The following is a 57671-nucleotide window of genomic DNA, read 5'->3' as shown; positions in this document are numbered from 1 at the left end:
GCAAATAGCGTAGTAGATGCTGTATCTGCAGAAGATATTGGTAAGTTTCCTGACAGCGATGTAGGTGAAGCATTAGGTCGTATCCCTGGTGTTGCGGTAAACCGTCAGTTTGGTCAAGGCCAGCAAGTATCAATTCGTGGTGCTTCTAACCAACTTACTTTAACTACACTAAACGGACAATCAGTTGCGTCAACAGGTTGGTATGACCAACAAGCAATTGACCGTAGCTTCAACTATTCTCTTCTTCCGCCTCAAATGATCGGCGCTATCGAAGTTTATAAGTCATCTCAAGCAGACTTAGTTGAAGGTGGTGTAGGTGGTACTGTTAACGTAATTACACGTAAGCCTCTTGATTTAGATGCAAATTCAGCATATTTCTCTGTAGAAGGTGAGTACTCAACTGAGTCTGAAGAAACAGATCCTGGTTTCTCTGGTCTATATAGCTGGAAAAACGCTGATGAGACTTTCGGTATCTTAGGCGCAATCGGTTATGAAGATACAACTTATGTACGTCGCGGTAACGAAGCTTCATATGGTTGGGACGGCGCAGAGTCAGTAAACTACTTCGAACAGCAGCGTGAAAGAACATCTATCGACTTAACTGCTCAGCTAGCACTGAATGACAATTCAGAGCTAGTTTTCCACTACATGAGCCTAGAATTAGAAGCGGATAACAACAACAACAGCTTGTTCTTGTTCTCTAACACGGGCAATTGTACAGCGAAAATTGAAGCGACGGATGTTTGTCTGACACGCTCAAATACAGCTGAAAACCCAGCGCCAAACAGAACTTTCCTTCAAACATTTGCGCGTTTTGCTTCAATGAGCTCTGACGTATTTGATGTTGCATACAACTATGAAGGCGACGGCTTTAAAGTAGAAGCTCGCGTAGGTATGACAGAGGCAGAAGGTGGTACTGATTTAACTATTAACCATGCAACTTACCTAGGTACTACAGATGACCTGAACGGTATGGTTATCGATAACTCTGGTAAAGCATCAACAGTTACTTTACCTAAAGGCGGTTGGAACAGCTCTGAATTTGACCCAAGCTGGGATGGGCGTGGACTTCAAAACTGGGCTTCTCAAAAGGCACCAAATAAAGACGAAGAGACATACTTCCAACTTGATGTTACTTTCGAGCTTGATCACGAATACATCACAAGTGTTAAAGGTGGACTTCGTTGGACTGACCATGAGGTAGAGAAAAACTCATTCCGTCCTACACACAAAGCACACAATACAATCAACCCAACTGAATATTGGGGCGCAGTAGATGCGGCAGGTACGGATGCTATTGCTATTCCTCTACCGAATATTGCTGCTATGCGTTCAAATGCAGAAGCAACGTTCGATACTTGGTATCAAGACCGTTCAGGTTTCTCTACAGTTGAAGAAGAAAATATCGCTATTTACCTAATGGCTAATTACCAAGGTGAAAACTTCCGCGGTAACTTTGGTGTTCGTTACATTTCAACGGATGCATCATCAAGCTTCTACGCGCCAGATCCTGCGTTTGTTGCACCTCACATTGCACAAAACAATGGTCTAAGCACGAATATCGTGAAGACTGAAGGTGATTACAGCGAGATTTTACCGAGCTTCAACTTAGCATATGACGTTACTGAAGATAGCATTGCACGTTTCTCAATCGCGCAGGTAATCTCACGTCCAAATTACGATGATATGTTCGCTGCGACAGCAATCAGTGGCTACGGTGATACTCAGCGTGGCAATGAAACGCTAACACGTGGTAACCCAGCACTTAACCCATACAAAGCAACTCAAGCTGATTTAGGTTATGAGTACTACTATGGTGATGCGAACATGGTTGCTGTAACGCTTTTCTACAAAGATGTGAGCAACTTTACTACAAGTTCTACACTACTTAACCAGTCAGTGGGCATTGTAGACCCAGTGACAGGTGAAGACAGCTGGCAGGTTGATAGCCGAATTGATGGTGAAGGTGGTGATATCACGGGTATCGAATTCCAAATCCAGCATGAGCTAGGTGGTGGTTTCGGTACTATCTTCAACTATACATATGCTGACGGTTCAGTTGACCCATCTAACTTTGTTGATGCAGTAGGTGTATTCTCTGATAGCTCTGAAAATACAATCAACGCAGTTGGTTATTATGAAAATGACGACCTAAGTGTTCGTCTAGCATATAACTGGCGTTCTAAGTACATGATTCGTGAGACTGGTTTCTACGGTAACCGTATGCATGATGACTTTGGTACACTTGATTTGACAGCAAGTTACAACGTAAATGATAACATTACTTTACGTTTTGCAGCAGTTAACCTAACTGAAGAAGACAGCGTTCAATACGGGCCAGCAGTATCTCCAGCTGGTTCGAAAACTGAATTACGCGACGGCTTTGCGGCTTGGTCTTATCAAGGCGATGCTAGATACTCAGCAGCGATTGATTTCCGCTTCTAAGTTTTAGTCATTAGAATGATATAGCCTCAGTTTTACTGGGGCTTTTTTTTTACTAAAGCAAACTAATTATGCGCAAGGTATGTCAACGGCTTTATTGGTTCAAAAAGCCATCTTACGAAATTGATATTAACCCCGACTTATAAAAACATTTAATTATGCTTGCAGGTTAAAACCTTAACAGCGCTAAAGTGCGATCTATCCCTTTTCACAGATAAATTGTAGTAAGGTAGTAGCTGGCGTTTTTTTTAACAAAAATTTATAGACACTTTAATCGGAAGTGGTAATTCGACGGTGAGATATGAACGGTGAGATTAAACAAGTCGTTGTTGTTGGCGGAGGCACGGCAGGGTGGTTGGCGGCTTGCCATCTAGCAAAACAATTAGAACCAGCAATAAATCAAGACATCTCGGTCACATTAGTTGACTCTCCAGATATCCCAACAATAGGGGTTGGGGAGGGGACCGTACCCGTGATGCGAGATACGCTAAAATATTTTGGTATTAGTGAAGTAGAATTTATACAACGCTGTGACGTGACATTCAAACAAAGTATCAAATTTGTAGATTGGGAGCTTCCTCCCAAAGATGGTCTGTCTACTTTTTATCACCATTTGTTCGATTTCCCGAATATCAACCCTTTTAATCCGACGCCGTACTGGCTGTCTGATATAGAGCTCAATAAAACCCATTACGCTGATTTAGTGTCAGTTCAGTCTCATATTTGTGAGCTTGGTTTGGCACCAAAGTTGAATCGAGATGGGGAGTTTGCAGGCCTGTTTAACTATGCATATCACTTGGATGCGGGCAAGTTTACACAGATGTTGTCAGAACATGGTATTTCAAAACTGGGTATTAAAAATGTCAAAGCGAATGTGAAGCAGGTTCACCTTAAAGACAATGGCGAAATTGCGCACCTTGAAACTGATTCAGCAGGTGTCATAGGTGGAGATATTTTTGTTGATTGTACTGGGTTCAAAGCCATGCTTATTGAAAAAAGCATGGGGGCAAAGTTTGTAGATAAAAGTGACGTGTTGCTTACGGACACCGCGCTGGCAATTCAAATTCCTTATGAAGACAATAGTACCCCAATACCACCCTTTACCATTTCAACGGCACAGAAACATGGATGGATCTGGGATATCGGGCTTACCCAGAGAAAAGGGGTTGGTTATGTGTTTTCTAGTAACCATCAGTCTGAAGATCAGGCTGTGCAAACATTGGCTAATTATCTTGGCCAGTCGGCGCAAGATATTGCACCACGAAAAATTTCAATGAAAGTGGGTTACCAAAGAGAAGCTTGGATTAAAAACTGCGTCGCAATGGGGCTTTCACAAGGGTTTGTTGAACCACTGGAGGCGACTGGGCTGCTAATGTTTGACGTGACTGCGAGAATGTTTTCAGAGGCGCTACCTGATTTAAAAACAGATATGCCTTTACGTGCTCGTCGATTTAACGAAGATATTTGTCAAATGTGGGAATCAACAGCCGATTTTATAAAGCTCCATTACTATTTGTCAAAGCGAGATGACTCACAGTTTTGGATAGACAACAGGGATCCGTGTTCTATTTCGACAGAGCTTGCTGAAAAGCTTGAAATGTGGCGCAGTAAACTCCCTTCTCAATTCGATTTTAGGCATACCCTAGACTCTTTTAGAGTCAGCAATTACTTGTATGTTTTATATGGAATGAACTTTGAAACTCGACTCAGCGGGCGCCATGCACAGTATCAGAAGATAGATGCCGTTAACAAGTTACGCAGTGAAGTTGAAAAAGGGGTTCAGTACTGTAAGAACAATTTACTTTCTCATCGTGATTATTTAGAAAAAGTACGCAAGCTAAGTTAGGCTTGCGTGCTACGTTGACCAAATACGATAAAACTTGTGATTGTAAGGCGGCCTTCAGTAAGCGATTTGTCGCTGGGGGGCTCACCGACAATACATGCAGAGTGTAAAATGTTGCTCGGAAAAGCAACGATGTCGCCAAATTGCGCCTCTAAATATTGGGTTCTCATAAATAATGGGTGATCCGCTCTGATATATGCGGGGGACTCTAGAGGCTTTGCCTGCAACTCTGTGTCTAATATATCTCTATAAGTGTCATGGTTTGTGGTCGTAATCTCTTCAAACCCAGTTGCTCGATGCTTGTAAAAGCCGGTCCCACCAAATTGGTTATCACATAAATAGTGGACCAACGCAATTTGATTTGGATTCAAATTGTCAAAGTGAGGGATCGTTTGGTATGGGCCTAGCTCGGTTTGTGACTTTGTTACAACGGCATAGTTTGCGCTGACTCTTTTTACATCGTTTACATCTAAACCGAAAAAAGGCGCCATCTTAGTCATAATTTCTCTAATAAAATCGTAATAACTGTCTGGAACGCGTGCCCACAATCCGGGGTAGCTATTAATCGGTTTCACCCAGTCTGGTTTGTAATCTGATGCAAGTTTCTTCCACTTCAAACTCTCTTGACCCGTACTCAAGCAACAAATAGGTGTGTGGCTATCGGTAGGGGTTAAATTCATAATGTCTTGATCCACTGTGCATCCTTTCAATAAAGTTACGTGTTGGGTGCGAAAAGTTTACAGCTTATGTTGCGTAAGCTGTGGGCCTTGTTCGTAATTGACTGTTCCCAATTTATCAAATTCTACACAGTTTGTTTAGCGCAATTTGCCTTCAGTGTTTTTACAATTAAAGTACGAGAAAGAGGCAAATAGCGAAAAGCTTTTACATGAGGGACGTAAATGTAAAAATTCCCGCTATAAGGGCTTTTCTTTTGGTCCCAAAACCATTAGCCTTAGGGCCACTAAAAGTAAAAATTACGAATTTGAATGGAGTAGTATTATGGCGGAGCAACAAGTGCAGCCTTTACACAACGAAAAGCATGCCAACATAAAAGTTAAAAATGGCATCAATGTTGAATTTTTGAAATCACAGCACCTTATCCCTGTTGTTGCTCATGAGTTTGCTCGCGTAGCAACTGAGTTTCCAATGGCGTTTGTTAAAAACACGGAAAGTGGCCAATTCCAAGCTGTTGCTTTATTTGGTTTAGAGCCAGGCGAAAACTTATATGTTAAAGATGGCAAGTGGCAAGCAGGTTTCGCACCGCTTGCGGCAGCGCGCTATCCTTTTGGTTTGGTTAAACACCCTGAAGAAGACCAGTTTGGTATCGTTATTGACGAAGCAAGTCCACTTGTAAGCGAAGAAGAAGGTAATGCTCTGTTTGCAGATGGCAAAGAAACTGATTATCTTCAAGCGCGAAAAGAAGCGCTAGTGAACTATGTTGAGTTTGCTCGTGTGACAGAAGTTTTCACTAAGTACTTAGCTGACAAAGAGCTGCTTGTACAACAGACGCTAACTGTAGACATCGCGGGTGAGAAAAAAGACATCAACGGCATTTACCTAGTAGATGAGCGTAAGCTAAACGAACTTAGCGACGAAGAGTACCTTGAACTGCGTAAACGTGGTTATCTAGCTCCTATTTTTGCGTTTTTAACTTCTACGCACCAAGTAGCGCGCCTAGCTCGTCTTAAAGCGTCTCTACAAGAAGCTTAATTATAAAGTGTCCAACACCTGGACACAGTAAAAAACGCTTGCCTTGCAAGCGTTTTTTTATGCCCATCATATCACTTCACTGGTTTGACAGTTTTCGTCCTGACATTCCGCACGCTTTACATTTTTGTCACGTTTTACCGCAAAAGTTTGCTTAACCTTCGCTTTACACGCAAGGTGTAGCCATTGGCAACTTCTATGTAGGACAATAATGAATAAGAAATCTCTAGTGGGACTGATATTGGCAATGGCCTCAGCCAGTGTTGTAGCTAAACAAGCAGCGCAGCCAATTGCCATTGCAATCCATGGCGGTGCGGGGACGATTGAAAAAAGCCGTTTTACACCAGAAAAAGAACAGGCATATCGTGCCAAGCTCAAAGAGGCTGTTGAGGCAGGTTATAAGGTACTAGAAAGTGGCGGTGATAGCCTTGATGCCGTAACAACAGCGATCAACATTCTAGAAGACTCTCCGTTTTTTAATGCTGGAAAAGGGGCGGTTTATACCTATGAAGCAAACCATGAGCTTGATGCGTCGATAATGGATGGTCGAAATCGACAAGCAGGCGCGGTCGCAGGTGTTAGGCACATTAAAAACCCCATTAACCTTGCGCGGGAAGTTATGGACAATTCTGTACATGTGATGCTCAGTGGACAAGGTGCAGAGGAATTCGCTAAAAAACAGGGCGTCGAGTTGGTTGAGTCTGATTACTTTAACACCCCTGATAGATATAAATCACTATTGCGTGCCAAAGAAAAGCTAAAACAAAAAGAAAGTGGCACAAAAGATTATCAAGCGGCGCATCAGTCATTGCCACTTGAGTTTAAAGTGGGCACTGTCGGTGCGGTAGCGGTGGATAAAAACGGGAACCTTGCTGCGGGGACATCGACTGGCGGTATGACTGCCAAGCGTTTCGGGCGCGTAGGCGACTCACCAATCATAGGCGCAGGTACGTTTGCCGATAACCAATCATGCGCGGTGTCAGCGACGGGGCACGGTGAATATTTTATCCGTTATAACGTGGCTGCGGATATTTGTGCACGTGTTGAATATCAAAACAAGTCCATTGAGCAAGCCGGTAAAGAAGTGATCTTTGGACCTATGTACGAATCTGGTGGAACTGGTGGCGTTATTATTGTCGATTCCGATGGCAACATTAGTATGCCATTTAATACCAAGGGAATGTATCGAGCGAGCAAGTCGAGCATAGCCCCAACATTTGTCGGTATTTTCAAGTAAAAATAAACGCTTATTGATTCTTGGGCAAATTTATCAACGCCAGCTACTATTATAAATGTAGCTGGCGTTTTATTTGGGGGAATAAATAATGCAATCAGTTAAAGTAGCAGACTATTTAAATCATAGACCGGTCACTTTTAATGCGAGTATGCGCATTGAAATGGCAGTAGAGAAATTATTACAAAGCGGTCAGTCTGGAGGGCCTGTACTGGATGATAACCACAAAGTGATAGGGTTTTTATCTGAGCAAGACTGTATAAAAAAAATGTTAGAAGCAACCTATCAAAACGAATCTCATAGTATCGTGTCTGATGTTATGAATAAAAATCCGGTATGTGTTCAACCTGAAGACAGCATACTGCAAATTGCTGATCGAATGTCTAACGACAAACCTAAACTTTATCCTGTATGTGGTGAAGACGGTAGGCTAATCGGGGTGATTACTCGTGCCCATGTTTTACTCGCTTTTGACAAACATTTACATGACACCTACGAATCTGGGAACAGATTTGTTTAAAAGTTTGTTTTTACTTGGGTAGAAGCGCGAGGTTTTGGTAGACTACGCGGCGATTTTGGAATTTTCAAGGTGTCGTGTAGTGGACTTAAAGTCGTTATATTCAGATATTCCTTTTTGCTTAAAGAAGGATCAGTTTTTATTTAAGAAACGTCTTCAAGGTGTGAAAAAGATCACTGATGAGAAAAAACAGCAAAAAGTTGTTGCTCAGATCAGTGAGTCCATTGCGCGTAGCCAGCAATTGAAAACTCAAAGGCAAGAAGGCTTGCCACCAGTCTCTTATCCAGAATCTTTGCCCGTTAGCCAAAAGAAAGAAGACATCAAAGCGGCAATTGCAAATAATCAGGTTGTCATCGTGGCCGGTGAAACTGGCTCGGGTAAAACCACTCAGCTGCCAAAAATTTGTTTGGAGCTTGGTCGCGGTATAGATGGGTATATTGGCCATACTCAACCTAGGCGACTTGCAGCACGCAGTGTGGCTAATCGTATTGCTGAAGAGGTTGGGTGTGAGCTTGGTGAGGAAGTTGGTTTCAAGATCCGCTTTAGTGATCAAGTCTCTGATAAAAGTTACATCAAATTGATGACGGACGGCATCTTACTTGCTGAAATACAACAAGATAGATTTCTAAATCAATACGATACCATCATTATTGATGAGGCTCACGAACGAAGCCTTAATATCGACTTTATTCTTGGGTACTTAAAAAATCTTCTGCCAAAAAGGCCTGACCTCAAAGTCATTATTACCTCTGCAACGATTGACCCTGAGCGATTTTCAGAGCATTTCAATGATGCTCCTATTATCGAGGTGTCTGGTCGTACATACCCTGTTGAGGTGCGTTACAGACCTGTACTTGACGTGTCAGGCGAACAAAGCGAAGCTGAAAACGATCAACTGCAAGGTATCTTTGATGCCGTGGATGAACTGTGTGATGCAGGACCCGGTGACATTCTAATATTTATGAATGGTGAACGAGAAATCAGAGATACTGCAGATGCGCTTAGCAAACGAAATTTGAAAGGAGTGGAAATTCTCCCTTTGTTTGCGCGGTTATCTAATGCAGAACAAAACCGCATTTTCGCGCCGCATAGCCATCGCAGAATTGTACTGTCCACCAATGTGGCAGAGACCTCGTTGACGGTCCCAGGGATCCGTTATGTCATTGACCCTGGTACCGCACGTATCAGCCGTTATAGCTACCGTACTAAGGTTCAGCGGCTGCCCATTGAAGCGGTTTCTCAAGCGAGCGCAAATCAAAGAACAGGCCGCTGTGGACGTGTGGCTGCGGGTATTTGTATTCGATTGTACTCTGAAGAGGACTTTCTATCTCGTCCTGAGTTTACCGATCCAGAAATTTTACGGACTAACCTTGCATCTGTTATTTTACAAATGTTGGCATTAGGACTGGGCGATATTGCTAAGTTTCCATTTGTTCAAGCTCCTGACAATAGAAACATCAAAGATGGTATGTCGTTGCTGGAAGAGCTCGGTGCAGTCCAAGCTGCAAGCAGACGTGAGAATGCGAAACTGACCCATGCAGGGCGAAAGCTCAGCCGCTTACCGATAGATCCTCGTTTGGCAAAGATGGTACTGTCTTCGGTAGAACAGGGAGCATTAAAAGAAGTTACTATCATTGCTGCGGCGCTTTCTATCCAAGATCCAAGGGAAAGGCCACAAGAGAAACGAGGTGCTGCGGATGAAAAGCATGGTCGTTTTGAAGACCCGAATTCTGATTTTATGGCATTTCTCAATCTCTGGCAGTACTTAGAAGAGCAACAAAAGGCGCTCTCAAGAAGTCAGTTCAGAAAGTTGTGTCAAAAGGACTTTTTGGCATATATGCGGATTCGTGAATGGCAAGATATTGTTTATCAATTGACGACAGTGAGTGATGAAATGGAGCTGAAAGGGTCTGGCAATGAAGCGAGCTACGACGCCATTCACCAATCGCTGTTAAGTGGTATGTTAAGCCATATTGGCGTCAAAGATGAAAAGCAACACTATAAAGGGGCAAGAAACAGTATTTTTCATGTTTTTCCCGGATCTAGCTTATTTAAAAAGAGTCCAAAATGGTTAATGTCAGCTGAGCTCGTTGAGACTAGCAAGCTGTATGCACGCATCAATGCGAAGATCGATCTTGCATGGGTGCCCCCACTGGCTCAACACTTAGTTAAGCGTAGCTACAGCGAACCGCATTGGGAGAAAAAGCAAGGCGCTGTTATCGCCTTCGAACAGCAAACGCTGTATGGGCTTACGGTTGTCTCAAGAAAACGCACGGTGTACAGCCAAATTGACCCAATAATAAGCCGTGAGTTGTTTATAAAAGAGGCATTAATTGGCCAACAACTCGGTCAAAAGGCGCCATTTTTAGCATACAACTTAGCGCTCATCGAAGAGATCCAATCACTCGAAAACAAAGCTAGACGTCGAGACATTTTAGTAGATGAGCAGCACATGTTTGAATTCTACGACGAGCGAATCCCTGCAGACGTAAATAACCGTGCGTCGTTTAATCATTGGTTCAAACAACAAAATGACAAGCGTGTTTTGCATATGGACCGTGATACTCTAATGCGCCATGGCGCTGATAAAGTTACTGCTTTTGATTATCCCGATACATGGCAGCAAGGCAACTTAACGCTTGCGTTAAATTATCACTTTGAACCGGGTAAAGCGGTCGATGGTGTTACGGTGGTTGTGCCATTAGCGCTATTGAATCAGGTACAAACTGAGGGCTTTGATTGGCATATTCCAGCGCTGCGACATGAGCTTATTTGTGCAATGATTAAAAGCTTGCCGAAAAATCTAAGACGTAATTTTGTACCTGCTCCTAACTATGCCGATGCTGTGCTCGCATCGATAGAACCCCTTCAAGGCACTTTATTAGAAGCCCTCGCGACAAGATTGTTACGTATGACTGGCATTAAAGTGCATGAAGACGATTGGGATTTAAGCGCGTTAGAGAATCACCTTAAAATGCAGTTTGAGGTTGTTGACGATAGCGGCAAGGTATTGGCCCATGATTTTGATCTAAATGCATTAAAAGAAAAGCTTCAGGGTAAAGTTTCTCAAACATTGTCGAAAGTTGCTGAAAAAGGGATTGAACAAGATGACATAACAGAATGGACATTTGGAGCACTGCCAAATGAGTATACGAAAAAACAGGGGGGTTATGAAATTAAAGCATTCCCTGCGCTGGTAGACAAAAAAGGCAGTGCAGCGATTACGTTGTTTGATCACCCTGAAAAAGCCAAACAAGCCCATCAACTTGGTTTGAGGCGTTTGATCTTGTTGAATATTCCTTCTCCAGTGAAATATTTGCAACAGCATCTGCCCAATAAGGCCAAGCTGGGACTGTATTTCAATCCATTCGGTAAAATTCATGACTTAATTTCAGATTGTACTGCTGCGGGTGTCGATAGCTTACTTGCACAGTTTGAGGCGGTGAGAGACGAATCAGAATTTGAGCGAGCAAAAGAGTTTATTCGAGGTGAATTAGGCGATAAGGTTGTCGAAATTGCGTCTCAAGTAGAGCAAGTTCTGAGTGTTGCTCATGCAGTTAACAAACGCATGAAGGGGCGCGTTGATCTGACCATGATTACGGCGCACGGAGACATTAAATCACAGTTAGAATCGCTTATTTTTAAAGGGTTTGTCAGTGGGCATGGGGCAGACAAAATGCCAGACTTACTGCGCTATTTAAAAGCAATAGAAAAGCGACTAGAGAAATTACCTGTTGACCCAAATAGAGATCGTTTGTGTGTATTGGAAATTGAAAAAGTAACTGAACTGTACACGCAAAAGTACAATAAAGTGCCAAAAGGAATGCCTGTCCCTGCGGAGCTGTTACATATTTTTTGGATGTTACAGGAACTAAGAGTGTCTTTATTCGCTCAAACATTAGGTACACCTTACCCAATTTCGGCTAAGCGTGTTAGTAATGCGTTAAATGAAGTGGATTTATAGGAATTGACTTGCATTTTGCCTTGAGACAATTACCTTAATAAGAGGATATGATTTTTTGGATTGTGAGAAGGAAGCGGCATTGACTATGTCCACGCAGCAAAGACGGAGTAAAACACCGCACGTTTTGGTCGTCGACGATGAGTATTTTAATTACGAAATGTTATCGATGGCCTTGTCGGACGCGTTTAAATTCAGTTATGCGGAATCAGGGTTAAGTTGTCTGTCTAATGCAATAGCAGATCCGCCGGATGTCATATTGCTCGATGTTTGTATGCCGGGCCTTGATGGTTACGACACGTGTCGTATGCTGAAAAATACACCTGAAACCAAAGACATTCCAGTCATGATGGTGTCGGGGTTAGAATCTGAACAGGAAAAGCAAGCAGGGTATGAAGCAGGTTGCGATGAATATGTTGTAAAGCCATTTGCCATGCAATCTCTTTTGGAAAAAATAAAAAATATGGTCTAGGAGTTCAACTATGATCCATGAAGATAAACGTCGGTTTATGCGTATGATGGTCAATGCGCAAGCAGAGTTAACAGTTAGCCAAACTGGGGAAAAAATAGTCGGTGTATGCCAAGATTTGAGCGCAACGGGACTGTCGGTTGAAATTGATAGCCCACTTGAAGTTGGAGAACTGGCGACCGTTTTTATCAATAGCAAGAGTGCGACAATTCCCCCATTTAATGCCAATGCTAAAGTTGTACGATGTAGTAGTACGGAGACTGCGCCAGATTCTTACGTAATAGGCCTTGAAATCGTCCAAATTAATTAACACGCTATCAAATATATGGAGAGGCTGCTTGCCTCTTCATATTCACAACTTCCACGGTTTTTACACATTTATAGTAAATAATGTGTTCAGCTTATCAGACATTGATATCCAAGCTGCCACTCTCTATGGATAGAACCGTTACTTAACCCAATAGAAAAGGCTATGGAACAACAACTTGAGACGAAAAAGGTAGTCATTGGACGCAAAGCTAACTGGTTTGACAACGACGGAGCTGCCATGAAACTTACCTTGAGACGAAAGTTGCTTGCCATTTTGTTATTGGTAAACGCAGTCTTAATCTCTGCGGTCTATTACGCCAATCAACTCGCATTTGAAAAAAGCTTCAGAGAGTACTTACAAAATAGCAGTCGCGCTAAACTGACAGCCTTAATGCCTACTATCCGAGAAAATTTTTCGCTATATGGACAAAGCTGGGTGGCGAAACACCATCCGCAATGGCCAAGGCTGGTAGGAAAATTTGAAGGACGCTCTGATACAGAGATTGAACAAATGATGAAGCGACCAAGAAAAAGGCCACCCAAACATCACCGACAGGATGGAAGAGGTGAGGGGAAACCTCAAAGAGAACCTAATGGGCGTGAAGGGCGTCCACCTAGACCAAAGCATAAATCACCCGCACGCCTTGTATTTAAGTCAGCTGAAGACGAACTGCTCATTGGTAGGCCAAAGTCCAAGCATACGGCATTGTGGCAGCCTATCTATCAAAATGCAGATAACACGGGGCGGCTACTAGGGCACATAGGTATTGCCAATGGTATGGAGATAAGTAATTCATTAGATGCGCTATTCGCCAGCCGTCAAAAGCATTGGTTTTTAGGTATTGCTATTGTCGCGATGATAGTGAGCAGCTTATTGGCTATTCCATTTAGCCGCTTTTTGGTGGCGCCAGTTTTGTCTTTAAGGGAAGCTGCCAAAAAAATAGCATCGGGAGATTACAAGCCACCTTTCAAGTCGTACAGCAAAGATGAATTGGGGCAACTTGCACAAGATTTAAATACGTTGGCTGCAACATTGGCAGAAAACCAGCGTTCTCGGCAACAGTGGATAGCTGACATTTCTCATGAACTGCGTACACCCATCGCTGTCTTTAAAGCCGAACTAGAAGGTATGATCGATGGCGTAATTGAAAGCGATGAGGAGCAACTAAACTCATTATATGAAGAAATAAACAGGCTCACAAAGCTCGTTGATGACTTACATCAGCTATCTATGTCCGATAGGGGCTCGCTCAGTTATAAAATGGCGATGTGCACACTGAATGATGTCATCAGTCACACTTTTGATTCGCATGCTGCGACACTTAAAACACAGCATTTTGTATGGTCAATTTCTGGTAGTAAGGAGGTTGTTTTGAGTTGTGATGAATCAAGGCTTGCTCAACTATTTTATAACTTAATGCAAAATACATTACGCTATACTGACGCATCAAAAGAGGTGCCTGGGCGTATTAATGTGCACGTCGAAAAAAGCAATGAACACGTTTGTATTCAATGGCAAGACAGTAGCCCAGGGGTTGCGCCAGAGCTGTTACCAAAATTATTTGATAGGCTCTACCGTGTTGATCAGGCAAGGGATAGGGCATCAGGTGGTTCTGGTTTAGGCCTTGCTATTTGTGCCAGTATTGCTCAAGCGCATAACGGTAAAATAACTGCGAAAAGGAGTGAGTTGGGCGGGGTTAATTTTGAAATTGTATTGCCGATCAAACATTAGAATACGGATAAGGGATTACAGTGAGTATTACCTCAAAATTGACTCGCGTTGTGTCGTAATTTGTGAATAATGGAATTGTGATTTTGAAGATTAAGGTACTGATATGAATAAGCAAAAAGTGTTGATTGTCGAAGACGAAGAAAAGCTCGCAAATATCTTAGGCAAGTACCTTGAGCAAGCCGGCTATGACTACGATATTGTCATGGATGGTGCGGATGCACTGAAGCGTATCCGAACATTTGTTCCAGATATCATTTTACTAGATTTGATGCTGCCGTCGGTGGATGGTATTCAAATTTGCAATGAGGTACGTAAAGACTCTGCGGTGCCAATTGTAATGACTACCGCGAAAGTTGAAGAAATAGATCGCCTTCTGGGATTGGAAGTTGGAGCAGATGACTATGTTTGTAAGCCATATAGTCCGAAAGAGGTCGTGGCACGCGTTAAAGCGATCCTCAGACGAACAAATAGTCCTGCGCCTATTCAAACAGGCCTGCATTTAGACGAAGAAACTTTATTCGTTAACTATGCGGGTAAGCGTACGGATTTAACGCATGTTGAGTTTATGCTGCTGCAAACGATGTTTAAACACCCCGGTCGGGTATACAATCGCGCGCGTCTGATGGAGTCAATCTATGACGATGATAGAGTCGTTAGCGATAGAACCATCGATAGCCATATTAAAAAAATTCGTAAAAAGTTGAGTGATATTGCGCCTGACTGTGAGTTTATCCACTCCATTTATGGGGTAGGGTATAAGTTCGAAGCATAGATAAATGCAGCTTCTTACTAACTGGCAAACTCAATTTTGCAATAAATGGCAACTACCACACGATTATATCGAGGGAGTAAACCCTGCGCTCGATTGGTTCAAATCTACAATAAGTGAAGTGCCATTTCCTTTGTCTATTGCCATATCGGGTTGCCAAGGGAGCGGGAAGTCTACGTTGTCGGCTTACTTTGTCGAGTACTTAAAGTCACAAGGGGTGTCTGCTGAAGCTGTGTCACTTGATGATTTCTATTTAAGTAAACACTCAAGACAGGCATTAGCGCGCCGTCTGCACCCTGAATTTGAAACTCGAGGCGCACCGGGTACTCATAATATTAAAGCTGCGTGTTCTGTTGTAGAGCGGTTCAAGCGCAAGCAAGCATTTGTCCTTCCGAGGTTTGATAAATCGACGGATGATCCCTTCAGTGAAGATAAGTGGACAGAAGTTAAAAAGCCAATTGATGTACTGATATTTGAAGGTTGGTGTCTTGGCTTACCAGCGCAACCTGAGACTTTATTGACCTCGACATGCAATCAATTTGAGCTGTTGCATGACCAAGATGGATCGTATAGAAAAGCCGTGAATGAGTTTTTGGCTGGCGATTATCAAAGCTTATTTTGTCAATTTGATAAACTCCTATTTTTAAATGGACAAAGCTTTGAACATGTATTTAATTGGCGGCTAGAACAGGAAAATAAGCTGATCACTAAAACTGGTAGGGGAATGAGTGCGCAGCAAGTCAGCAAATTTATACAGTCATATCAGCGATTGACAGAATGGGGTATCAATCAGCTTCCAAATTTGTGCGACTTTGAGGTTACACTTGATTCTCATCGAAAGACTGCGATTAGATGAAACGAAAAAAAGCGCTTGTGAGCGCCTTTTTAAGTCATAATAAAGCCACGCTAGCTTAGTTAGCTATCGATTAAATCTTCAACACCAACGATTAACCAAGGCGCATCGCCATGAGTTTTGCGCTCAAGGTGCCATACTTCATGAATAGGCTCTTCTTGCATGTCACCTAAATCACGGTATTTACCTCTGAACATTACGCTGATTTCCCATTTGTCAGCACTCACGTCTGCACGTGCGAGTTCTGCATCTACAAACATAACTTCAGTAGCCACATCACCTTGTTGCTCGCGTTCTTGACGGAACTCCTCAACAAGCTCTGGGCTCAAATACTCAGCCATTGTCGCGTAGTCTTTTTTGTTCCACGCAGCCTGAATCGTTTGATAATGAGCGCGAGCACCTTGTAAAAACCCGCTGACATCAAAATCTCTTGGAAGGTTGAATGGCACTTCTTGTCCCGCACCAAAACCGCCAGCAGTTTGATTTGCTTGGAACTGCTGTGGTTGCTGAGAGAAAGGCTGGCTTGGTTGTTGCTGGCCAAAATTAGGGGCACCTGCCATTTGTGGCTGTTGCTTTTTGCTCATAAAGCTCTTAATCACTTTAAACAGCACAAAAGCAGCAACTGCGAGCAAAATCATTTCAAGGAATTGGAAGCCTTCAAAATCATCGCCAAGCATCGCTGCGATTAGGCCACCAGCGAGTAGGCCGCCTAATACACCAGCCATAATGCCTTTTTTACTCGATTTTTTCTTTGCACCTTGCTGCGCTGCAAGAGACTTTGTGTCTACTTGCTTTTTCTGTTGAACAGTAGATGTTTGATGTGTCTTACCTTTCTTTTTGCCGCCAAACTTTTTACGAGCTTCAGCATCAAAAGCGGTTGCAAACAACATCGAAACGATAGTCAATAAAACAAAAAATTGTTTCATGGTTTTCCTCTAAGTTTAAATACTGTCTGTCATTTTAAATAAAATAACGGATGAAATGAACTAAAATAGGTTGGTTTTAGGAACAAATGAGGCGCTTAGTGCGCCCCATTTTTATAGCCAGCGTAAGGAGTTGTTGACTTCACCTTGATATTTATCAATCGGACTACCAACTTTTGCGACTAATATGGTATCTGCATACTTACCTTTTTTAATTGAACCTGCAAATCTTTCATCATTAAAATTTGCTTTGCCATCTCGGTAATCGTTGCTGTCGCTAGGCACAATAAAAACGGTCATTGGTCCGTGATCAGATTGGAATATAAGGTGTAAGCTTCTTTGGCCTTTGAAGTTGCAAAAAGTCGCGTACGTTACTTTTCCGGGCATAGATTCTAATTTGCCCCCTAACATCGCCAGCTTTTCGTTGACAACCTGTAACGTCACTTCTTTATCAAGTCTCAGTGCGCTCTCTTCATAATAGACATGTTCAAGTGCATGTTCTCCAGCATGGAGCGGCGCATGCACTGCAGAGCTGAAATACACCAGTACTGCCAACATCACTGACGCTGCTGACGCCATAGGAACAGAGACACGTCTGTACCATGCGATATTGACCACATTAGCGGCGCTTTTCGCTTCGGGCTCCTCTTTAACTTGGGCAATCAGTTTTGCTTGCAAATCACCTGGAACGGGGACACTGAAAGCGTCACCTAACATCGCGTCAAAGTCTTGCGCTTCGTCTACTAAGCGTTGCTTCTCTGGATCATTTTTCGCCTCTAACGCAAGCTTTTCATCATTTGGATCGGCGAATAGGCGACGACGAAATTCTAAATCATCCATCAGTTTGATGCCCCCCTTGCTGATTCATTCACGTTGGTTAATGCCTCTTTTAGCTGATTTCTCGCTCGGTACAATCTAGTCATGACTGTGTTTTTGTTTAACTCCAAAATTTCTGCGATTTCATCACCTGAACAACCCATTACAACTTGAAGTAGTAAGGGTTCTCTATATTCAGGCGCTAACTGGCTTATCTGTCTTTGCACAACTGTTTGTTCCATTTCGTCATCTAATGATGTGCTTTTGGTATCTTCAAGCGTGTCGTGCTCAACATCCGCATAATCAAATTGTTTTCTTTCAAAGCGACGTGCATTTTCACGTCGCAATATAGTTAATAACCAAGATTTGGCTGCTTTTTCATCTTGTAAGGCGTCAAGAGAACGCCATGCACGTAAAAAAGTTTCTTGAACCAAATCTTCTGCAATACTTGGATCTTGGCACAGCCAATAAGCAAAGCGGTAAAGCTCTGTATGGTAGACCTGCACCAACGATTCGTAACGTTTTTGTTTTTGGGTCATGCTAACTAGACCTTGTCTTTAGCAATATTATTTCATTTTTCGCCATATTATTTTAATACAACTTCTCGAGGCGGTTCTGAGTACCTGATTTTTCTCGTTTTTCAGCACTTATTATTTTTTTGTACAGCGAGAGAATATCCACATCAGCTTTGTTCGCACTATAAAGGGATGCTTGCAGTTTTGCAATTTCGTCCCTGATTTCGGTGTTTTGTTCAGCAAGCCATGTTTTCATTGTGCGCTGCTGAGTGGTCTCTATGTATTGTCTTAATGATTTGTAAAATAAGTTGGCATCATCTTGCTTTGCAGCCGCTGCTAAATCGCGTGCTAAAGTATCGAGGTTTGTCTTATTTGATGTTTCATCAGAGACCACACTTGTCGTTTGCTGTTTACGAGATTTTAATCGCCAGACGAATAGTGTGGCTACCCATAGTATGTAGCCTAATGCCGCAATTGCCCAATCAGCCAGTGATTTTTCTGATTCTTTATATACAATTTGTGGCTCAATTGGCGTTTGAGGGTGTACGTCATTGCGTTCAGCCTGAGGGGGGGCTACATGAGTGGGTACTTGAGGTTGATTTGGATCTGCCACTACTTCAATAGTTCGTGCAGGTAAAGTAGCATATTGAACGCGATTAATGACCGTATTGAACCAAGGCAGCTTTATTTCCGGCAATGTGTAAATACCTGGTTTTTGAGGTAGTAATGCGTAGGATGCAACCAACTGAGATATCACACGACCATCTCTTGCCATTTGGTTTCTATCCGTCTCATCAGGGTAAATCCTAAACCCTTCAACACTGGGTACATCAATGTCGGGCATTTGCTCTTTCGTGATCCCCAATGCTGTTAGTGTAAATGTGCGCGTGATAGGAGAGCCGACAACAACTTTGTTCTCGTCGGGTTGCCATTCTTCGGCTAAATTTACTAATTCACTTGGCAGCCAGTCACCGCGATAATCATCAGGGATTGGATTGACTTCCACTGCGAGCGATTCACCGATAGCACTCATGGCCATACGGCGATAACCTTCTCTAACTTGGCCATTAAAGACGGGAGGATCAATCGTGAAGCTGCCACTCTTTTGGGGTTGGACCAGGTAGTTTCTAGTGATAACGCGGTATCTTCGACCGTCGACAATCTCATAGTTTTCTTCTTGTTGACCCATCGCAGTTAATGTTGCGTCTTTCATAACTGGCTCACTGAGTTGGGCTTCTATCAAGTCCTTGCCAATATACAGTTTCATTGTATAGAGTGCCGCCTGTTGGACATAAAGGGCTTGTGGCTCTAGGCTGACTTTGATGAAAATATCTTTTTGTTCACTGGCATCTTGATCTCTGGCAACAACTTTGAGCGCAATCGGCTCGCTTTGTTCACCCGCTACGGAAAATGCAGGGATGGTAAAGTCCCCAGCACGTCTAGACATGACTTGCATTTGCCAAGTTGTGGCACTACTCATGCTGCCGTTGATGATTTGGGTTCTAGAGCTGGTGCTTACTGGGCCAGTCACAAAGCTTTGGGCGAGCGTAGAGGTGTCGGGCATTTGCCCAGAGACTTTTCCGTTTGCTTCAATCGTTAACGTAAAGTATTCGCCCACAAGCACAGGGTTTTTATCAACACTGGCGGTGAGCTTATCGATAGCCCATACAGGTAGCGCGAGCGCAAAAATTAAAAAACAAATAGCATACCGCATTACCATGACTTTTCTGCTCCTACAGGTTGTCTTTGTTGTTGTCTCTGTCTTGATTCCAAAAGCATTTTATTCTTGAGGAGAATGGCTGGATCATCTGGTACCCTGCGTAACAGTTGATCGAGCTGTTGCGCTTTTTCTTTTTCCTCAGGTGTCAGCGCTCTCATTTGAGCTGGAACTGGTTCATTGCCTTGTTGAGCCTCTGCATTTTGTTGCTCCACATTTTGTGGCGCGGCGTGTTCGGGCTGACTCTCCGGTTTTTGTTCTTTATTAGACTCTGAATCGGCCAGCTCAGGCTCATTTTGATTTTCTCTCTCAGCTTGCTCTTTCCCTTCAGCATTTTGAGATTGACTGCTTTGTTGCTGTTCGGATTCATCCCCTTGCGCTTGCTGTTGCGAGTCTTGCTCACCTTGTTGTTGAGACTCAGATTGAGCTTGATCTTCAGATTGCTGTTGTTGATCAGAGGATTGTTGTTGATCAGAGGATTGTTCATCTTGTTGCGATTCTTGCTGGTTTTGCTGCTGCTCTTTCAATTGCTCAACCAATGCTTTGTTTTGTTTAGCTTCCTCAAAGTCTGGGTTCATAGAGAGCGCTTGATCGTATGCATTCACTGCTTCATCCAGTTTGCCCAAATGCGCTAAAGCGTTTCCTAAATTGTATTGACCAACTGACGAGTCGGTATCTTTCAATACTGCTGCAGCCTGCTCATAGTGACCTTGCTTGTATAACGCGGCCCCTTTGAGTGTACTATTCAGCGCAGAACCTGCATTTTCGAAGTCCTGTGCTTGGTAAGCTGAGAGTGCGTTTTGATCTTTATTTTTAAACCAAGACTGCCAATCTGCTGCATAGGTTGGTGAACTTGGGATGAAGGCGATAAAGGTAACGCACAGCGCCATTGCGCCATTCCTAAATGCGATTAAAGTAAATGGCAAAATAATAAACAAAAGATATTTACCTGCATCAATACGCCAAAGCGTCTCATTTGGCTGTTCTGGTTGTTCAATTTCACTGCGTTGTACATCAGCAAATGTTTGAATATCGGCGCCATCAGGCGTATAGCTTGCGTACTTTCCACCCAGTCTTTGAGCCAATGACTTCAGCCTATCCACATAAAGCTTGGGAACGACGATCTGACCGTATCTGTCTTTTAAGAAGCCACCCTCAGGAACACTAATTGGCGCACCTTGAACGGTGCCAACGCCGTAAACGTGAAGCATGTAGCCACTGCCCGAAAGTAACGACTGAATATCACTCACTTCATCTGTTTCCACTTCATCGGTGACTAAAATGATTTCTCCTTGTGCGTAGTTGGCTTGTTCAAGCAGTATTTTAGCTTGGTCTATCCCTGCGAGCACATTGGCACCTTTGCCGGGCATAATATCAGGGCTAATACTCGGTACTAGATTCTCTAAGGTTTTAATGTCGCTGGTTAAAGGAGAGACGATAAATGCATCTTGCGCATAGGCAACTAAGGCTGTCTCGCCCTCTTTAAATAGTTGCAGCATGTCAAGTGTTTTAAACCGTGCTTGGGTAAGGCGGTTTGGTGCGATGTCGGTCGAGTACATGGAGTAGGACATGTCCATAACAATCACACGGGCTTGTTTCGCAGAATATACAGGCACGCTTTGCTTTTCAATACTAGGGCCTGCAACAGCAAAAATACTGAGTAACAAAATGATGCTAGTAAGCCACGAACTGCGATTGCTCTGCTGCTGCTCACTATTGGCCATGACTACACCCGCCAAATGGGGGGCGATAATTTTAGCCTCTGGCGTTGTCGTTCGTTTATACCACTGGATTAAGCTGATAATAACCCAAGGGATGAGTAGCCATAGTAGTTCTGGACGGATGAATTGGAATTCGGTCATATTAATTCTCTCGCCTCCATTGTCTTGCCGCACGAATGATGAGTGCTAGCCCCCAAAATACAAGCGCTGCAAGCAAAGGCAGGTAGAACAGAGCCTGTTTGGGTCGAAACGTTTCGTCTTCATCAGAGATTGGCTCAAGTTTGTCTAACTCTGCGTATATTTGTTGTAATCCCTGAACGTTTTTGGCGCGAAAGTATTTCCCGCCTGTTTCGTCAGCAATATGGGTTAAAGTTTGTTCATCGATGCTATTTCCTCCCATACTACCCATTGAAAAAAAGCCCATATTTCTGCGACCGTCAGAACCGACTCCAACGGTGTAAACTTTAATGCCTTCTTCTCTGGCCAGGATCAATGCTTCATCGGGTTCTAAATTTCCGGCGGTATTTCGGCCATCTGTGAGTAAGATAAGAATGCGGTTACTTTCTTCTTTTTGGTTAAATCGTTTTACCGCTAAGCCTAGCGCATCGCCAATGGCGGTTGCTCGACCCACAAGCCCTATTTGGGACTCCTGAAGCATTTGGCTAACGGTATTGATATCACGCGTAAGTGGTGTTTGTAAAAAGGCGGTATCGGCGAACAAAATCAGTCCCAATCTATCACCTTGGCGCTCCTCTATGAAGTCGCTGAGCACCGCTTTTACAACGGACAAGCGATCGACATAGCGGCCGTTGTATTCCATGTCTTCTTCTGCCATAGAATGCGATAAATCGACGGCAAGCATAATATCTCGCCCCTCACTTGGCAGTGTGATGGGGTCATCTAACCAGCTTGGGTTGCTCAATGCGGTTACCAACAAACTCCAAATTAGAATTTCTAACCAATTATTTTTTGACTTGACTGATTGGCTGTCAGTGCTGGTACCGCCCAGCGCGGCATAACTGGGCATGCGAATCTTCTGCGGCGACTGCGCGGGCTGAGGCTTTATTTTAGCGATGATCCAAGGCAAGGGGAGTAACAAAAACGCCCAAGGCCACTCAAATTCAAACATCTAGTCGCTCCTTTATTTTATACGTTTTTATGGCCGCGACCAGTTTGGGCTGCAAATCGGCTCGTGGAGTCGGGTGGTATAGCGACACAATATCCGTTTCTTGAAACTTTACCTGTGACAGCCTGTTCAGTGTTTTACACCAGTTTGCAGTCGATTGAGATGTTGCTTGGCTGCCATAATAATGCTTGGTAAGCCGTTTTAGCAGATTGTGTAATTCAAGCGGGTTGTCTTGACATTGCGTGCTTAACTTTAGGGCTTCTCTTTTGGCCGCGCCAAACTGCCAACGACGATATGCAAAAACACTTACCGCAAACAAAGACAGTATTACAGTTAAAATAAGTGCCCACATAGGTAATGAAAGTGGCCACCAGTGAACTTGTTCTGGTGGTAAAACGTCATGTAGGGCATCGAGTGGAGAAGGAGTCATACTTGTTACCTAGAGAGCTGTGTTTCCAGTGGTTGTGCGGCAGAAAAGTTAAGCATCGTCATGCCTGAACGGCCCAAGCGATGTAACCGTGCATTGAATACTTGTTCAGCTCGCTTTGCAAATCTATCTCTAAACTTTTTGTCACTGAGTGGCAGTATCCAAGAAGCTTGTCCACCTTGAATTTCAATTGCGTCGCTGTGTTCGGGCAGGTGATGCTCAAATGGGTCACTGACTTGACAGCCGATGACTTCACAATGACGGCTCAAGCCTTCGAGCAACGAAAAGCTTTCATCATTTAAGTCCGAAAAGTCTGAAATGAGGTAAATCAAACTACCTGGTTTGGCCAGATGTTTGAGACGACGTAAATTGTCATTAAAGCGACTCGGCGCTGGTTGTGCTCGGTTAACTAAACTTGTGCTATGGACGTCACATAATTGGTGGCAAAATGCCAACACGCCTTTGTCGCGGGCGGTGGGTTTCAATTCGTGATGGCTATGCTCAGAAAATACCACGCCACCTAATCTGTCACCTCGTTGCGTGGCTGACCATGCGACTAAAGCGCTGAGGTGCGCAGCTTGAACAGACTTGAGTAGTAGCTGGCTGCCGAATAACATACTATTCGACAGATCGGTAAAGACAAATACTGGACGCTCTTTTTCTTCTTGATAGAGTTTTGTATGGGCTTCACCCGTGCGTGCCGTGACGCGCCAATCAATTGCACGAATGTCATCGCCATACTGGTATTGACGTACTTCAGCAAACTCCATGCCTCGGCCTTTATGCGGCGCAAGGTATTGCCCTGCTTGCGGGCTTCGTATCTGTCCTTTTGGTTTCAAATCGAGCAAACGAGACTTCGCTTTGTAGTAAAGCAGTTCCTTTAAACCCAACTCAAAACCATTGCTATGACTATGTGAAAACCAGTGTGTTATGTCGAAATGTGTTTTCATATAAATGAGCCTGATTTATGGCACTGGCACTAACTCAAGAATACGGCTGATCACTTGGTCTTTTGTGATGCCATCAGCTTGTGCTTCATAGCTCAAAATAATACGGTGTCTAAGCACATCATGTAAAACGGCTTGAATGTCATCAGGTGTCACAAAATCTCGTTGTTGTAACCATGCGTGTGCTCTTGCACATTTATCCAACGCAATTGTTGCTCGTGGGCTCGCGCCCAGTTCAATCCATGCACCCAATTGTGAGTCCAGCGCGGAGGCCTCTCTAGTCGCAATGATCAATTGGACTAAATATTGCTCTAAAGGTTCTGCTAAATGCAATGCCAAAACTTTTTTGCGTGCGTCAAACAGGGTTTGCTGACTAATCGGCGTAAACGAGATTTTTTCGTCACTGAGTGCTTCACCTCTGGTAAGGCGTAAAATTTCTAGCTCAGTCTGTGCGGCTGGATAATCTATATTTAAATGTAATAAGAATCTATCCAGCTGTGCTTCAGGCAGTGGGTATGTACCTTCTTGCTCTAATGGGTTCTGAGTAGCCATGACCAAAAATAGATCTGGTAACCGGTAGGTTGTTTTTCCGACTGTGACTTGTCTTTCTGCCATGGCCTCTAACAAGGCTGATTGCACTTTTGCAGGTGCACGGTTAATTTCGTCAGCCAAAATCAAGTTATGAAAAAGAGGGCCCTTTTCAAAAACAAATTCACTGGTTTGCTGCCGATAAATATCAGTCCCGGTGATGTCAGCAGGCAAAAGGTCAGGGGTAAACTGAACACGTTGGAAGCTGCCTTCGATCCCCGTCGCCAGCGCATTAACTGCGCGGGTTTTAGCGAGCCCTGGCGGACCTTCTACTAGCAGGTGGCCATCAGCCAATATTGCAATAAGAAGTGCTTCGGTTAGGTCTGGTTGACCGATTATTTGTGTATCTAGGTATTTTTTTAATTCAGTAAACTCATTAACTGCCATGCTTGTTTGTCCTTGTTATGACAAATTTGTTGCTTATTTATATGGATTGAAAAGGAAAACTCAAGCTTTTGAGGTGTATTTTCGCTTTTTTTCTTAGACCGCATAATCCGGTTTAGTTCCATATTTTTAATATATTTTTCAGCAGCTTTTTGTATTGTGCAATTTTCGCGCTAAGTTTAATTTGCGCTGTGATTTTACAGACAATTTCTAAATTTCTATTGGCATAACGAGTTCGGTTGTTTAGAATCGGATTAAAATAACAGGTCAGACCTGTCAGCGGGAGAGCAAAATTCATGTCTGAACAAAACATTCTAAAAACAATAAACGGGGACCGTATTGCCATTGTCAGTGGCTTGCGTACTCCATTCGCAAAACAAGCGACTGCATACCACCATGTACCAGCACTAGACTTGGGAAAAACCGTTGTCAATGAAATGCTGGAACGCTTGAATATCGATAAAAAAGAGATTGACCAACTTGTATTTGGTCAGGTTGTTCAAATGCCTGAAGCGCCAAACATTGCGCGTGAAATCGTCCTCGGGACGGGGATGCCTGTTTCTGTTGATGCTTATTCCGTGTCGCGTGCATGTGCGACCAGCTTTCAAGCGGTTGCAAACGTTGCAGAGTCAATTATCGCAGGTCATACGGCTGTTGGTATCGCAGGTGGTGCCGATTCTTCGTCAGTATTACCCATTGGCGTGAGTAAAAAACTTGCAGGCAGCCTCGTAGATTTAAATAAAGCACGTACACTTGGCCAACGGCTTAAGATCTTTTCAAAGCTACGTTTGAAAGATTTATTGCCAGTCCCTCCAGCTGTTGCAGAGTATTCAACTGGTTTGTCTATGGGGGATACAGCAGAGCAAATGGCCAAAACACACGGCATTAGTCGTGAAGAGCAAGATGCGTTGGCACACCGCTCACATTCATTGGCTGCTAAAGCGTGGGATGATGGTTTGTTATCTCAAGAAGTTATGGCTGCACACGTGGAGCCTTACAAAGGCTTTATCGATAAAGATAACAATATCAGAGCGAACTCTTCTTTAGAGGGCTATGCTAAATTACGCCCAGTGTTTGATAGAAAGCACGGCTCTGTGACTGCTGCAAATGCTACCCCACTGACGGATGGTGCAGCGGCGGTATTAATGATGAGCGAAAGCAAAGCAAAAGCCCTCGGTTATGAGATTCTCGGTTATGTACGCTCGTATGCTTTTTCGGCGATTGGAGTACAGGAAGATATGCTGATGGGACCGGCGCACTCGACCCCGCTTGCACTTGATAGAGCAGGCATTGAACTGAAAGACTTAGACTTGATCGAAATGCATGAAGCATTCGCAGCGCAGGCGCTTGCCAATGTAAAAATGTTTGCATCTGATAAGTTTGCGCAAGACAAGCTTGGCCGTAGCAAAGCGATTGGCGAAATTGATATGGATAAATTTAACGTAAATGGGGGCTCGCTCGCGTATGGTCACCCATTTGCAGCAACAGGAGCACGCCTAATCACGCAAAGTTTAAATGAACTTAAGCGTCGAGGTGGTGGATTAGCGCTTACGACCGCATGTGCCGCAGGTGGTTTGGGCGCCGCTTTTGTATTGGAGAGTGCATAAATGTCAGTATTTAGTTATGAATTAAACAGTCACAAGGTTGCGTTAGTCACGATTGATGTGCCTGGTGAAAAGATGAATACATTACGTGATTCTTTTGCCGACGAATTGCTAGAGATCTTAGAGCAGGGCAAAAAAGATGACGTAACGGGTATGGTATTTGTAAGCGGTAAATCAGATAACTTTATCGCTGGTGCAGACATTAAAATGCTTGATAATGCAAACACGCGTGAAGACGCATTGCGACTATCAGAAATGTGTCAGCAAGCATTCTTTAAAATGAAATCATTGCCTTACCCAACTGTCGCAGCAATTCATGGTGCGGCGCTCGGTGGTGGATTAGAGTTTGCTTTAGCGTGTGATTACCGCGTCTGTAGCACTGACGACAAAACCAAATTAGGCCTACCTGAAGTGCAATTGGGCTTGCTGCCAGGCGGCGGTGGTACACAAAGGCTTCCTAAATTGGTGGGTATTCAAAAGGCATTAGAGTGGATGCTTACAGGCAAACAAGTTAGGGCTAAGCAAGCTAACAAAGCAGGCCTAGTTGATGATTGCGTACCACAAAGTATTTTGATGGATGTTGCCATCAAACTTGCGCGAAAGGGTAAACCAAAGCCTCGTAAGCCAAAATTAGACAAGTTGAGTCAGTTATTAGAATCAAACCCGTTTGGCCGCAATATCATTTTCAAGAAAGCACAAGAAAATGTTGAAAAGAAAACAGGTGGTCACTATCCTGCGCCGTTTGCAATTATCAAAGCGGTTAGAGCTTCCGTTGAACTTGATGAGCTCAAAGCATACAAGACGGAAGCTGAAGGTTTTGCTGATTTAGTTATGACCGAAGTTTCTCGCGCTTTACGTGGTATTTTCTTTGCGACAACAGAAATGAAAAAAGAGTGGCAGAGTGACGGTGAGGCGAAAATTGAGCGTGCTGCGGTACTCGGTGGTGGTTTGATGGGCGCTGGTATCGCACACGTGAGTGCGGCAAAGGCAGGTGTCCGTGTGCGTATTAAAGATGTTGCACATCAAGGTATCAGCAACGCTCTAAACTACAGCTATAAAATTTTATCCAAAAAGCAAAAGCGTCGAATCCTATCCAAAGCACAAGTACAGTCGACGATGAATAGCATCACGGGCACCATTGATTACAGTGGTTTCGAGCATATTGATATTGTGATTGAAGCGGTGTTTGAGGATTTAGCGCTTAAGCAGGGGATGGTTGCAGACATTGAGCGAGCGTGTTCACAGAACACGATTTTTGCCAGTAATACTTCTTCGTTGCCAATTGCTCAAATTGCTGAAAAAGCAGCACGTCCAGAAAATGTAATTGGCTTGCACTACTTCTCACCCGTCGAAAAAATGCCGCTTGTGGAAATCATCCCACATGAAGGTACGTCAGAAGAAACAATCGCAAAGACAGTAAACTTCTCTCGAAAACAGGGTAAAACGCCCATTGTGGTTCAAGACAAAGCGGGCTTTTACGTGAACAGAATTTTGGCACCTTATGTAAACGAGGCTGCAAATTTACTGTTGGCAGGTGAGCCAATAGAAAAGATTGACCAGGCATTGGTTGAATTTGGTTTCCCTGTCGGGCCGTTAGCTTTACTCGATGAAGTTGGGATTGACATTGGTTCGAAAATTGCGCCAATTCTAGAAAAAGAGTTGGGTGAGAGATTTAAGGCGCCGAATGCGTTTGAGCGTATGATAAGTAACAAACGCTTAGGTCGTAAGACAGGAAGAGGCTTTTATACATACGAGGGGAAGAAGGGCAAGAAAGTGGATGAGTCAGTCTATGAGCTGTTGGGCATAACCCAAGCGCCAAAACTGAACAAGCAGGAAATTGCCAACCGTTGTGTTGCTCAAATGCTTAATGAGGCATCAAGGTGCCTTGATGAGGGCATTATTGCTTCGGCAAGAGATGGTGACATCGGTGCAATCTTTGGGATTGGCTTCCCGCCATTCCTAGGTGGACCATTTAGCTACATGGACAAGCGCGGTATTAATAAAGTGTGTTCGGAGCTGTCCACCTATGCCACGGAAAATGATGTATTCACGCCCTCTGAGCCTTTAAAAGCCAAAGCTGAGGCCGGTGAAGCTTACTACGGCTAAATTGCCGTAGTCACTGATAAAAAACACCCCGACAATGGGGTGTTTTTAGATACTTTTCATATCCTTTCAACCTACATAACGAGCTGGTCAACCATGCACGCTGGTGTGTTTCATACTCCTATCGAAGGAAAAAATCTTCCCATATAGATGTTGAATTTTAAACACCACATTGCGCGCAGGTAATCTAATCTCCATTAAAAAGCAAATAAAAATAAGGGGTTAGTTTTATGTGTAGGAGATGGGGAGGTGCTTGTTAATTGAAGATTTATCAATTTGCAGCGCTTTACTTTGGTTATTGTTTGTTCAATTCTAATTAGGATTTTTGATAAAGGAATAGAAAATGAACATGCTAAAAACCATCATCCTGTCCACTGCTTTAGTGGGGTCAAGCCAGGTAGTCGCAAGTGTTATTAATTACAGCGCTTACGGTGGCACAAAGGCACAAGCGCAAAGCGCAATTCACAATTATGCCGCTAGAAATAACTACAAAGTTTTGAGTATCAACTGCTTTAACCCTCAAGTTGGTCCTCCTTGGCAGTGTGATGGCCGACTGACAAAGCAAAGTACGACGCCGCCAAGTGGCGAAATCATTAAGGTAGACTCTTGGGGATACAGTGAAGCAAATGCAACCGAAAATGCCATACGCGCTTGGCGAAGAGCGGCCGGTTCAACGAAGACACCAGGTGTATATTGCAAATACTGGGGTGTAGGACCTGGATGGCAATGTTTTGCATCTGGAAGAGCTTAATATTGGTCTTCGATATTATTTATTAATCCCTGTGCTTGTGTAACGGCAATAATGCAGTGCACAAGTTGAATCACCAGTGAGGCAAAGTAAATTGTACGCTTTGCCTTTTGGGTGTTAACATTTTTCTTTTTCTGTTCCCTAAAAGCTGCCGGTTATTTCCCTGTCCTGTGCTTGTCAGATTGAATACAGTGCCAAACTGATCTTTTTGATTCACACCAGAGTACAAGCATTAACGAATTCATTGCTAAAAAATAAGCGATTGTAAGGCAATGTAAAGTTTATTGAGTCATGACTTTATTGCGCACTAAACTAAAGTAGTAATCGTAGACTCTTTAGGAATAGAGAATAATGTGGCAAAACATGGTGCTTGTTGTTGCGGTAACAGGTGTCTTGGTTGGATGTAGTGTAACGTCGCATATTGACGAATCATATCAACGCCAATTAAGCATGCCTAGTACGTGGCAGCAAACGCATACTTTAGGAGATGTGCAGCCAAACTGGCTCGCACAGCTTGAAAACCAGCAAGTGCACGACCTCATCGCACTTGCCTTGAGTAATAACTTTTCTATATCGAGAAAAGCACTGGAAATCGAAACGGCTCGCCAACAGCTAATTATCAGTGGTAGCGCATTGTGGCCAACCCTTGATGTTTCCTTGGACAGTGCAAGGCGAAAATCAGCCAATAGCAGCGAGCTTTCTAATAGTCATTCTCTTAACCTTCAATTGAACTATGAGTTAGATCTGTGGGGCAAATTATCGGCTGAAGAACGTCAAGCGAATCTGAGTGTTATGGCCCGTCAGGCTGAGTTCTTGCAGGAACAGTACAATCTAGTTGCTCAAGTGGTGATCAGTTGGTTCGCAGTCATTGAGGGGCAACAGCAACTTGCGTTATTGCGTCAGCGGCTGGCGCTTGTCGAACAGAATTTAGACATCATTGAGACAGGCTACAAACAGGGATTAAACAGCGCATTAGATGTATACCTGACGCGTAATGAATTCAGTAATGAAAGTGCTAAGGTGGCCCAACAGCAGGCTTTAGTCAGCCAACGTAAAAGGACGCTTGAGCGGCTAGTCGGAGAGTACCCCAGTGCACAGCTCGGCGTGCAATCGGAGTTACCATTGCTAAATTCGAGTATCAATGTTGGTATACCTTCTGAACTAGTAAGTAGGAAGCCTGCACTCTTATCTAGCTGGTACAAGCTACTGCAACAGGATGCAGCGTTGGCTTTTGCTCATAAAAGCCGCTTTCCAAGTATTAACCTCGCGGCTTCTTATGGCCCAAGCGGCACTCAATTCAAAGATGCATTTTCTATGTCGGCTGCCGGTTGGTCTTTACTTTCGGGAGTGTCGGCACCTCTCTTTAATGCAGGCAAGCTAGCGGCCAATGAAGAACTTGCGAGAATTCAGTTAAAGGGGCAGGAGCTTTCCTATCTCGATAGTTTGCAAGACGCGTTCGCAGCAGTTGAAAATGGTATCTCATCTGAGCAAGCTCTGCGCAAACGGTACCAAGAAACACTGATTTCAGAGCAGAATGCTAAGCTTGCGGAACGACTCTCATTCGAGCAGTACCAAAAAGGACTTGTTAGCTATACCACCGTGCTAGATGCCCAAAAACGTTCGTTTGAAGCGCAAAGCAGCCTTATTTCAATTAAAAATGAACTCATTAAAAATCGTGTAGAGCTCCATCTCGCATTGGGCGGAGACTTTAAGTTATCTCGGCCTAAGGAAAACAACCATGAAACCACTTAAAAAGATTATGCTGCCAGTTGTTGTACTGGTTATTTCGATAGGGTTAGTGATGTTTATTACTGCAAACCCACCGAAAGCAAAGCGTGGCCAAGGTAAGCCACAAGCACAGATGAGTGTGGACTTTACGACCATAACCGCGGCTCCATTTACAATGAACATCAGCAGTTATGGGGTTGTTCAGCCACGGACACAAAGCATGTTAGTCGCACAGGTCTCAGGAGAGATCAGTGAAATTAACGACAATTTCAGAGATGGCGGTTTTTTTGAGAAAGGCGAGTTGTTACTGCGAATAGACGACAGGGACTACCTTGCTGAAGTGCAGGTTGCAAAAGCTACATTACTCAGCGCCCAACAAGCTCTACTCGAAGAACAGGCGCGTGGCAAACAAGCAGAATTGGATTGGCAAAGACTAGGCGATGGTACTCAGCCAAGTGATTTGGTTTTACGCAAACCGCAGCTTGCAGCGCAGCAAGCCAATGTACTTTCAGCCCAAGCCAAACTGTCCAAAGCAGAGCTCGCTTTAGAGCGTACACAAATCATTGCTCCTTTTGCTGGGCGCATTTTGAGTAAGAAGGTTGATCTTGGGCAAGTCATTTCTACTAACAGTCAGCTTGCTGAGATATTCGCGATTGATTATGTTGAGGTTAGATTACCTATCAATAACAGGGATTTAGCGTTTCTCACATTGCCAGAGCAGTCAAGAGAAGGGACTAAACACGGTGACTTTGCGCGTGTCGTATTAAGCTCTGATCTTGGCGTTGAACAGCAGTGGGTTGGCAAGATTGTGCGCACAGAAGGCGCGATTAATGAGTTATCACAGCAATTATACGTCGTTGCGCAAATTGATGACCCATACTCAGTGACACAGCAAGACAACTTTGCAATCAAAATTGGTCAATACGTCAATGCTCAAATTGCAGGGAGAACACTCGACGACGCCATTACGATCCCGAACAGTGCCATTTACCAAGGTAGTTATGTATATGTACTTGATGAAAACGATTTGTTGATGCGCAAGGAGATTGTTCTAGCGTGGCAAAGCGATGAAAATGCCATTGTAAAATCAGGCCTAACGGTTGGGATGAGGCTAGTAACGACGCCCTTAGGCCAAGTAAGCTCTGGTACACGCGTTGCGGTGACGAACAAATCTCCTGATCATAGGCGCAAAGAACGCATTGATTGGAATCAACTCAGCGAAAAGCAACAAAGACGAGTGCGAAAAATTGCCAAAGAACGAGGCGTTAGCATCGAACAAGTTCTTGCGGAGAGACGTGAAAAAGCGCAGGAGAAAGGCATATGATCGCTTGGTTTACACGGAACTCGGTTGCCGCCAACTTACTGATGATATCCATCTTAATTGGCGGACTATTTGCTTTATCAACGAAAATTCCGTTGGAAGTGTTCCCGTCATTCGAAACTGACCGGATTAGTATCAGCATGTCGTTAAGAGGGGCAACGCCAGAAGATGTTGAACAGGGCGTGGCAATTCGCATTGAAGAGGCCGTGCAAGACCTTGAAGGCATTGAAAAAATATCTAGCCGTTCAGCGGAAGGTTCCGCAAACGTGACCATTGAGGTAGAAAATGGTTATGACCCGAGAGAAATGTTGGCAGACATAAAGAGTCGAGTTGATGCGATTAATACTTTCCCAGCGGATGCGGAGAAGCCAGTTACCTCACTGGCACAGCGCAAGCGAGACGTCATCACTGTGACTGTAGCTGGCAGTTACGGTGAAAAAGAGACGAGGGAATTTGCCGAACAAGTCAGAGATGATTTGTTGAGAATTCCAGGGGTCACTCAAGTCGAGCTAGATGGCGTGAGAGACTATGAGATTGCCATCGAAGTTAGCCAAGACAAGTTGCGACAATACGATTTAACGATAAATCAAATTGCTGACTTGATAGGTAAATCAAGTGCAGATATATCGGCTGGCAATTTAAAGTCCTCAGGCGGAGACATATTATTGCGATCAAAAGGGCAAGCATATCGGAAAGATGAATTCGCGAATATTGCCATTAAAACAAATTCGGATGGTTCGGTGATTTATTTGTCGGATGTCGCCGCTATTATTGATGGGTTTGAAGAAACACCGGTACGCACACGTTTCAACGGCAAGCAAGCCGCGTTTATAGAGGTCTATCGAATAGGTCAACAAAGTGCCATCGAGGTTGCTGACAAAGTAAAAAGCTACATTGAGGAGCGCCAACACACCTTGCCTCATGGATATGAACTCAGCTACTGGGATGACGACTCAGTCATTGTTAAAAAACGCATCGCAACACTTGCTTCAAATGCGTTACAGGGGGGCATTTTGGTGCTGGCCTTGCTCACGCTCTTCTTGCGACCAGCCATCGCTTTTTGGGTGTTTATCGGTATACCTGTTTCCTTTATGGGGGCGTTTTTAGCGATGCCTTTGTTTGGTATGAGCCTGAATATCATGAGCTTGTTTGGGTTTATTCTAGTACTGGGCATAGTGGTGGATGACGCCATTGTGACAGGCGAAAATATTTACACCCATTTAAATAGCGCCGAATCAGGAGAGTTGGCGGCAATAAAAGGCACACAAGAAGTGGCTACACCAGTCACTTTTGGTATTTTGACGACCGTTGCTGCATTTCTTCCCTTGGCATTTATAGATGGTGTGCGAGGTGCTATCTTTGCACAAATCCCTGTTGTGGTTATTCCTGTATTGTTGATGTCACTGGTAGAGTCTAAATTTGTTTTACCCGCACACCTTAAAAACTTAAAGCTGCGAAAGGATAGGGCAGAGATCAGTCAATTTAGTCGCTTTCAGCAAAACTTTGCAGATGGCTTTGAACGAGCAATATTGAAGTATTATCAACCGACTTTAAAGATGGCCATATCAAATAAGGCCGTGACACTTAGTGCATTTGTTGGCGTGTTTATGATAATCGTCGCGTTAATTATGAGTGGCTGGACCAAGTTCATATTCTTCCCACGCATTCCAAGTGAAACGGTGCGGGCAAATTTAACCTTGCCGACCGGTACACCCTTTGAAGTAACCGCGAAGTATATTGATTTAATGTCTGATAAAGCACAGCAGTTGAAGGATAAGTATACCGACCCAGAAACAGGTGAGAGTGTGATCACGCATATTCTTGCCACCACTGGTGGGCGCGGTGGTGCGTCTAACTCAGGGCGCGTTCGTTTTGAGCTTACACCGCCAGAATCAAGAGCTGTTGATGTAGACTCACGTCGGTTAGTAAGAGAGTGGAGATCGTTAATCGGCCGGATCCCGGGTGCTGAAAGCCTAACTTTTAGGGCTGAGATTGGACGCTCAAGCGATCCAATCGATGTACAAATGACGGGCACATCCCTTGAGGTATTGAAAGAAGCTGCTGAAAAGGTGAAAGTGCAACTAGCGACATTCCCGACCGTATTTGACATTACAGACAGCCTGAGTGATGGCAAAGAGGAGCTCCAAATTGAACTAACAGAGCAAGGCAAGGCGCTTGGTATCACGCGCACGGATGTATCTAGACAGATCCGCAGTGCCTTTTTTGGCGCGCAGGTTCAGCGTATTCAACGCGGACGTGATGATGTGCGGGTTATGGTGCGATTGCCTTTAAAAGAGCGTAGTAATCTCGCTACCCTAAACACGTTACTGATTGAAACACCAAACTCTGCAGCCGTGCCACTTAGTCATGTTGCCACGCTTATTCCGGGGCAAAGTCCTTCAAACATTTATCGTATTGATAGGTATCGCACGGTAAACGTCACTGCTGATATTGAAAAGCAAAATACCAATATGACTGTGTTACAAGAGGAACTCAGAGTATTCTTAGATCAGTTGGTATTGCAGTACCCCGGTGTGACGCACTCGTTGGAAGGGGAAGCGAAAGAGCAGCGTGATTCTTTTGGCTCTTTGGGTTGGGCGTTGCTATTTGTCTTTTTTATTATTTATGCATTATTGGCGATCCCGTTTAAATCTTACATTCAACCCTTGATTGTAATGAGTGTGATCCCATTTGGTCTAATAGGATCCGTTATTGGGCATTGGATAATGTCCATGGAGTTGACCATTATGAGCTTACTCGGCATGCTGGCGCTCATTGGGGTTGTGGTGAATGATTCACTAGTCTTAGTGGATTACATCAATAAGCAAAGGACGAAAGGGAAAGCTGTGATGGATGCTGTGTTGACCGCTGGTGCAGCGCGATTCAGGCCTGTTATGTTGACCAGTATCACGACATTTTTTGGTTTAATGCCTTTGCTGTTTGAACAAGAAACTCAGGCGCAGTTTTTGATCCCAATGGCGGTATCTTTAGGGTTTGGTATTGTTTTTGCCACCTTCATCACTTTACTGCTGGTGCCTGTAAATTATCTAATAGTGGATAAAGCCCAAAGTTTTGGCAGCCTACTCAAATTAAAGACCGTATAAGCCTTTCTGCATAACTGGTATTGTACATCCCGCTGACACTCTGGGGGGATGTACAGTATTACCAGGCTGGCCTGCTTCTCGCTCACCAATTCAACACACCGCTTTGTCATTTGAACTCCCCATTTTATACCGTTATTTCCAGAGGTCGTTCGGAACAAATTACACCGTTCTCATATAATTAGAGCGCTATTCATTTTACAGCTGTGTGGTATTAAAAACTATCGCGTTGTTATTTTTTACGATTATGTTTAATGATATGTAAATAAAATAAATATCATAATTATCAGTGCTATAAATGTGTTTTTTGCGTTATTTAGTGAGGGGGTGGTATGTGACTCAGTGCTCAATGAAAGAATTGCTTATTGTTATAATGGTTAGAGCTCTATATAATTTATATTAATTGAACGTTCAATTAAAATAAATATGCCTAAAGTTGGAATGGAACCGATACGTCGTCAGCAGTTAATTGAGGCAACGTTGGAGTCAGTTGCAGAGCTTGGTCTACATGCAACAACAATCAATAGTATTAGCAATCGTGCCGGTTTATCGTCAGGGATTATTAGCCATTATTTTGGTGGCAAGCAGGGGTTGATAGAAGCCTCCGTGCGTTATCTGCTGACAAGTTTGAAAACCAGTTTACTTTCCAAAGTTGAGCCAAATAGCAGCGCTTATACGCGCTTAATGTTTGTAGTCGAAGCTAATTTCTCATTGATTCAACAGCAAAACAAAACGACAAAAACGTGGTTGAGCTTTTGGGCGCAATCCATGCATGACGAGCAATTGCACCGTTTACAGGTCATAAACTCGAAAAGGCTCTTTAGCAACTTAACATACTCATTCCTTGCATTTTTTGACAAGGATGAAGCTCAAAAAGCTGCCAAATTGACAGCCGCTATGATTGATGGATTGTGGTTGCGAGCAGTACTGAGTAAAGCTGACGAAGCAACGTTCAAAGAAGCCGAGCTGCTGGCAAAGCAGTATATTTCATCTCTAATCTCATCTTCTGGAGTACAAGTATGACCACACTGGTTTATCAGAACTTTATCCATGGCGCTTTTATCGCCAACCAATCTCAAGAGACATTTCCAGTAAAAAACCCAGCGACTGATGAGGTGATTTATCATGTTGAGGTCGCGGATGAGTATGTTCAAAAACGCGCAATTGAAAGTGCCAAGCAAGGTTTTGCGATATGGTCAACCATGGCGCCAATGGAACGGAGTCGAATTTTAAACAAAGCAGTGGCACTGCTAAGAGAAAGAAATGATGAGTTGGCACGAATCGAAGTTTTAGATACAGGCAAGCCAGTTCAAGAAGCAGATTGTGTTGATATTCAGACAGGCGCCGATGTTATTGAATATTTCGCAGGGTTGGCACCAACACAAGTGGGTACCCAACAGCCTGTGGGCAGTGACTTTTTTTATACGCGTAAGGAACCACTGGGCATTTGCGCAGGTATTGGCGCATGGAATTATCCATTGCAAATAGCTTGCTGGAAGTCAGGTCCAGCCCTTGCCGCAGGCAATAGCTTAATCTTCAAACCCTCAGAAGAGACACCGCTTGGTGCGATAAAGCTTGCAGAAATTTTTATAGAAGCGGGCATGCCGCCGGGTGTATTTAACGTGGTACAAGGCGCTGCACAAGTTGGTCAGTGGTTAACGTCTGAACCTAATATTGAGAAAGTTTCTTTTACTGGTGAAGTTGGGACTGGCAAGCATGTCATGCAAAGTGCCGCGTCTAATCTCAAAGACGTCACGATGGAGTTGGGAGGTAAGTCGCCACTTATTGTATTCGATGATGCGGATATGTCAGAGGCTGTCAGTGCAGCGATGCTAGGCAACTTTTATACGCAAGGTGAAATATGTACCAATTGTACCAGAGTGTACGTTCATAAAGATATCTATCAGCCATTTATCGATGAACTAAAAGCGCGTACTGAGCGAAATATTATTGCGGGTAATCCACTTGATCCAAACGTAAATTTGGGTGCCTTAATTTCTAAAAAACATCAGCAACTTGTTCTTAACTATATCGAAATAGGTAAAAAGGAAGGTGCTACCCTTTTGACGGGGGGACATGCATTATCGCCACAGTCGGCACCACACGGATACTTTGTCGCGCCGACTATTTTCATTGACTGCACAGACGATATGACAATCGTAAAAGAAGAAATATTCGGGCCTGTAATGAGTATTTTGCCCTTTGAAGACGAAGCAGACGTCATTGCTCGAGCAAACGACACTGAGCTGGGCTTGGGGGCGGGTGTGTTCAGTTTAAATATCCAGCGAGCTCATAGGGTGATCCATCAGTTAAATGCAGGCATTTGCTGGATAAATAGCTATGGAAATTCACCGGCAGAAATGCCAGTTGGTGGCTACAAGCAGTCGGGGATTGGTAGAGAAAATGGCATCGAAACGCTTAACAGCTATACGCAGACAAAATCTGTGTATGTCGGTATGAGCAAAATAGAAAGCCCGTTCTAGGAGGGCTTATGTCTCAATTTGATTACATCATTGTTGGTGCCGGCTCTGCTGGTTGCGTTTTGGCAAATCGCCTTTCAGCCAACCCGCAACATAAGGTTTTATTACTTGAAACTGGCGGCTCAGACAAGAGTATCTTTATTAAAATGCCGACTGCGCTCTCTATTCCTATGAATACCAAGAAATATGCTTGGCAATTTCATACTGAGGAAGAGCCGTATTTAAATAATCGCAAAATGCACTGCCCAAGAGGAAAGGTGCTCGGTGGCTCTTCATCAATTAATGGCATGGTTTACGTGAGAGGCCATGCAAAAGATTTTGACGAGTGGGAAAGCCATGGTGCTAAAGGTTGGAACTACCAATCCTGTTTGCCCTATTTTAAAAAGGCTGAAACATGGCTTATGGGCGAAGACGACTATCGAGGTGGAGAAGGGCCGATAGGTGTCAACAATGGCAATAATATGGCAAACCCCCTTTATCGTGCTTTTATTGATGCAGGAAAAGAAGCCGGTTATCCGGTCACTTCTGATTATAACGGTGAACAGCAAGAGGGTTTTGGCCCTATGCACATGACTGTAAAAGATGGGATTCGCTGTTCAACTAGTCGTGCATATTTGGATCCAGTGAAAGCCCGAGAAAACTTGACTATTGTAACTGGTGCTCAGGTAACACGAGTGCTGTTAGAAGGTAAGCATGCAAAAGGTGTGGAATACATTTTAGAGGATGTGTTAGTCACCGCCACAGCTGACAACGAAGTTGTTTTAAGCGCTGGGCCAATTGGTTCGCCGCATATCTTGCAGTTGTCAGGCATTGGCGACTCTACAACATTGCAAAAAGCGGCTATTGAAGTAAAACACCATTTGCCAGGTGTTGGAATGAACTTACAAGACCACCTTGAGTTTTACTTTCAATATAAATGTAAACAGCCCATCACGTTAAATGGCAAACTTGGATTGATATCAAAAGGTCTGATAGGTGCAAAGTGGATTTTGAACAAATCAGGGCTGGGAGCCACGAATCATTTCGAGTCATGTGCCTTTATTCGCTCTAAAGCAGGCATCGAGTGGCCTGATATTCAGTATCACTTTTTACCTGCAGCAATTCGATACGATGGAAAATCAGCCTTTGAGGGGCACGGTTTTCAGGTTCATGTTGGACACAACAAACCAAAAAGCCGTGGCTCGGTACTCATTGAGTCAAGCGACCCGACGATGGCGCCAAAAATTCAGTTTAATTATTTGCAACATCAGGACGACATCGCAGGATTCAGGGCGTGTGTGCGCCTCACTCGAGAAATTATTTCGCAAGCGGCATTTGATGAATATCGAGACGGTGAAATTCAGCCCGGTGAGCATATTCAATCTGACGAAGAAATTGACGAATTTGTACGTCAGGCTGTGGAGAGCGCATATCATCCATCCTGTTCGTGCAAGATGGGTGAAGATGAAATGGCGGTCGTTGATGCTGAAACGCGGGTGCATGGCATAACTGGGCTGCGAGTCGTGGATTCGTCTATCTTTCCCACTATACCTAACGGAAACCTGAATGCCCCGACAATCATGGTTGCAGAAAAAGCAGCAGATATGATTTTGGGTCGCCATCTTTTGCCACGTTCAACAGCAGAACCTCTTGTTCATCCCAGCTGGCATCATCAACAGCGATAAAAATATGAAGTATTCGCCGAGTGTTGGTCCTTTGACCACCACTCGCTTGCTGAGGCGTGTCCATCCTGATTCAGGTTCGGAAAAGTAAGCAAGCGTGATAATTACAACCTTAAACGGGAAAACACATGAGTTATTTTTACTTATTTTGGGAGGGAGATAATGACCATTTGGCTTAGTGCAGGCGTATTATTTACCCTACTATCTATCGCTTTTATTCTTTACAAATGGGGCAATGTTCAAGTTGTGGGCGTGACGCCAGTTAAAACATTTACATTTATCGCCATTTTATTCACTTCGGGACTGGATGTCGGTTTGATCATGTTCCCGTTGACCGAGTTTGCAGGTTACGCAGACATAAGCGCAAGCCCAGAATATGGATTTACCAACCCGCTCGCTATTGAGTTTGGATTTTGGGGATTTCTAATCTGGGGGTTTTATTTCCTGACCTGTTTTTATTTCTGCGTAATTGAACCAAAAGTGAAATTCTTTGAAATCCCTTTGGTAAAACTTATCAACAATGTGGTCATTATTGGCACCTGTGCATTTACTGCATTTTTGCTGTTATCTAATTTACCTTGGTATCTGCCAAGTGTGGGTGATGGTGAATCCGTTGTCACATCATTTTATTTGATTGTACTTTTAGCGATTTCAATCGCCGTTTACTCTAGCACAAACATTAAATATGTAAGGCTACTCAGTGTCTCTACCACATGGGTGTTTATAGGCTTAATTGCGCTTTTATGGGTGGATGCATTCTTACTAGGCGATGGCGCAATTGGCAGTTATTTTACAAATCTTGTATTAATGGGTGACTACTTTGCCAATATGCATCACTTTGTTTTGCCTATTAATGCGTATCACGAATTTTATCTATTTTGGTGGTTTGCATGGAGCATTATGATTGGCCAATTTACGGCCCGTTTTGTGGGTGGGTTGAAGACCTATCAAGTGTTGGCCGCGATGCTGGTATTTCCCTCATTGCCCATCGCAGCTTGGTTTGCCGTTTTATACCACTATCATGAAGCAGGGATCCCCACAGAAGGATTGACCAATTTCGCGATGGTGTTTGTCGGAGTGGTGTTTGTCATCAACTCTCTAGACTCACTTATACGTTTATATACAGACAACTTAGGATTGACCACACAGCGTTTAGGTAAATACAAATATATTGCGCTCAATATTGTTGTCTTATCGCTACTCACCTTATTGTTCCAACTTAACTTTCTGCAAATTCAATGGGTGGGGGCAATTGTCATCGCGATATTCTTCGCATGTTTTGGATTTATTGTGGCTAAGAAGTTGCGTGCGGTAGGCGCAATACACAGTTCGCCAGAAGACAATGAAATTGATTTTAACAAAATAAAAACTGTCAGCTAATTATGAAAAAAATAAATAAAATTGCATTACTCCCATTGATTATGTTCTCGGGAGCCGCCACAGCCGATTTGAGCGCTACTATCACTGGCGCATCAGACTACACATTCAATGGTGTCAGCCAGACTCAAAACGACCCTGCTATCCAAGGTAGTGTCGACAAGTCTTTCGACAGCGGGCTTTATGTAGGCTCTTGGGCGTCTAATGTTGACTTTGGTGATACTGATATTGAGTGGGACTTTTATATAGGCAAATATCAAGAGCTTAACGCAGCATGGAGTGTTGACTATGGTGTTGCTTATTACACATATCATGGCGCAAGCGAATCCAGTGATGGAAATTACCCTGAAGCATATGCAAAGTTTGGATATAATAACGCTCTAGGAAAAACAGAGTTCAACTTTTGGTACAGTTGGGATTATTTTGGCGTTGGTGTGGGCCACGCCATTGCGATGATAGCGCACACTTTTGAGATTGCCCCAAATCACGCTCTAAGAGCGAGCTTTGATGTGTCTAACTCGTTGGACGGCGATAAGTGGCTTTGGAAAGACGATGAAAAGTCTTACTACCACTATCGACTGGCGTATCAAACAAGCATAGATGCGTTCAACATTGAATTGGCTGCTGAGAATACAAATTTAGATATCGATACAGCTGATGAGCGTATCGTGTTGTCGATATCTCGCACCTTCTCAATGTAATGCTCCCGAATGTTAGGTGCATTCTATCGGTGTACCTAACATTCGCGCTCTTTCTTTTGCATTAATGCCGGCAAATTTTTACTTTCACACCAAAAATCCGTACAATCATCGGCCATTGAATTACCGCGCTTTATTGGCGTTTATGCACGACATATCTGACCTTAAAAATATTTTCGACTCTCAGTTTGGCCAATCTCACAATACGCGTTTAGTGCGAGGAGATGATGAGCCCATTTACCTGCCAGCTAATGAAACATGTGGTTACCATCAGGTGATATTTGCCCATGGATTTTATGCAAGTGCATTGCACGAAATAGCACACTGGCTTGTTGCCGGTGAGACTAGAAGGTTGCAAGAAGACTACGGTTACTGGTATTGCCCAGATGGCAGAGACAAAACGCAACAAGCTGAATTTGAAAAAGTTGAAGTTAAGCCGCAGGCGATAGAGTGGGCACTCAGTGTGTCTGCTGGATTTAACTTTAATGTGTCCGTAGATAACCTAAATGGCGAACAAACCTGCCGTTTTAGTTTTCAACAAAACGTGCATGCAAAAGTAATTGAACTGATCGAGGGGGGGTTTAACTCTCGTACAGAACAACTTCTAAAAGCGTTGGCCGATTTTTATGAAACGCCTTGGCCTTTAACAGCAGAACAGTTTTCTTGGCATTGTCCACAGGAGTTTAAGCATGTCGTTTAAGTTAGGTTTGATAGTGAATCCCGTGGCAGGGTTAGGGGGGACTGTTGCGCTGAAAGGCAGCGATGGTGCCAATACCGCGAAGAAAGCACTCGAGTTGGGCGCCGAACCAAAGTCAAATACCCGCACCAAACTCGCACTAGAGCAGTTATTGCCTTATCAGCAAAGTATCGAAGTATTCACCGCCTCAGGTGAAATGGGTGAACGCATAGCGACAGAGTTAGGTTTTAATACGCATGTTGTATACCAACCTCAACTAGAGACTACACCTGATGACACCGAAGCGTTAGCGCGTATTCTTGTTGAGCAAAAAGTGGATCTTATTTTGTTTGCGGGGGGGGATGGCACCGCGAGAAATGTATGTGCGGTGGTCGATGACACTGCGCCGGTACTTGGCGTTCCTGCTGGGTGTAAAATCCACAGTGGTGTATATGCTATCACACCAAAAGCGGCGGGTCGGGTCGTAGAAATGCTCATCAATGGCGAGCTAGTGACTTTGGCTGATGCTGATGTGATGGACATTGATGAATCTGCGTTCAGACAGGGTACTGTTAAGGCGAAGCGCTACGGTGAAATGCAGGTCCCAAGCGAAGTGCGTTATGTGCAAAGTGTCAAAAACGGCGGTAAAGAAAGTGATGAGCTCGTACTGGCGGATATTGCAGCCTACGTTATTTCAGAAATGGATGAAGATATCCGTTATATCATGGGTTCTGGTTCAACAGTGGCTGCCGTTATGGAAGAATTGAGCCTTGAAAATACGTTACTTGGCGTTGACTTGATTCAAGATCATGCGCTGCTTGGTCAGGATCTCACTGCGGCGCAATTACTGGAAATGACTCAAGCGCATCCCACAAAGCTTGTCATAACTCTGATTGGGGGTCAGGGCCATATTTTTGGGCGTGGAAACCAACAGTTAAGCCCTGCTTTAATTAGACAAATTGGTAAAGAGAACATTATTGTGGTTGCGACAAAGCGCAAATTACAAGCATTAAACGGTCGCCCACTGATTGCAGATACAGGCGATCAAACACTCGATGATGAGTTGAGTGGCTATATTAAAGTTGTCACGGGGTATAATGACCATGTGATGTATGCCATTGGGCATCAAGAATAACTGAGGAGACAGAATGTCATTTGAAACCTATGTAGAGGCTGCACAGCAGTTTTTTGATGAATTAGTTGATCGTGCAAATGATGATGAGCTGTTTGCGGGTGGCTATTTAAGAGGCCATTTTGACCTTGCTGTAGGATACGCGCAAGTTGAAGAGCTCGCGCTGGCGCCCGAAGAGCTAAACAATAAAATCGAAGAGAGTTTGGTAAAAGCTTACAAAAATGGCGAACTAACCGAAGATGACAAAACCCATGTTGTAAATATTTGGGAGCAAGTAAAAGCGCTTGCAGCATAGATGTGTAAAGGGCGAACACAAGCAGTGTTCGCCTCTCTTAATGTCTACAAAATCCACTTCCAAATAACGAACAGTAGCGAAAACGCCACAAGATAAATCAAGCCTAACACCGAGAGCACTTTGACAGGTTTTGGCTGAGCAGCAAAAATCTCTCCTTTAATCAGAGACAGGTTTAGCCACGCAAAAAATGGCGTCGTTAAAAAGGCTAAAGTCATCGCAAACATCAACATATCTTTTAAATTGCCCTTGAAAAATAGCACGACGACCATGCCTAACCCAGATTGCACAGCAATGATGGCGGATAAGCTATGTTTGTTTTGATGCGGTTTAATAATTTTCAATGATTCATCGAGTGTTCGAGCATAACCATCCAACACGGTAAGGGTTGTACCAAACATACATAAAAACGCGACGACAGCAATTAACCACCTTGCCCACTCACCAATGGTGAGTGCATACATGTCTATGAGTTGTTTAGAAAATGCCACGCCAGCAAGCTCTATTTCTTGAGCTTGGCCATATTGTAGTAGTACACCTAAAACAAAAAACATTAACGCCAATAATAAAGTCACGCCATACCCGAGGTTAAAGTCAAACAAACTTTGCTCTCTGGTTAGCTGGTTGGTTTTCAATTTAGTCTTTAGCCACAAAGAGTTGATCGCAGAAATCTCGATGGGAGCGGGCATCCAGCCCATTAATGCCACCATGAACCCCAGTAAAGCGAGCTCATAAGGAGAGGGGGGAATGGTTGGCACAGGGTGCGCAGGACCATTTGATACTGCAACGATCAGGGCTGTGGTTGTTGCTACACAGAGGAACGCCATGATTACTTTACTTGCGCTATCGAGAAGCCTGTAATGGCCAAAAATTAAAATGGCTAAACACACCACGAGCAACCCATAACAAATTGTTGTGAGTCCTAGTGACCATGGCAAAATGTACTGTAATAAGGCAGCTGTAAGTAAGAGCACACCGGCGGAGTTAACCACAGCAGCAAGTAAGTTAATAATGACAAAGAGATAAAACAAAGAAGGGTTTTTATCTTTATATCCTTTTACTAAGCTTTGCTTTGTATGCAGCGTATACTCAACGCCAAATCTAAAAAATGGATACTTGAGTATGTTGACTGCAATGATGATCCACAGTAACTGCCAGCCAAATAACGCACCAGCTTGGGTCGCGGCGACTAGGTGAGAGCCGCCAACGGCAGCTGTAGCCATAAGTATACCAGGCCCCAAAGATTTGCTTTTTGATAAAAATCCAGATAACACGATGATTCCTTTTTTATTGGCTATGTTAACTTGTGTGTAAAATTATCCAAGTAAAATTAACATACCGTTTTGAACCGCTACATTATTACTCAAGAAGTTGAGTGATCTGGTCGAATCTGACGCTTAATTGGATTTTCGTTGTCGAAATAGTGTTTTACAAACGTAACAAAGGCTTTGGTCTTAGGTGCAGGATACACGAGTTGTGGATAAAACAGATAAATATGATTATTTGGTTTCGACGTAAATTGCGGCAGTACTTCTTGCAACGCGCCTGTTTGAAGCTCCTGTTGAATGAAATAACGCGCAACCTTCATAAGCCCGTGGCCTTGTATTGCATGATGTTTCAGTAATGTATTGTCGTTACTCGATAACCAACCTTTCACTGGTACGTTGTGCTGACTAAATTGCCAAGCGCTACTTTTATTCATTGTTAAGCATTGATGCGACATTAAATCCCTAGGGGAAGAAATTGGCGAGTGAGCCGATAAATACCTTGGGGCTGCCACGACAGGGTGGTTATAACTGAATAGCTTGGCTGCAACCATGTTTTCTGGGGGGGTGAGTGTCGCCCTAAAACCCAGATCAAAGTCTTTTACATTTAAGTCATGGGTTTGATAGCTGGCGTCAATTTCAAACTGAACATCTGGGTATTGTGAGTTAAATTTGGTACAGATATCCAGCAGAAACGTTTGTGCAAACATACGTGGTGCAGTCAGTCTGAGCTTTCCCTCTACTCGTTCATGACTCAGGCTTCTTTCAATATCATACAATTTCGCTCGCAGGTTCTTTCCTTCAGCAAAGAGCTGCATACCATATTGTGTCAGTTTAACATTTCTGGTGGTGCGTAATAAGAGAGGAGCTTTTAACTGCTGTTCGAGTTTTTTTATTTGCTCAGAGAGATGTCCTTTGGAAATACCCAGCGAAGCCGCTGCTTTGGTGAAGTTCAATTCTTCAGCCAACTTCACAAATAACATAATGAGCTCTATACGTTTATGCTCTTTCAAGGGCCTCACCTATTAAATTTTGTTTATTATACTGAACAATGCGTTCTGAAAAAGGCTATTTTATTTTTATATAAGAACAATATCATAAGTAGATTGAACGAGTGAACTAACAGGACGACAGAATGCGTAAAAGTATCCCAATTCAACAACACTTTGCTAAAGCAAGTCATATTGCATATGGATGCATGGGACTGAGCGGTGACATAAATAGGGGGGACGTGATATCAAATAAAGAGATTGCTATGGCGCAAGGTGCTGTTGAGTGCGCACTGGCGTGTGGAATCAATTACTTTGATCATGCAGATATTTATCGACAGGGTCGCGCTGAGATAGTATTTGGAAAAATATTAGCTAAATCGCCTCATTTGAGAGAGCACATGATCATTCAATCTAAATGTGGCATTCGAACACAGCATGGCAACAATTTTGGTTGCTATGACTTTTCGCCCCAATGGGTTAGTCATTCGGTAAATGGCATTCTAGAGCGCCTTGGCATTGAGTATCTTGATGTTTTAATGCTTCATCGTCCAGATCCTCTGGTGGAAATTGAAGAGTTGGGTCGCGCACTCACAGAATTAAAGCAAGCCGGAAAAATTAACCATATTGCCGTGTCAAATATGAATGGCCATCAAATAGCGTTGCTGCAATCAGCCGTTGATATGCCAATTATCGCGAATCAGATTGAAATGAGCTTATCAAAGTTAGACTGGATTGATGATGGCGTCATGGTTGGAACGTATGGTAACCATCAGATTGACTTTGTCAGCGGCACACTTGAGTACTGCCAATTAAACAGCGTGCAACTTCAAGCATGGGGAAGTTTATCAAAAGGCATGTTTTGTGAACAGGGTCTATACTCTAGTAATCAAAATGTAAGAAATACAGCGGAGTTAGTTAAACAATTATCAAATAAGTACCAGGTTGAAAGAGAAGCTATCGTGTTGGCATTTTTAATGCGTCATCCAGCGGGGATTCAGCCTGTGATTGGTACAACAAACGTAAATCGAATTAGAAATGCGGTAGGCGCCCTTGGAATTAACCTAGAAAGACACGACTGGTTCAATTTGTACGTGACGGCTAGGGGGGAAGTTTTACCTTAAAAAAATCATGAAATCATAGATCTCATGGAGTTTTACTATGACTACACATCCATTTTGCAAACTTGAAACTGGCAAAGGCGCAACCTTTGTTGTAACGCCCTGTCCAGGCACTCAAGGTGTTGCGTTATTCTCTTCAATTAAACAACTAAAAGAGCAAGGCGTCAGTGCTGTTTTGACCATTATGAGTGATCAAGAGCTCATTCAAAGTGGTGCATGTGACCTAGAAGCTGTGTGTGAGAGCACAGAGGTTAAATGGTTACAATTGAGTGTGCCTAGCGGTGCAGGTCTTGGCGATGAGTTACAAAGTATCGTCCAAAATCAAATCCCCACGATTATGGCTGCCATGTCAGGTGGTAAAGTAATTGCCATACATAGTAAAGGGGGATCGGGAAGAACACGGTTTGTTATTGGACTCTTACTGATCGCGCTGGGTATGAGCAAAGAAGAGGCTGGTATGTTAGTCAAATCTGTGTCAGGTCCAATTACGCAACTTCCATACTAATTAAACCGTTGAAATGCAGCTGGTCATCCAAATACCCTTTGGGATGAGCAGTTGCACTGCTTATACCCCCCCCTTAACAACTGCAATTACTGAATTAATCCCCAATTAAGAAACATAAAGTGTCATTCTACGCAAAGAGGTCATATCAGTGCTGTAATTTACTGATAATCATCACTTTTATTCGTTTTTTTGGGTTTTTGTTCCTATATTGATGTAATACCAAAAGGTCATTTTTACTAGTTTTACTAGAGCTTTTGTTTAGTTATTGGTAATAATAAGTGCAACTTTTGACAGGGTATAGATGAATAGTTTAATACCAAAGTATTGATTTTTTCCAGGGATGTTTGCTTAACACAGTTAACCTTAATGCCACTGGAGTTTGTACATGCACTTATTTGAATCGCACTCAACCCGACCTGAAAATGGCGCTCGACCGCTTGCAACTTACATTGTTTTCACGCTTGTGCTGCTTATTCTGACGGTCGCAAGTTTTCCGACTAAAGCGCTGGTGATCATGTCTGGTGAGTTGGACCGACATTTAAAGTCTTATAATTATGGCACTAAAGCTGACAACAAATGGGTGCAACCCAGTGGTGATTTTCAAGCGCGTTTCAAAACACTATTTGAAGCGTTTCATCAACAAAACTGGCCTTTGGCTGATGAGTTAGCTCAGGCTTTAAACTATCAGGTTGTGCAATTTAAAGATGTTGATACAGATAAGGTTTATTACTTACTGCAAGAAAAATATCAGCTACCTAGCGAGCAGTTTATGGGTGGGGGCACCTATGTTTTGAACATTGCAGGCACAAATGCAGTGTTGCAAGCGCCACACCCCAAAAGAGATTCATTCACAGGCACCCAAGCGATAGACGCCTTTTTATACACGCAAACAAAGCTGTTAATGTTGGCGGGTACTCGTCGTGATAGCAGTCATGATGTAAGTGTATGTACAGGCACAAATTACTCAGCGAGTGATGTTGCCCATCAGACTGAGTCATTGTTCCAAGTGGTACATGAGTACATGAGTGATTACGATTTAGAAACGGTCTTTATTCAATATCATGGATTCGGTAAGACGACACGTGCCAAACTACAGGCTCAATGTAATACAGATAATGATTTGATGCTGAATTTGAGTGAAAGTGTACGTTATGCGACGAATAATCCGGAGCACAGCATTTTACATGCCATTCGTCGCAGTGTTGAAAGTGAAGGTGTTATAAAGGCGTGTGTATATGGTAATGATACCAGAAGTTTAGGAGGAACGTGGAATGTTCAAGGCCGTCACACGAATGATTCAGTTGACAGTTGCCATAAAAGTGCGGATGCGTCTTCGAAACGTTTTATCCACTTGGAGCAAAGCTACGGCGTTAGAAAATACCATCGCAAAGCCATGCAAAGACATCTGAAAAATGCGTTGGACGAATACTTTCAATAACCCAATTGAATCTCATTGAAAGTAAAAAGGCGCCCAAGGCGCCTTTTTTATGTATGGGGTGTCGTAGAAACCACAATACCGTTTTATTTTGATACGCAATCAATATTTTTATCGAATAATGTGTCTGTTATAGGCTTATTTTTGTTTTTAAGGTCTCAATTATTCTCGCATCAACCCAATAAATATCGTGATCATTGTTAGGTGTCTCGCGGGTAAAAAACAAAAACTTGCCATCGGGTGTCACACTTGCTGATGCTTCTCTAGCAGAAGTATTAATCGATGCCCCCATATTAACCGCTTCGCTCCAAGTACCGTCAACTTGCTTAAAGCTAATGTAGAGATCTGAATCACCAAAGCCAGTTTGTCGAACACCATCCCAGATGATGTATGAGTCATCTGGTGCAATAAATGGGTGCGCATTGTATTTCCCTGTGTTGATTTGAGGACCTAACGCTATTGGCGGGAGGCGTTCACCATTTTTAAGCTCTGAAATTCTAATGATGTCACCACTTTTATAGTCGTCCAAAACATAGGTCTTTGAACTAGATGCACTTAAACGCATAATGCCCCAATCATGCCTATCGAACATTGGGCCTATTCGTTTAAGCTGCGACCAACCGCAATCAGTTCGCGTCATATAATATTTGCCCAAATACATCGTCTCGCCATCGGGTGCGAGCAGTGGCCTGCCGATTCTAGGTCCAACTACCGAATGGTGCCATTGTTTGTCTTTATATACGTATGAAATGAGATCCCAAGCTTCCGAGTTTAAGTCTTTTTTAGTGAAGTAAAACTCTGTCATATCGGGAGAAAAGAATGGATTCGTTTCCCTGTGTTTAGTTGAAACAAGATCAGGCGCGAATACTACTGGTGTACTGCCAGGCATTTTTTGTCCGAGATATGGCGCTGAGTGGGACTGAGTGCGTGCTTGAGCATCTGGCTGCATACTGGAAAGTATGACTGGTGTTAAAATAGCGATTGTGCATAAACGTACTGTCATTAATTTTATCCTATTAAAAGTCTAGAAATAACGAATGTTATGTACGCTAACGAAAATAGCCATGCATGAATTGATGTTACAGTGACGTTTTGCTGATTGATGCTTGCAAGATATTAAAATTATTCTTTTCAGAAGGTTATACTAATTTACGACAGTTTGACGGGTCGTTGTTGGCGCCAAATAGTGTATGTAATCTTGTTCTTTTAGCCCGGCTTCTTTGGTCGAGCGAAGTAGTAATTCATTGAGTGAACTATCATTTATGCCACTCCTGAGTGCTTTGCTACACATCTTGATCGTGTCTTTAAATTCTCCAGAATCAAACAACTTGGATGCAAAGTCGACATAGGCTTGTTGTTGTGTTGCTTCTTCTTGATATATTTTTGCGAAAATTTCTCTGTGCATTAACCCAGCCAAAACATAATGACTGTTGCGATGTTGCTTTCCTAGCGCTTTATGTGCACTAAATAGCATTTCTTTTGCTTGCTCCATATCACCCGCTAAATGAAATAAGTAAGCAATAATTGTAATCGCACTAGGGTTGTTTGAGGTTTGACTTAACTGCAACAACTTGCCACTGGCAGCAGCCGTCTCGCCTTCAACAAGCATCATCATAACGAACATTAAGTTAAACTCATCCGGGCAGTACTTCTGAATATTACTTGCTGAGTGCATCAGAAGTGCTTTTAATTCCAGCTGCCTAACTTTGAGGTCTTTTGGTTTCGTTTCAAGCTTGGTATTCAGTGTATCTAATAACTTGAGCTTAATAGATAAAGCATTCAACAGAGTAGAGAGAGCGGGATCTTCTTGGTAAGTTCGCTCTTTACGTTTGATTAGGTTATCTACAGCATCCAGTTCATCAGAAACGTGAAGTACCATGAGGCTTAGTCTAAACATGCTGGGCGACATGTCTTCAATCGGAAATGCCAAAACTTGCGCAGCCGCAAGCTCGCGATTGTTTGTTTGAAATGCAATATATATTTGCCAATAAAAGACCCTAACAGGGTAGTCCTGTCGAGTTTGCGTTTCCGATAAAAATGCCTTGCACGCGTCAAAGTCTCTTAATTCATAATTGACGTGAAATAACGACCATTTTGCCCATTGAATATTTCTCTCGGTTAGCGGCAGCAAAAGTTTTTTCGCTAATGTGTAGTGTCCCAGTTTAAGCAAGAGGTTCACCAAAAGCTGGTTTCTGGCCTTTTTCAAATAGTTTGGATACTCTTGCTTTCTCAGTTCCTTCAATTTGAATAATGCACTTTTATATTTTTTATTTTCAATACAGTGGTATGCGTGTTTAAACTCTTTTACTTGTAAAGTATGCTCATCAAGAATTGTCACCAGATCTTGCATGGTGTAGGGCACTTCAAGTAGCTGATTACTATGAAAAGGATACTCACAAGCATAGTCGAAAGCGCTTTGCCTTTGCGCCATGTATACCAGCCTTGTCGTCGATGGGAGTACGTTATTTGATACGAGATCACTCACAAGATCGTACAAATTTTTGATGGTATCAATGCGATTATCTAAGAATACGATATCGTAGGTATTTTGTTTTGCTGAGAGTTCAAACGCACTGCCTGAACGGTACGAGCGCACGTGTGAAATTCCTTGCTTGTTCAACAAGGCTTCTAAAAATCTGATGTTGTCGCTATTGTGATCGACTATTGCAATTCTTAGATCTTTGTATTGCACTATTTTCCCTTTCCGACCGTGAATCATCTTCTACAAGCTAATTACACATTAACTTTGTTCATAATTTTGGAACGTGTATTCTAATCGCTTTCTTTTCGCAATCATAGATCTAAATTCACTTTCATTTACATTTATTTAAAAAGTGAAATCGTTCCAATATAAACTAGACGGTTGAAATAAATATTTATTTTAGAATTGGCAACTTAACACTGCGGCTTTTGTTTCTGGTGCAGTGTTAAGTAAACAGGGATGAATAAATTTATGAGAAGGTGTCGTGTTTATGAAAAGAGCTCTTCTACATCATCTTTGATATCTTGATAGGCATCTTCATCGAGTTCTAAAACATGCAGTATGTCAGTTTTTAAATAACCCCAATCTGGCACCGATACAAAGCGTTTGTTGATTTGCACTAAGTGTTCTGCCATTTTTAGTGCAGCCATGGAGCAGGCGAAGTCTTGCTCATGAGGTTCTTTGAAAAACTCTAGGTCATGATGCCTTAGAATAAGCTTGCAAATCGGTTTAGGTAAATTCCAGCTTGTTGCTAAAAAATACCCTATGGTTGCATGGTTTGTGTTGTAAATGGCACTTTCTTGATCGACCAATAACATGTCATGATTATTGTTTGCACTGGACAACACATTGACATAGTCATCAAATTTAAGTGCCATTGCCGGTATACCAGCGTCATGAAACAGTCCGAGCATGTGTAAGCTTTCTAGAGGGACCTCAACAGGCATTTTTCTGCCGATAAGCATGGCAACCTCGGATATTTCATTGGCGGTATCCCAAAACCTTTCCAAACTTATACAGCATTGAGATTGATCATAGGCCTGCTTTAACAAAAAGCCCGTCACAAGGTTGGTGACACTGTTCAAGCCTAAAAACATGACTGCTTGTTTGATATCCGTAATAGTACGAGAAAAGCCATACGAAGAGGAGTTGATGACTTTTAGAACCGCAGCGGACGTTGCAACGTCTGTTGCTATCAAATCAGCGATTTGTCCAAGTTCAGGTTCGCTTGATTGGAGTAATTCATGTAGTTGCGTGAGGAGTTCAGGTTTTGGTGGGAGTGAAAACCCTTTTTCTACGTCATTGAGCACAATGTTATCAATTTCTATCATAACTAATCCACTTATGATGCGTTGTTATACGACGCGATTTTTCGGCACTGAGGTAAGGTTAGTATAGTCTGTATGGTTAGAATTTTTATGATTTAGCATAACGAATTACGCATTTTTGTGTGCAAATTAGCCAACCAGTCGGGAATTCAGGGACGGAATATTGCTTTCGTTAGCTTTGTTAAGTTAAGGTTAGACAATTTTATTGTTTGGGAACCATTATGAGTCAATCAACAGAAACGGCAGCGCCGAGTGGGGCGGTTGCGCGTTTTCTCAATGGGATCGAGCGCGTAGGGAATAAACTCCCCGATCCTGCCATTATTTTCCTATCAGCTATGTTACTGATATGGTTACTTTCTTGGATGTTTTCAAGTACGACTTTTGACGCCATTGATCCTCGTACAGGAGAAGCAATTGTTGTTCACAATCTGCTCAGTGGTGATGCCCTCGCTAATTTCTTAGCGTCAATGGTGAAGACGTTTACCGGCTTTGCTCCACTTGGCGTTGTGCTTGTCGCAATGTTAGGTGTTGGCGTAGCTGAGCATTCTGGCTACATCAATACTGGCCTTAAATTAATGCTTAAAAGAACGCCACAAGCGCTATTAACACCCTCAATTATTTTAATCGCAATCGTCAGCCACACGGCGACAGATGCTGGGTATGTTTTGGTCATACCGCTAGCAGGGGTTATTTTCTATGCGATGGGACGTCATCCCTTAGCTGGTATTGCTGCTGCATTCGCCGGCGTGAGTGGCGGTTTTAGTGCGAACTTTATTCCGTCAGGTATTGATCCTTTGTTACAAAGCTTTACTCAAAGCGCGGCACAAATTATTGATCCAGAAATCGCTGTAAACCCTTTGAATAACTGGTTCTTTACATCGGCATCAAGCCTATTCATCATTCTTTTAGGTTGGTATATCACGGATAAAATTATTGAGCCTCGCCTCAAAAATACAGTTGTCGACGGAGACACAAACAGCCTTCCTTCTTTCGACGAAGTAAACGCAAAAGAGAAAAAAGCGTTTTTAGTGGCGTCGGGCGTTATGTTATCAGGTATTGCCTTATTAGTTTACGCGGCAAGCGGAGAAGATTCAGCGCTACGAAGCCCAAGCGGCGCATTAACTGAGTTTAGTGCACCATTGATGCAGTCTATCGTGCCACTTATCTTTCTTCTCTTTTGGATTCCGGGTGCGGTATACGGCTTTTTAGTAGGCACTTTTAAGTCATCTAAGGACATGATTGATGCAATGAGTAAGTCAATGGGAAGTATGGCTTATTACATTGTCATGGCATTTTTCTGTGCGCTATTCATTGCCGCATTCAGCCAATCGAATTTAGGGGCATTACTTGCAATCGAAGGTGCAGAGGTATTAAAAGCACTTGCGCTGCCAAGTTCAGTGACCGTAATTGGCATTATTTTCCTAACCGCTTTCGTTAACCTGTTTGTTGGTTCAAGCTCGGCAAAATGGGCGCTGCTAGGTCCAATTTTTGTGCCTATGCTTATGCAACTGGGTTTGTCACCAGACTTAACTCAGGCGGCTTACCGTGTTGGTGATTCTAGTTCAAACATCATTACGCCTCTGATGCCTTATTTCCCTCTTGTGGTTGTTTACTGCCAAAAGTATGTTAAGGATACAGGTATTGGTACGCTAATTGCTCTAATGATCCCGTACTCTATCGCTTTCCTAGTAGGTTGGAGTATCTTCTTGCTTGCATATTGGGGACTAGGCGTTCCTTTAGGCTTGCAATCAAGCTACATCTATCCAGCTGGGTAAGTTTAAAAAAGCCGCTAGTTTAGCGGCTTTTTCATTTCAATTATGTGTCTTTGCGATCGTGATATGGTATTGGGTCTAATCAAAAAGCGCCTAGGGATGAGACATTAACTCTACGCTATGCGTGACTTGACAATTTTCGTGCAGGTAGGCCTGGCGATACTTTGCACAGGCCCAGACAAATAGATTACGCTTCTGCTGTGAAGATCGCACGTAAAGGGGCAGGGTAGCCCTCAATGGTTTTAGACGGGTCGCTTGGATCTAGGAAGTCTGCCAGTGACTCAGTTTCCATCCAAGGTGTTTTACGCTGCTCATCTAGTGATGTGATGTCTTTATTTACAACGCGAACATTTTTGAAACCCACTCGCTCTAACCAGAGTTTTAAGGCGTCACAGCTTGGAATGTACCAGACATTGCGCATTTTCGCGTAGCGGTCCGTAGGTACTAAAACTGTATTTACATCGCCTTCAATTACCAATGTTTCCAATACCAGTTCACCGCCTTTACGAAGCTGTGCGCGTAATTGGCTCAGAAAATCGATGGGTGAGCGGCGATGATAAAGTACCCCCATTGAGAAAACCGTATCAAATGCTTTTAGTTCAGGCAGTTGTTCGACTCCCAGTGGCAACAAATGTACATTTGGGTCTGGGTTAAAATGCTTGATTGCCTGAAATTGGCTTAAAAATAGGTCAGAGGGGTCGATACCGACAACAAACTCAGCACCCGCTCCCTTCATTCTCCAAAGGTGATAGCCAGAACCGCAGCCAATATCTAACACAGTTCGTCCACGCAAGTCGCTGATATGGGGTAAAAGTCTATCCCATTTCCAGTCACTGCGCCACTCGGTGTCAATGTGAATGCCGTGTATATGAAAAGGCCCTTTGCGCCATGGCATCATACGTTTCAGTAGGTGGTTCAGTTGTTTCTTATGACCCTCTGATAGCGCTTCGCTTGCGCCAAACTCTACGCGGTCTTTAATATTTATCTGGTCAGTGGTTACTTCTGGTAGATTTTTAAGTACCTTTTCCCATTTTGGCCAATCCCCGTGTTGCGCCTCTTTCTGCCAGTGCGTCAATTGTGCTGGGAGTGTGTCTAACCAATGACTCAATTGCGTTTTTGCAATCGCGGCATAAAAGTCCGTAAACCAAGCGTTCATAGTGTCCTCATTATTTAATAGCAATCATTGAACAGAAGTTAAAGCATTGGTACCAAACTTGTGTGTTCGAAAAGCCAACATCGCTTAAACGGTTTAGGTGTGTGCTCAATGCATCGGTGCGCATAATATTTTCAATCGCGGTGCGCTTTTGGCTGATCTCAAGTTCTGAATAGCCATTTTGACGTTTGAAGTCGTGATGTAGATCTATGAGTAGATTATCTCTGACATCATTTTCGCCTTTAATTTTTTCAGACAACAGAAGCGCGCCACCTGGTTTGAGGCCAGCGTATATTTTTTCAAGCACAATTTGTCTTAGTGCTTGTGGAATAAACTGCAAGGTAAAGTTCATGGCAACCACGCTGGCGTTTTCAATATTAACGTCATTAATGTCACCAAGTTGCACGTGTACGGGCACGTCTGATTTGAAGCCTTTTAAGTGCAGCTGACAACGCTCAACCATGGGGGCCGAATTGTCTACCGCGATGATCTGGCAGTTTTCTTTGTCAATACTGCGCCGCATGCTGAGTGTCACAGCGCCCAATGAGCATCCTAAGTCATATAGGTTGGAATTACTTTGAGCAAACTGACCAGCCAGTTTCCCCATATTATTCACCATAGTTGCATACCCTGGAACAGAACGCTGTATCATATCTGGAAACACTTCGACGACATTTTCGTCAAAAGTAAAGTCCTTAACTGTTTGCTCTGTGGCATAAATACTGTCTTTGCCAGTCACTTTACTACTCTCATACAAAAATAATCTCGCTATTTTAGCATTTTATACTGGATAGTCAGTGATAAATTGAGTAGCTTGGCTACTATTAGTCATAAGAAGTAAAAAATGAGATAAGAAATGGCGAAAAATAAAGTGATTAGCACAGAAGATATCCTATCAACCTTATGCCACTCGGTTACAGAAGTTTTGTCTTCTGCCAGTGGTAATCAAATCGCGTATTCGGCGATGGTTCAAAAAATAACACGAACTTGTATGCGCCCAGATATCGGTTGTTTCGTGCTGTTTGATGGTGGGTTTACTGGACTAGTTGTGACCAATTTTACAGCGCAAGCTGCAATGGAAGTATATCAAGATTACATGCGCAACATGGGAATGCCTGAGAGTGAGATTGCGCAAAGTCATTTGTCCGACGATGTATCAAATGTGTTGGGTGAGTTAATGAACCAGATTGTTGGTGATTTTACAAATAAAGTACGAGAGCAATTGCATACATCAATTACTCAGAACCAGCCAAAAATGATGGCAATTAACAAACAGGTACAAATCTCGGTTGATACAACGATGGATCGCCCGCAGGCAAGGCGTGTGACGTTTACAACGCAAGGTCAAAACATTTTTTACCTTGAGCTTGCAATGGACAAAACAGAGTTTATAAAGCTGCATGACTTTGATATTGCTGAAGCGGTAGACCCTGATGACATTATCGCAAGTCAATCAAGTACGACGACCAAAGCAAAATCCCAGAAAGCTGCTGAGAAGCAAGAAGATGCCGCTGATGATGATTTTATGGCTGAGCTAGGTTTATAAAGCTGCATGAGAATACCATACTGCACCTTGCAGTATGGTATTTAACTGTTTATTTTGTCAGTTGCTGATTCAAGTAAGCGATATGCTTCTGCAAATTGAAAGCGGGACACCATCACTTTTAGCTCGTTGATGGTTTTTACATCTAGATCATCAC

48 protein-coding genes (2 of these 48 cut by a window edge) are annotated in these 57671 nt (G+C 43.2%); 30 read left to right on the top strand and 18 right to left on the bottom strand.

Annotated elements, in window-relative coordinates; genetic code table 11:
- Together L1286_RS12340 and L1286_RS12335 are read left to right on the top strand one after the other, a co-directional pair.
- Positions 1-2445, top strand: partial view of a TonB-dependent receptor gene (locus L1286_RS12340; protein ID WP_235407353.1) — the 3' portion only. It extends 180 nt beyond the left edge of the window; 2445 of the gene's 2625 nt are visible here — the last part of the coding sequence; its start codon lies off the left edge, out of view; it ends in the stop codon at positions 2443-2445.
- A gap of 298 nt (positions 2446-2743) precedes the next feature.
- On the top strand, positions 2744-4288 hold the full coding sequence (locus tag L1286_RS12335) for a tryptophan halogenase family protein (RefSeq protein WP_235407352.1): 1545 nt from the start codon (positions 2744-2746) through the stop codon (positions 4286-4288).
- Here L1286_RS12335 and L1286_RS12330 read toward each other — a convergent pair.
- A complete protein-coding gene (locus tag L1286_RS12330) occupies positions 4285-4980 on the bottom strand; it encodes a DUF6445 family protein (protein WP_235407351.1) in 696 nt (231 codons plus the stop codon). The genes L1286_RS12335 and L1286_RS12330 overlap by 4 nt on opposite strands.
- A gap of 304 nt (positions 4981-5284) precedes the next feature.
- On the opposite strand from L1286_RS12330, the gene L1286_RS12325 reads away from it, so the two are divergent.
- The 9 genes from L1286_RS12325 to L1286_RS12285 all read left to right on the top strand — a co-directional run bounded on the left by L1286_RS12325 (position 5285) and on the right by L1286_RS12285 (position 15839).
- Positions 5285-5995: a SapC family protein gene (locus tag L1286_RS12325; RefSeq protein WP_235407350.1), complete on the top strand. Its 711-nt coding sequence runs from the start codon at positions 5285-5287 to the stop codon at positions 5993-5995.
- Positions 5996-6203: 208 nt separating this feature from the next.
- Positions 6204-7229, top strand: a complete 1026-nt coding sequence (locus L1286_RS12320; protein WP_235407349.1) for an isoaspartyl peptidase/L-asparaginase family protein — start codon at positions 6204-6206, stop codon at positions 7227-7229.
- 88 nt (positions 7230-7317) lie between these two features.
- Positions 7318-7746, top strand: coding sequence for a CBS domain-containing protein (locus tag L1286_RS12315; protein ID WP_235407348.1), 429 nt, complete (start codon positions 7318-7320; stop codon positions 7744-7746).
- 79 nt (positions 7747-7825) lie between these two features.
- Positions 7826-11707 (top strand): ATP-dependent RNA helicase HrpA, encoded by a 3882-nt coding sequence (gene hrpA / locus L1286_RS12310; RefSeq protein WP_235407347.1) that lies wholly within the window; start codon positions 7826-7828, stop codon positions 11705-11707.
- Positions 11708-11792: 85 nt separating this feature from the next.
- Positions 11793-12176, top strand: coding sequence for a response regulator (locus tag L1286_RS12305; RefSeq protein ID WP_063357900.1), 384 nt, complete (start codon positions 11793-11795; stop codon positions 12174-12176).
- Between the two features lie 10 nt (positions 12177-12186).
- Positions 12187-12483 carry a PilZ domain-containing protein gene (locus L1286_RS12300; RefSeq protein WP_235407346.1) on the top strand — a complete coding sequence of 99 codons (297 nt, stop codon included), beginning with the start codon at positions 12187-12189 and terminating at the stop codon, positions 12481-12483.
- 162 nt (positions 12484-12645) lie between these two features.
- A complete protein-coding gene (locus L1286_RS12295; RefSeq protein ID WP_235407345.1) occupies positions 12646-14214 on the top strand; it encodes an ATP-binding protein in 1569 nt (522 codons plus the stop codon).
- Between the two features lie 103 nt (positions 14215-14317).
- Entirely contained in the window at positions 14318-14986 is a 669-nt protein-coding gene (locus L1286_RS12290) for a response regulator (RefSeq protein ID WP_235407344.1), read from the top strand.
- Positions 14987-14990: 4 nt separating this feature from the next.
- Complete coding sequence (locus L1286_RS12285) at positions 14991-15839, top strand: kinase (protein WP_235407343.1); 849 nt, start codon at positions 14991-14993, stop codon at positions 15837-15839.
- A gap of 59 nt (positions 15840-15898) precedes the next feature.
- On the opposite strand, the gene L1286_RS12280 is transcribed toward L1286_RS12285, so the two are convergent.
- From L1286_RS12280 to L1286_RS12240, 9 genes are all read right to left on the bottom strand, one after another.
- Positions 15899-16762, bottom strand: a complete 864-nt coding sequence (locus L1286_RS12280; protein ID WP_235407342.1) for a Tim44 domain-containing protein — start codon at positions 16760-16762, stop codon at positions 15899-15901.
- Between the two features lie 111 nt (positions 16763-16873).
- Positions 16874-17599 carry a DUF3379 family protein gene (locus tag L1286_RS12275; RefSeq protein ID WP_235407341.1) on the bottom strand — a complete coding sequence of 242 codons (726 nt, stop codon included), beginning with the start codon at positions 17597-17599 and terminating at the stop codon, positions 16874-16876.
- A complete protein-coding gene (locus L1286_RS12270) occupies positions 17599-18114 on the bottom strand; it encodes a sigma-70 family RNA polymerase sigma factor (RefSeq protein WP_063357905.1) in 516 nt (171 codons plus the stop codon). The genes L1286_RS12275 and L1286_RS12270 overlap by 1 nt, the downstream gene beginning before the upstream one ends.
- A gap of 52 nt (positions 18115-18166) precedes the next feature.
- A complete protein-coding gene (locus L1286_RS12265; protein ID WP_235407340.1) occupies positions 18167-19810 on the bottom strand; it encodes a BatD family protein in 1644 nt (547 codons plus the stop codon).
- Entirely contained in the window at positions 19804-21669 is a 1866-nt protein-coding gene (locus tag L1286_RS12260; protein ID WP_235407339.1) for a vWA domain-containing protein, read from the bottom strand. Before L1286_RS12260 ends, L1286_RS12265 begins: the two co-directional genes overlap by 7 nt.
- Position 21670: 1 nt before the next feature.
- Complete coding sequence (locus L1286_RS12255) at positions 21671-22657, bottom strand: vWA domain-containing protein (protein ID WP_235407338.1); 987 nt, start codon at positions 22655-22657, stop codon at positions 21671-21673.
- Positions 22650-23084, bottom strand: coding sequence for a DUF4381 domain-containing protein (locus tag L1286_RS12250; protein WP_235407337.1), 435 nt, complete (start codon positions 23082-23084; stop codon positions 22650-22652). The genes L1286_RS12255 and L1286_RS12250 overlap by 8 nt, the downstream gene beginning before the upstream one ends.
- Positions 23085-23089: 5 nt before the next feature.
- Positions 23090-24031, bottom strand: coding sequence for a DUF58 domain-containing protein (locus tag L1286_RS12245; RefSeq protein WP_235407336.1), 942 nt, complete (start codon positions 24029-24031; stop codon positions 23090-23092).
- A 15-nt stretch (positions 24032-24046) separates the two neighbouring features.
- Complete coding sequence (locus L1286_RS12240; RefSeq protein WP_235407335.1) at positions 24047-25003, bottom strand: AAA family ATPase; 957 nt, start codon at positions 25001-25003, stop codon at positions 24047-24049.
- A gap of 293 nt (positions 25004-25296) precedes the next feature.
- Between L1286_RS12240 and fadI the strand changes: the two genes are divergently transcribed.
- The 14 genes from fadI to L1286_RS12170 all read left to right on the top strand — a co-directional run bounded on the left by fadI (position 25297) and on the right by L1286_RS12170 (position 43924).
- Entirely contained in the window at positions 25297-26607 is a 1311-nt protein-coding gene (fadI, locus tag L1286_RS12235; protein WP_235407334.1) for an acetyl-CoA C-acyltransferase FadI, read from the top strand.
- Positions 26608-28710, top strand: coding sequence for a fatty acid oxidation complex subunit alpha FadJ (gene fadJ, locus L1286_RS12230; RefSeq protein ID WP_235407333.1), 2103 nt, complete (start codon positions 26608-26610; stop codon positions 28708-28710).
- 340 nt (positions 28711-29050) lie between these two features.
- Positions 29051-29458 carry a hypothetical protein gene (locus tag L1286_RS12225; protein WP_235407332.1) on the top strand — a complete coding sequence of 136 codons (408 nt, stop codon included), beginning with the start codon at positions 29051-29053 and terminating at the stop codon, positions 29456-29458.
- A 348-nt stretch (positions 29459-29806) separates the two neighbouring features.
- Complete coding sequence (locus L1286_RS12220) at positions 29807-31207, top strand: TolC family protein (protein WP_235407331.1); 1401 nt, start codon at positions 29807-29809, stop codon at positions 31205-31207.
- Complete coding sequence (locus tag L1286_RS12215; protein WP_235407330.1) at positions 31194-32507, top strand: efflux RND transporter periplasmic adaptor subunit; 1314 nt, start codon at positions 31194-31196, stop codon at positions 32505-32507. The genes L1286_RS12220 and L1286_RS12215 overlap by 14 nt, the downstream gene beginning before the upstream one ends.
- Complete coding sequence (locus L1286_RS12210) at positions 32504-35608, top strand: efflux RND transporter permease subunit (RefSeq protein WP_235407329.1); 3105 nt, start codon at positions 32504-32506, stop codon at positions 35606-35608. Before L1286_RS12215 ends, L1286_RS12210 begins: the two co-directional genes overlap by 4 nt.
- Before the next feature lie 423 nt (positions 35609-36031).
- The gene (betI, locus tag L1286_RS12205; RefSeq protein WP_235407328.1) at positions 36032-36628 is read left to right on the top strand and encodes a transcriptional regulator BetI; all 597 of its coding nucleotides are present in this window, start codon (positions 36032-36034) and stop codon (positions 36626-36628) included.
- Positions 36625-38088 carry a betaine-aldehyde dehydrogenase gene (betB, locus tag L1286_RS12200; protein ID WP_235407327.1) on the top strand — a complete coding sequence of 488 codons (1464 nt, stop codon included), beginning with the start codon at positions 36625-36627 and terminating at the stop codon, positions 38086-38088. The genes betI and betB overlap by 4 nt, the downstream gene beginning before the upstream one ends.
- Positions 38089-38096: 8 nt before the next feature.
- Positions 38097-39749 (top strand): choline dehydrogenase, encoded by a 1653-nt coding sequence (gene betA, locus L1286_RS12195; protein ID WP_235407326.1) that lies wholly within the window; start codon positions 38097-38099, stop codon positions 39747-39749.
- A 159-nt stretch (positions 39750-39908) separates the two neighbouring features.
- The gene (locus L1286_RS12190; protein WP_235407325.1) at positions 39909-41126 is read left to right on the top strand and encodes a BCCT family transporter; all 1218 of its coding nucleotides are present in this window, start codon (positions 39909-39911) and stop codon (positions 41124-41126) included.
- Between the two features lie 2 nt (positions 41127-41128).
- Complete coding sequence (locus tag L1286_RS12185; protein WP_268832324.1) at positions 41129-41824, top strand: TorF family putative porin; 696 nt, start codon at positions 41129-41131, stop codon at positions 41822-41824.
- Between the two features lie 142 nt (positions 41825-41966).
- Positions 41967-42521, top strand: a complete 555-nt coding sequence (locus tag L1286_RS12180; protein WP_235407324.1) for an elongation factor P hydroxylase — start codon at positions 41967-41969, stop codon at positions 42519-42521.
- Positions 42511-43632 carry an ATP-NAD kinase family protein gene (locus L1286_RS12175; protein WP_235407323.1) on the top strand — a complete coding sequence of 374 codons (1122 nt, stop codon included), beginning with the start codon at positions 42511-42513 and terminating at the stop codon, positions 43630-43632. The genes L1286_RS12180 and L1286_RS12175 overlap by 11 nt, the downstream gene beginning before the upstream one ends.
- Before the next feature lie 13 nt (positions 43633-43645).
- Entirely contained in the window at positions 43646-43924 is a 279-nt protein-coding gene (locus L1286_RS12170; protein WP_235407322.1) for a YfcL family protein, read from the top strand.
- A gap of 44 nt (positions 43925-43968) precedes the next feature.
- On the opposite strand, the gene L1286_RS12165 is transcribed toward L1286_RS12170, so the two are convergent.
- Entirely contained in the window at positions 43969-45144 is a 1176-nt protein-coding gene (locus L1286_RS12165; RefSeq protein WP_235407321.1) for an NRAMP family divalent metal transporter, read from the bottom strand.
- Positions 45145-45284: 140 nt separating this feature from the next.
- Positions 45285-46199, bottom strand: coding sequence for a LysR family transcriptional regulator (locus L1286_RS12160; RefSeq protein ID WP_235407320.1), 915 nt, complete (start codon positions 46197-46199; stop codon positions 45285-45287).
- A 122-nt stretch (positions 46200-46321) separates the two neighbouring features.
- On the opposite strand from L1286_RS12160, the gene L1286_RS12155 reads away from it, so the two are divergent.
- The 3 genes from L1286_RS12155 (at position 46322) to L1286_RS12145 (ending at position 49239) form a co-directional block, all read left to right on the top strand.
- Positions 46322-47299, top strand: a complete 978-nt coding sequence (locus L1286_RS12155; protein ID WP_235407319.1) for an aldo/keto reductase — start codon at positions 46322-46324, stop codon at positions 47297-47299.
- A gap of 37 nt (positions 47300-47336) precedes the next feature.
- Positions 47337-47801 carry a protein phosphatase gene (locus L1286_RS12150; RefSeq protein ID WP_235407318.1) on the top strand — a complete coding sequence of 155 codons (465 nt, stop codon included), beginning with the start codon at positions 47337-47339 and terminating at the stop codon, positions 47799-47801.
- A 385-nt stretch (positions 47802-48186) separates the two neighbouring features.
- Positions 48187-49239 (top strand): hypothetical protein, encoded by a 1053-nt coding sequence (locus tag L1286_RS12145; protein ID WP_235407317.1) that lies wholly within the window; start codon positions 48187-48189, stop codon positions 49237-49239.
- Positions 49240-49366: 127 nt separating this feature from the next.
- Here L1286_RS12145 and L1286_RS12140 read toward each other — a convergent pair whose 3' ends face one another.
- The 3 genes from L1286_RS12140 to L1286_RS12130 form a co-directional block, all read right to left on the bottom strand.
- Positions 49367-50239, bottom strand: coding sequence for a hypothetical protein (locus L1286_RS12140; RefSeq protein WP_235407316.1), 873 nt, complete (start codon positions 50237-50239; stop codon positions 49367-49369).
- Between the two features lie 141 nt (positions 50240-50380).
- Positions 50381-51928: a response regulator gene (locus L1286_RS12135; RefSeq protein ID WP_235407315.1), complete on the bottom strand. Its 1548-nt coding sequence runs from the start codon at positions 51926-51928 to the stop codon at positions 50381-50383.
- Between the two features lie 278 nt (positions 51929-52206).
- Positions 52207-53049, bottom strand: a complete 843-nt coding sequence (locus tag L1286_RS12130; RefSeq protein ID WP_235407314.1) for an HDOD domain-containing protein — start codon at positions 53047-53049, stop codon at positions 52207-52209.
- Between the two features lie 218 nt (positions 53050-53267).
- Between L1286_RS12130 and L1286_RS12125 the strand changes: the two genes are divergently transcribed.
- Positions 53268-54821 (top strand): AbgT family transporter, encoded by a 1554-nt coding sequence (locus L1286_RS12125; protein WP_235407313.1) that lies wholly within the window; start codon positions 53268-53270, stop codon positions 54819-54821.
- 184 nt (positions 54822-55005) lie between these two features.
- Here L1286_RS12125 and cmoB read toward each other — a convergent pair whose 3' ends face one another.
- Positions 55006-55974, bottom strand: a complete 969-nt coding sequence (gene cmoB / locus L1286_RS12120; protein ID WP_235407312.1) for a tRNA 5-methoxyuridine(34)/uridine 5-oxyacetic acid(34) synthase CmoB — start codon at positions 55972-55974, stop codon at positions 55006-55008.
- 10 nt (positions 55975-55984) lie between these two features.
- Positions 55985-56710, bottom strand: a complete 726-nt coding sequence (cmoA, locus tag L1286_RS12115; RefSeq protein ID WP_235407376.1) for a carboxy-S-adenosyl-L-methionine synthase CmoA — start codon at positions 56708-56710, stop codon at positions 55985-55987.
- Between the two features lie 117 nt (positions 56711-56827).
- Here cmoA and L1286_RS12110 point away from each other — a divergent pair, with 117 nt between their 5' ends.
- Complete coding sequence (locus L1286_RS12110) at positions 56828-57517, top strand: DUF3334 family protein (RefSeq protein ID WP_235407311.1); 690 nt, start codon at positions 56828-56830, stop codon at positions 57515-57517.
- A gap of 41 nt (positions 57518-57558) precedes the next feature.
- On the opposite strand, the gene L1286_RS12105 is transcribed toward L1286_RS12110, so the two are convergent.
- Positions 57559-57671 carry the final stretch of a PAS domain-containing hybrid sensor histidine kinase/response regulator gene (locus L1286_RS12105; RefSeq protein WP_235407310.1) on the bottom strand. Its footprint extends 3571 nt past the window's final position, so the window shows 113 of its 3684 coding nt (coding positions 3572-3684); its start codon lies beyond the right edge, outside the window — the gene reads right to left on this strand; the stop codon is at positions 57559-57561.

Source organism: Pseudoalteromonas sp. SMS1 (assembly GCF_021530565.1).
In the GTDB taxonomy this organism is placed as follows: Bacteria; Pseudomonadota; Gammaproteobacteria; order Enterobacterales; family Alteromonadaceae; genus Pseudoalteromonas.
The sequence above is the reverse complement of the archived record's forward strand: the minus strand, read 5'-3'. Positions and strand labels throughout refer to the sequence as shown.

Coding starts and splice junctions, on each gene's coding strand:
- L1286_RS12165 (WP_235407321.1), bottom strand. CDS start 45,144: ATGGCTACAGCTGCCGTTGGCGGCTCTCACCTAGTCGCCGCGACCCAA.
- L1286_RS12260 (WP_235407339.1), bottom strand. CDS start 21,669: ATGACCGAATTCCAATTCATCCGTCCAGAACTACTATGGCTACTCATC.
- L1286_RS12335 (WP_235407352.1), top strand. CDS start 2,744: ATGAACGGTGAGATTAAACAAGTCGTTGTTGTTGGCGGAGGCACGGCA.
- L1286_RS12185 (WP_268832324.1), top strand. CDS start 41,129: ATGAAAAAAATAAATAAAATTGCATTACTCCCATTGATTATGTTCTCG.
- betB (WP_235407327.1), top strand. CDS start 36,625: ATGACCACACTGGTTTATCAGAACTTTATCCATGGCGCTTTTATCGCC.
- L1286_RS12110 (WP_235407311.1), top strand. CDS start 56,828: ATGGCGAAAAATAAAGTGATTAGCACAGAAGATATCCTATCAACCTTA.
- L1286_RS12290 (WP_235407344.1), top strand. CDS start 14,318: ATGAATAAGCAAAAAGTGTTGATTGTCGAAGACGAAGAAAAGCTCGCA.
- fadI (WP_235407334.1), top strand. CDS start 25,297: ATGTCTGAACAAAACATTCTAAAAACAATAAACGGGGACCGTATTGCC.
- L1286_RS12180 (WP_235407324.1), top strand. CDS start 41,967: ATGCACGACATATCTGACCTTAAAAATATTTTCGACTCTCAGTTTGGC.
- fadJ (WP_235407333.1), top strand. CDS start 26,608: ATGTCAGTATTTAGTTATGAATTAAACAGTCACAAGGTTGCGTTAGTC.
- L1286_RS12265 (WP_235407340.1), bottom strand. CDS start 19,810: ATGGTAATGCGGTATGCTATTTGTTTTTTAATTTTTGCGCTCGCGCTA.
- L1286_RS12280 (WP_235407342.1), bottom strand. CDS start 16,762: ATGAAACAATTTTTTGTTTTATTGACTATCGTTTCGATGTTGTTTGCA.
- L1286_RS12250 (WP_235407337.1), bottom strand. CDS start 23,084: ATGACTCCTTCTCCACTCGATGCCCTACATGACGTTTTACCACCAGAA.
- L1286_RS12225 (WP_235407332.1), top strand. CDS start 29,051: ATGAACATGCTAAAAACCATCATCCTGTCCACTGCTTTAGTGGGGTCA.
- L1286_RS12155 (WP_235407319.1), top strand. CDS start 46,322: ATGCGTAAAAGTATCCCAATTCAACAACACTTTGCTAAAGCAAGTCAT.
- L1286_RS12285 (WP_235407343.1), top strand. CDS start 14,991: ATGCAGCTTCTTACTAACTGGCAAACTCAATTTTGCAATAAATGGCAA.
- L1286_RS12130 (WP_235407314.1), bottom strand. CDS start 53,049: ATGATAGAAATTGATAACATTGTGCTCAATGACGTAGAAAAAGGGTTT.
- L1286_RS12145 (WP_235407317.1), top strand. CDS start 48,187: ATGCACTTATTTGAATCGCACTCAACCCGACCTGAAAATGGCGCTCGA.
- L1286_RS12315 (WP_235407348.1), top strand. CDS start 7,318: ATGCAATCAGTTAAAGTAGCAGACTATTTAAATCATAGACCGGTCACT.
- L1286_RS12320 (WP_235407349.1), top strand. CDS start 6,204: ATGAATAAGAAATCTCTAGTGGGACTGATATTGGCAATGGCCTCAGCC.
- L1286_RS12125 (WP_235407313.1), top strand. CDS start 53,268: ATGAGTCAATCAACAGAAACGGCAGCGCCGAGTGGGGCGGTTGCGCGT.
- L1286_RS12210 (WP_235407329.1), top strand. CDS start 32,504: ATGATCGCTTGGTTTACACGGAACTCGGTTGCCGCCAACTTACTGATG.
- L1286_RS12170 (WP_235407322.1), top strand. CDS start 43,646: ATGTCATTTGAAACCTATGTAGAGGCTGCACAGCAGTTTTTTGATGAA.
- L1286_RS12215 (WP_235407330.1), top strand. CDS start 31,194: ATGAAACCACTTAAAAAGATTATGCTGCCAGTTGTTGTACTGGTTATT.
- L1286_RS12275 (WP_235407341.1), bottom strand. CDS start 17,599: ATGGATGATTTAGAATTTCGTCGTCGCCTATTCGCCGATCCAAATGAT.
- L1286_RS12240 (WP_235407335.1), bottom strand. CDS start 25,003: ATGGCAGTTAATGAGTTTACTGAATTAAAAAAATACCTAGATACACAA.
- L1286_RS12150 (WP_235407318.1), top strand. CDS start 47,337: ATGACTACACATCCATTTTGCAAACTTGAAACTGGCAAAGGCGCAACC.
- betA (WP_235407326.1), top strand. CDS start 38,097: ATGTCTCAATTTGATTACATCATTGTTGGTGCCGGCTCTGCTGGTTGC.
- cmoB (WP_235407312.1), bottom strand. CDS start 55,974: ATGAACGCTTGGTTTACGGACTTTTATGCCGCGATTGCAAAAACGCAA.
- L1286_RS12325 (WP_235407350.1), top strand. CDS start 5,285: ATGGCGGAGCAACAAGTGCAGCCTTTACACAACGAAAAGCATGCCAAC.
- L1286_RS12255 (WP_235407338.1), bottom strand. CDS start 22,657: ATGTTTGAATTTGAGTGGCCTTGGGCGTTTTTGTTACTCCCCTTGCCT.
- L1286_RS12245 (WP_235407336.1), bottom strand. CDS start 24,031: ATGAAAACACATTTCGACATAACACACTGGTTTTCACATAGTCATAGC.
- L1286_RS12220 (WP_235407331.1), top strand. CDS start 29,807: ATGTGGCAAAACATGGTGCTTGTTGTTGCGGTAACAGGTGTCTTGGTT.
- L1286_RS12295 (WP_235407345.1), top strand. CDS start 12,646: ATGGAACAACAACTTGAGACGAAAAAGGTAGTCATTGGACGCAAAGCT.
- L1286_RS12305 (WP_063357900.1), top strand. CDS start 11,793: ATGTCCACGCAGCAAAGACGGAGTAAAACACCGCACGTTTTGGTCGTC.
- L1286_RS12140 (WP_235407316.1), bottom strand. CDS start 50,239: ATGACAGTACGTTTATGCACAATCGCTATTTTAACACCAGTCATACTT.
- L1286_RS12175 (WP_235407323.1), top strand. CDS start 42,511: ATGTCGTTTAAGTTAGGTTTGATAGTGAATCCCGTGGCAGGGTTAGGG.
- L1286_RS12300 (WP_235407346.1), top strand. CDS start 12,187: ATGATCCATGAAGATAAACGTCGGTTTATGCGTATGATGGTCAATGCG.
- betI (WP_235407328.1), top strand. CDS start 36,032: ATGCCTAAAGTTGGAATGGAACCGATACGTCGTCAGCAGTTAATTGAG.
- L1286_RS12270 (WP_063357905.1), bottom strand. CDS start 18,114: ATGACCCAAAAACAAAAACGTTACGAATCGTTGGTGCAGGTCTACCAT.
- L1286_RS12190 (WP_235407325.1), top strand. CDS start 39,909: ATGACCATTTGGCTTAGTGCAGGCGTATTATTTACCCTACTATCTATC.